This is a genomic window from Bacteroides zhangwenhongii (assembly GCF_009193325.2).
GTDB classification, from domain to species: domain Bacteria; phylum Bacteroidota; class Bacteroidia; order Bacteroidales; family Bacteroidaceae; genus Bacteroides; species Bacteroides zhangwenhongii.
The window spans coordinates 747,801-805,471 of record NZ_CP059856.1 but is presented as its reverse complement, the minus strand read 5'-3'; the positions used below and the strand labels follow the sequence as shown (position 1 = coordinate 805,471).

Sequence of the window (57,671 nt, the reverse complement as noted above, 5' to 3'; positions counted from 1 at the left end):
GGGGAGTTATCGCAATAGTACCACCTTCTGGTTCCAACACAAATGGCAACACTCCTTTATTATCAGGAGTTTCCATATATACTGCATTTGCAGAAGCTTCTCCTTCACCGTCAGCATAATCACAACTAGTCAACAACAAGCATGAAAGGCTTATCAAAGCAATCCAATATTTATTATATATATATTTCATCATCTTATTACACTTTTAATAGATTCATTATTCATTTACAGGTGGATTCATGACTGAAATAGCCGTGCGAATATTAATATAGGTATTATCTTCTTTTGCATCCTCATTTATATGATATACGCCAATACCGCCTAAATTTCCACCTTTAGAAACCACATATTCAGCATATGCTTTTGGAAATTCCTTTCTAGCACTGGCCCCTTTATTTTCAAAACTCTCGCAGAATACGATTTGATCCATTCTTATATCCAAACGATTCATAATCATATTAGTCCAACTATTAAATTCACTTGTATTCCCTGCATAAGACTGAACGACAAAACGGTCGAAATACTTTGCAGCACTCGGGTCCAGCCAATGAATAGAACCATTCAAATGGAATAACTTGTCGGGGCCTAACAATTCACGCATAGTTTTCATAAACAAGATTTCTTTTTCCTTATCGTAGTTTTGAGAACATGAAGTCAGATTTCCACAATGATTTCCCGGCTTGAAAGGAGAAGCGTACGATGGTTCATAATCATAATCGAATCCATCATAACCGTACTTAGTAATTGTGTCGACAATGGCTTGTGCATAGGCTACAATAGCTTCTTTATCATCTTTCGGCCAGTTTTCACGTCCCCATTTGATTTGGTCGCCAATATCCTCAATAATCCATCCTATTACAACTTTGGTACCTTTTGCCTGCACTTCACGAAGTTCTTTTATTTTATCTTCAGTCAGTGAATGCCAGTTTCCCCAAATAGAAACAACGTCCATACTATCAGGTATCAATGACAATTTCGGGTATTTACCATTTCCATCCGGTTGCCAGGCATTGAACCAACCAAACATAATCGGATGTTTGGAATTCTTATAGGCTCTCAGGTTCTCCAAATATTGCGCATATGCTTTCTCATTCTCTTCATGACGTTTGTCTTCTTCTGCCCATTTAGCAGAATCTCTCTTAGAATAAAGGTCTTTTACAGCCTCATCTTCCAAATTCAACGTTTCAGGCGTATTCCATTCATTGCAAGCGAAAACGCTCATTATCAAGATGGAACTGATACATATTAATAATAAATTTTTCATATGATTATTAGTTTATAGGTCCTCTTATTTATATTTCTTATCCCACCACACATTGGTAGCCGCATCATCCGTACCATTCAGATATTTACTTACCGCATCGCTCACGTTGGCTCCATTCTGGTCATATTCATTACGAGGATATGGCAGTCTGCGCACTCCGCCCCGATTAAATCCATTACCTGTACTAACATTAGCATTCGTTTTATTCTCTGCTACTACAATCTGACGAGGATAACCGGTACGTCTCCATTCCGTCCACGCTTCCTGTCCGTTAGGATAGATTGCCAGGTATTTTTGGGTTATAATTCGCTCTAGATTTTCCTCTATGGCATCTGTCGATTCGTTCCAGCGAATGGTTATTGCACTTGGAGCTTCTACACTCAAAGAAGAGTTCTGCGAATCTGTATAATTGACCGGTTTATAAGAGCTATTTGCCAAATATGTATCAGCATCACTTACCCCATTCTCCTGGAATGACATACGTACTCCGTCATTATAAAAATCTTTAGCTTTTCCTCCCATTTCAAACCCTGCCAAAGCACCTTCTGCCTTCAGAAACAAGACTTCGGATGCTTTCATCCAGTAGAGGGGATCATCTTCACTGGTCTTGGGAGTAGAGAAATCTCCATAAACATTGGTTTGAGGAATACCGGTACGCACAGCTTTAAAAGCACCACTTACTTTATTAAAATATACAGCACCACGAGGGTCGCTATATCCTTGCAAATAACAATAAATAGTAGCTCCCATACGCGTATCATTATATTCGTCTCTAATTGTCTTCAAAGGATTCTTCATCTGCAACCCGGCACCTTTTCCCATTTTCGGAGCATCTTCCGGCGTAGTAATCAGTCCTTTCGGATGGATTACTGCTTTTTCTGCATATTCTTTGGCCAATGCTTCATCTGCATAACGAACACGAATAGCCAACCGCAACATTAGTGAATTGGCAAAACGAATCCATTTATTCACATCGCCTTCATACACTGCATCAAAATCCGCAAGAACTTTATCACTTTTTTCCGAATATTTAGTTAACATATCTATTGCTTCTTCCAATTCTTTAAAGAATGAGCGATATACATCTTCCTGTGAATCATATGGAACTTTAAAGGAGCCACTTCCTACCTTGAAATAAGGTATCGGACCAAACATATCAGTAGTGCGATGCAATGCCGCAATCTTAATCACTTGCGCCAACGCATAAATTTCATCATTTTTGGCTCCTTCATCCTGTGAATTACGTTTGATCTGAATCCATGGGGTGAATACATCTGTCACCATAAAGCCAAATGTATAATTCACCCAATTCTCATACATAAAATAATTCGTAAAATTCAGAGCACCATTCCACTTATTTTCGCGTGCAGACATATATCCCGCCCATGCATCACCAGCCAAGTTGACGCTAATCTGATACCTATTTACCGGCTCTGTCTTATCAGCTGCTGTTCCGATGGGAATAACTGCCTTTTGGAAATTTGCTAAATATGCTCCGTAAAGTATCCCATCTTGCTTTTCCACTTCTTTATCAGGATAAAGAGGATTCTTATTGATCTCTGCAAAATCATCTATACAAGAAGTACCTAACAGCAGAAATAGAAAAGTAGCCAATAAGAAACTCCCGATTCTCTTTTCTATATTATTGTGTTTCATATCATTGTATCTTTAAAAGGTTAAAAATCTATTTTCACACTAAATCCCACATTTCGTAAACTGGGTGGCATAAAAAAGTCACCACGGTTATATGTACCTGTTGATGATACCATTTCCGGGTCAAATGGAGCTTTCCGGTAAATCATCAACAAATTACGCCCAATAGCAGCCACTGTCAACCGATTGATTACATTGCCAAACCACTTTTTAGGGAAAGTATAGCTCAAACTGGCTTCTTGCAAACGAACATTGGTTGCACTATATGCATAATATGCCATCAGGTTCTGTCCGCCAATCGTATTATAATATTTCTCTGCATCATATTGTACTCCATCAACCCATACGCCGCCGTTTTCTCTGGCTTTCAACGATTCTTTTGAGACTCCATAAGCATCCAGATAGGCTTGAGTCTGCGAAGTAACAATCCCCCCTACCCTTACATTAAATAAAAGTCCCAAATTTAAACCTTTCCAATTGAAATCATTTCTCCAGCCAATAGTATAATCGGGATTAGCCGAACCAATCTTGATGCGTTGTGAACGGTCTATCTGATAGCCACCTCCTTCTTCGACCAACATCTTATTTCTATCTCTTTGCAAGATTCCTTTCACATAAACATCCCCTATCGAACCACCTTCACGCAAATAAACTCCGCCGGCTTCAGTCAAAGTAAGTTCTGTTATATCAAAAGTTGATTTATCTATCGGATTCACATAACCGCGGGCCATCCGAAGAATCTTGTTCTCATTTGCTGTATAAGTCACATTGGTTGAATAACCGAATGAACCGAATTTATCTGTATACCCTATTGATAGCTCGATACCTCTGTTGCGAACATTCCCCGTCTGCACATAGAAACCGGAATAACCGGAAGTTGGCGGCAGAGAAGAAAGAAATAATTGTTTGTACGTATTGGATTGATATAAAGTAGCGTCAATATTAATACGATTATTCCATAAACGCAAATTTAGGCCCAGTTCATAAGACTTTGTTCGCTCCGGTTCAAAGTCAGGAAATGGATAGATCGAATTAGGATTGATAACTCCACCAATCATATCATCAGTTACCGTACCTGGGGTTAATCCTTGTTTGGATATGGGGGAGCCTACCTCCGTATAAGAAGCTCTTACTTTTAGGAATGAAACAAACTCTGGAAGCTTCATCATCTCCGAAATAACTCCCGAAAGGCCTATCGAAGGATAAAAGACAGAAGGATGATTGGTGTTTACTAACTGCGAAGCCCAGTCATTACGCCCTGTCAGCGTCAGATAAACCATGCTCCTATATCCTAACTCGGCACTGGCAAATACGCCGATTGTACGATTGCGACTATAAGATTCTGTTCCAGGCCCTGAACTTGGATCAAGATTGTAAGCCGAAAACAAATTAGGTACAGTAAATAGTTTTCCACCGATTCCCATTCCTGTTGTATAATGATCTTCGTAGCTGGCTCCTAAATTTGCTGTCAAGTTGAAATTACCAAACATCTTATTGATGTTTAACATAACATCACCATATGTTTGCTGATATTCTTCCAAACTCTTGGTATAATGTCCTTTATCTGACTGTGCGTGTAATTGTAATGTAGATGCATGTAATCTTCTTTCTGTTGTCGTATTGGTATTGTCGATACGAATACGCCCGGCAACATTCAACCAATCTAAAATATCATATCTCGCATTGGCATAGAACATATAGCGTTTCTTCTTAGAAGTAAACATCTCTCGATTTATTATCCAATAAGGATTTTCCAGACTCATCCCCTGATCTCCATAACTCCATTCCTGCACCGGGAGTTTACGGTTAGTGTCATAACGTTCATATATCTTCACTGCTTCAAAATCCTCTCCTCTGGGGAATAGATATAATGGCAGTAACGGATTGAAATAACGACCTTGCGACAACATATTCTGATTCCCCTGCAAGACATAGCTGGCACTTAAATCCAGATGCAGTTTATCATTCAGCAGGGTAGCTGTGTTACGTAAAGTAAAATTATAACGATAATATTCGTTATTGGGAATAATACCTTTCGAATTGGTAGTGGCGGCTGATAAAAAGGTCTGATTACTCTTTGTACCGGTAGAGAGATTGATAGAATTCATCACATTCAATCCTGTATTAAAAAAGTCTTTTGAATTGAAAGTAGATGGAGTATCCAGTTTATCTCCCCAACTCTTGTAAGCTCCGGGCCTGTTGCCATATTGATTCTGAAATTCGGGCATGATGTAAGCGGAAGAAAATTCGGTATTATTGGATACGCTAACTTTCAATTTACCTTCTTCTCCTTTTTTGGTGTTGATAAGAATCACGCCATTGGCAGCCGACGAGCCATACAAAGCTGCAGCCGAAGGACCTGTGAGCACAGAGATACTTTCAATATCATCAGGGTTGAAGTCAGAGATACCTTCACCACTACTTGGCGCCGAATATTCATCTTTTATTTCCCCTTTAGAAGGATTGCCAATGGGCATACCATCAATCACATACAATACATTATTATTACCTACGATTGACTTTGCGCCACGCATAATAACACGTGTAGCACCACCAGGGCCGGAAGCACTGCTGTTGATAGTCACACCGGCAACTTTACCATTCAGGCTGTTTACAAAGTTGGCGTCTTTTATTCCAGTTATATCTTCTGATTTCACTTTCTGTACATTATAGCTCAATGCTTTTTCTGCACGTTTGATGCCCAGTGCAGTCACAACAACTTCATCCAAAGCCTGGGAGTCTTCTTTCATCACTACATTTAATGCAGTAGCGTCCGATATCGTTTGAACACCGGGGGTGTAACCGATATAAGAGAATTCTACTATTTCTCCTTTGGCAGCTTCCAAAGAAAATTCACCATCAAGATTGGTTACTGTACCAGAGGAAGTTCCTTTTACTGAAACATTAACGCCAATAAGAGGTTCTCCGTTAGCATCACGCACTACACCTGTTATCCTTTTCTTCATCGGAACCGACTTAGAAACCGGGATAATCATAATATATTTATCCTTGATTTTGAAGGTTAGCCCCGTGCCTGATAAGATGATATCAAGAGCTTTTTCGAGAGGTTCGGCATTGATATTCAAATCAACCCGTTTGGTTTTCTCCAGTTTAGATTCATTGAAAGCAACTAAATAGGTAGATTGTTTTTCTACTTCTTGCAATGCTTCTTGTAAGGTCATATTTTTCTTTTTGATCGTAATTTTGATATTACTTTGAGCAAAAAGGACTGTTTGCAGTAAGAAACAGCTAAAAATTATAAAAAGAATAGCTTTAAATCGATAAAAATTCATAGATTTGAGCGTTTTTTAGTGTTAAATCATAATATTTATTTCTCAAGAGTAAGCTTATAGCTTTAATACTAAAAGTACGATTTCATATCCGGAATTGGGCGGCATCCTTCTTCCGGATACTTTTTTTCATGACAAAACGGTTATTTTAAGGTTATACAAACGGTATTTTTTGACTAATTTACTTCTTCCTAGTCGCTTTTATATAGCATACATCTTCTTCTATTTTATAATCAAATCCTCCTACAACTTCTTTCATCACATCCATAATTTCTTTTATATTCGAGTTCTCACGGAAACGGAAATTATATTTGTCCTCATTGAAAAGATTGGCATTATACTGGAAAGTCACTACATATCTGCGTTCCAATGTCGACAAGATTTCTTTCATTGTTGCTCCTCTGAACACGAACAGTCCTTTCTGCCAGGCAGTTACGTCGTCCAAATTGGCTTCGGCAAATCTACTTTTTGTAGTTGAACGTGCATAGCTTATCTGTTGGCCCGGATTCAAGATATAACTTTCTTTTCCATTATTGCAGTCTACTTTTATCTTACCATGAATCAACGTAGCTACAATTTCGTCATTTTCCGGATAAGCCATTACATTAAATTCAGTCCCTAAAGCCGTTACGGACATTGTGGTCGATTTTACGATAAAAGGTTTATCAGGATTCTTCTGCACTTTAAAATTGGCTTCACCTATTAAGTATACGGTTCTCGTATCTCCTTTGAATGTTTCCGGATAAAGTAAAAGAGTACCGGAATTAGTCTGCACTCTACTTCCATCAGGAAGTTCTATCATATCTGTATCACCCGCAGGGGTAAATTTCTCAACCATGGCAATTTCCGAATACATATCTTTGGTGAAGAAGAAAGTACCGGAGATAGCAACGGTCAACACCACTACCGCTACCGCAACATACTGCCATACTCTTATTCGGAATCTTGTTTTTGCATCCTTTGAACTTACTCCCAACTTATCATATACCTTAGCTAAAGAATTCCATGTACCTGCATCCACAGCTCCTGTTGTTTCTTCCCATAAAGTATTCAACGCAGCCTCCTTTTCATCGGCATGTTCCTCACCCACTAACCATTGATGTACTTCTTCGGTTACCTTCTCACTATGCTTGGAAGCAGTGAATACATTGATAATTTTTTGAATATAATTCTTCATTTTAGATTTGCCTTATATAATATAGACAATTACCTAAAACGGACTACTCAACTGAAATAGAAAAAAAATGCGATTAAAATGATTTTTTTTAGTTCTTGTAGTGCTAAATAGATGTGGCGTTCCACTGTACGAATAGAAAGTTGCAGATTATCAGCAATTTCTTTATTAGTCATTCCTTTCTGACGGCTCATCTGGAAAACTTTTCTTCTTTGTTCCGGCATGTTATCCAAAGTGAGCTTGATCAAGAGCTGAAGTTCTTTGGCATAGAGTTGGTCATATATGTCAAATTCATAAGAGGGGGAATCTTCTTCTATGACTTTCTCCCGATAGTTGGATTCAATGGATTTATGTTTCAGAAAATTATAAATCTGGTTACGAGACATTGTATAGATATAACTATCCCACGTTTCTTTATCTTCCCAGATTTCCGGATTATCCCATAATTTAACGAATATGTCTTGAGCAATATCTTCAGCATCTTCTTCCGATTGCAAAATCTTCCATGCAAAAGCTTTTACCTTCGGAAAAGTCAGAATAAAAAATTGTTCGAATTTTCTCTTTTTCAGTTGTTCATCATGATATGTCATCAGAGATTTTCAGGTTACATTGATTATATGTAAGCCAAAAGTAGGGTATTTTAATAGAATAAACAAATAAATGAGATAACAAAAAAACGAGATTGTCAAATGTATCAATCATATTCTCCCGATTTTTTATTAAAATGCATACAATATACCAGGCTACAAATCTTCTATTTCTTCTATAGAAAGCTCCGTATATTTAGCAATACTTTCAATAGATATTCCGTCACGCTTCATTTGAGAAGCAATAATACGCTGCCCTTCTTTTCGACCTTCCTTCAATCCTTTTTCTAAAGCAATCCGGCACCTTTCTTCAGCCGCCCGACGTTCGTCTTCTTCCACAATCTGACTCACACTATAGCGGTCTACCGCTTTATCATAAGCGATACGATTCTCCTCCGACAGATTTGCGACTGCCGCCAATTTTGCCAAATGTTCAAATACCTGGTCTTTCAATGCATCAGGCATTCTGCTCCAATTACTCATGTTCTTCAATACATAAATTAATTTATCATATAAGGTATTACAATCCGCCAATTCTTTTGTAAAATAGGGGAACTGCAAATAGATTTGGCGAAAATGGGGATTTACCACAGCTCCCGAATCCTTATCCGAGACAACCGTATCCGTACGGAACTTTTCCTCCAATCCCGCTTCCTTGAAATTCATTAAGAAAACACCATAAACAGTAAAAAGTTGATAATGTTTTCCATAAGGAACAAATTCTTCTTTCACCAACATTCCATTTTCATCCCGATTCTCGGGTATCGGAATATGTTTGGGAAGAGGATTCTCTATCTGACGGCTCACGGCACGGCAAACATAATAAAGTGTACGGTCCAGAAAATGGCTATGCCACCGATTCTGCATTTCCACAATTATAAATTCACCGCTATCTGTACGACAATATAGATCATAAATAATTCCCTTGTCATGAACATTATCCGCACGATCCTCCTTATCCCAAAAAACAAGGTCCTCAATATGGTGCTCTCCGGCGAGCAACTCATTCAGTAGAATTATAAGAAGCTCCTTACTGGCAGGCTGACCGAAAATTATCTTAAACCCTATATCTGTAAAAGGATTGACGTATCTAGACATATTACATAACTTTTGTATATGACAAAAATAGCACATATATTTGGATATCTGTGCATTGGGAGACTTTATTTTTCCGAAATACCTCCTGTTTGTATATAAACCTACATCGATTAAAATTAAAAAGAAGCCTAAAAGTCCCTTTATCTAACTTTTAGGCTTCACACTATTGTTTAAATATCTTCATTATAACTATTCAGCAGTATTATCAGGACAACGCACTCCTTCTACAAACCTAAGATTTCCCCAACCAGCAAAAGTAGCATTGTATCCATTACCGGTAAGATCGGTTACAACCTTAGCATTATCCTCAGCAGGTTCATTGAATCTCCAATAAGCAACCAACCCATCAGTTAAAGGATCCACCCAACATACGTTATTCTTCAGATCGGCAGCTGAACGGGCGACAGCCCATACACGTGCCTCGCTGACATACCCATTCATATAACGGTCATCAGCAGCTGATTGTCCAATATAGAATGCAGCATTTGCATCCTGCCCGTAAGCGTAGGTTAAATCAACAGTACCTCGTGTATCCGGAAGTTCTCCTTGTAATTCGCCATTAACATAAATAAACTTTTTACCTTGTGAACCATCATAAACACAGGCTAAGTGCACCCACTTATCATTAGGCAAAACATCTCTAGAATCAATAGCTGGACTTCCACCACTCAATTGCAGTTTCCAACCCTCTGTATTACTGCCTGCCGTACGCAAACAGAAGTTCTCTTCCAATCCCATAACAGAGAAGCACCATTTTCCACTTGTAGGTATCATCTTCTTAAAACGTACCCGAGCTTCAAACGTTACATTTGTCAATGCCGCGGTATTATATTTTGATTCTTTCCTAAAATCAACCTTAAAATATTCCCAACTGTTAGACAAATCAGCCGCTTGGGTTATGATAACTTGATTAATAACGATGTATATAGTACGCGAGCCTTCTATGACAGAAAGATTCTTATCAGACACTCCCGCAATACTTACCGGAAGCACATAAGTCGTACCCTCTTTCAATAGTTCGCGACTGATAATACTTAAACGTACACCTTCTGAAGAAATGCTTTTTCCATTTTCAATTATCAAGCTTGTATTTTCCAACTTATAAGATTTTTCAGGAAGTAATTCATAATTCTTCTTATACTCCTTATTAAACGCTTCTACCAATTCCGGAGTAGACTTCATCATTACTTCCACATTATTCTCTATTGTATTAGATGAAGCAACCTTAATACCAATCACTGCCGGTAAATCATCAATCGTCAAATTAGCAACCGGAGATAATTTATCTGCTCCTACAATATACACTCCTTCATAATATTCCTGACTTTTCTGACAAGACATCATTAAAAAGGAGAACAGAGTCAATAGTGCATATTTTATATTCTGTTTCATTTTTTCAAATATTAATGTTCATTCATTATTCTGATAGCCTCACGTGTCCATTTGTAATTAGGATTAGAGCGGTAGTCATTTTCCATATGATATGTACCACAACCTCCTTTACGAGTAGCCAGTTTACCTTCATACATAGGAAGAAAACGTGCCATACCTTCCAGTGACGGTACTGTACCTCCCTCTCTTAAAGTATGCGAAACCCCTCCATTCACATATTTTCCACCTTCAAATGTCTCTGCAAAGATATACTGTTCTGGTTTCCAACCATTCCGAGCAGCATTATCAAAGCGACTCTGTAAATCATAATACGATGGAGAATTATATGACTGCACAACACCATAATTAAAGTACTCAGCCAGTCCTTGTTTCAAATGATAAGGCACACCATCGATAATCAACAAGTTACGAGTTCCGGATTTTGGACCAATATACTTACCCAATGCTTTTACAAAAATTTCCATATTGTCCATATAGTCAGGCCACATATATGAAGGTCCAACCAAAGGGCCATTGAACGGAACTCCCGGGAATTCTTGATATCCAGGTTCATAATCAAGGTCAATACCTTGATAACCATACTTATACATTGTATCAACTAATGCCTTGGCATATTCTTCTATTCCCTCCGAAGTTGCAATTTCATGATTCTCTCCAGACATAAATTCATCAGGAATTTTGTGAGCGAAGATCGTATATGTCACCCGAGTTCCTTTCACATCCTGCACATAACGCAAATCTTCTATTTGAGCCGGACTTAAATTTTTATAATCACCCCATATAGAAATAATATCCACACTATCAGGTACACTGCTCAAGAAGTTTATCATATCAGCAGAGTTAGCTGTCCATCCGCCAAACCAGCCAAAAAAGACTTCATGATCATTCCTAGCTTTATATGCTCTCAAACTTTCCCAATATTCTTCAGACATATTATCAGGAACTACTATATCCAAAGCTTCTATATCCGTATTGCACGATATAATCCCCGTGCCAATCATCACAGAAACAATTATATACATTAATAATTTCTTCATATCGTTTATTATAAATAATACTTATTACTATTTGTCTGCTAAATCCCACCATAAACGAGTTGCTCCGGTATCCGGACCGTTCAATAGTTTTATAGCCTTTTCTACTTCATCCTTATTCCCCAGATATTCAGAATAAGGGAAAGGAACACGGCGGATCTGTATAGAAGTACTAATAACACCGCCACTTTCGTTATTGACAATCTCATATATTTTAGGATATCCTGTACGACGGAATTCGCTCCATGCTTCCTGTCCTAATGGATACATTGCAATCCATTTCTGGGTAATAATCTGTTCCAACTGTTTTTTTGTACTGTTCGTATTCCAAACAACCGTAATATCAGATGGCACAGGTGCGGAAGGGCTAGTCTTAAATCCAGGATATCTTGCCGGGACTTTAGTACTGACCAGATAATTTTCCACATTTTTGACTCCATGCTGTTCAAAAGAAGCACGTATTCCGGATTTATAAAGAGCCTCCGGAGTACCTTTCATATCCCATTGCTTTAAGGCTCCTTCCGCCCGTAAAAAGAAAACTTCAGCCGCAGTCATCCAGATGTAAGGTGTTCCTTGTTGTATATTAGGTTTAGACAACCCCTCGTCACCTTTAAAAACATCTCCATTCTTATGTCCATTACGCAACCCTCGATAATTGCCATTAGAAGACAACGCAAAAAACACAGCTCTACGAGGATCCTCAAAACCATTCAAATAAGCATCCATAGTGGCACCCATTACATCCTCTTCATAACCTTCGGCACTACTAATACTGTGAATAGGATTGTGATAGGTAAACGAAAGGTTAGAATTGGACTGCATTGTCGGATTGTTGTCATTACTTTCAATCACCCCATACGGATGAGCAACTGCTGCTTCAGCTATTTTCTGAGCATCCTCATAAACAGCACTTATACGCATCGCCAAACGTAATTTCAGAGAATTTGCAAAACGAATCCAATTCGAGATATTACTATTAAAAATCAGGTCAAATTTAACAAGGGCTTTAGAACTCGGATTAGCCTGATCAAATTTAACCAAGATGTCAATGGCATGATCAAGTTCCTTAAAGAATGATTCATAGATAGCCTGTTGTGAATCATAAGGGACAGGATTTGTCAATCCAAATTTCAAGTAGGGTAATGGACCATACATATCCGTAGCTTTATGCATAGCTTCCACCTTTACAATTTCACCAACAGCAAAAAGAACAGATGTAGAATCCACTTTCTGACGCAGAATATTCCAAGAAGACAAAAATTCCACAAACGCACTTTTAAAAGGAGCATCCTTCCATTCATCAGAAATAGCGTAAGTAGTACCATTTGCTCCCCCTCCCCAGTTCTGCGTTCCTGCAAAATATCCAGAATACATATTACCAAAAAGGTCCTCCGAGCGCTGAAACAAGTTAACATCTTCAGGAACTACCCTACGCTGCATCGTCGTGAGATAACTACCCCATAAATTGTCTTTGTCTAATTCTTCTTCCTGAATTTTATCAGGATCCAGATTAATCGTATCAGACATACAGCTTCCTAACAAAAAACAGGAAATAAGCATCAGGAAACAAATATGTGAGATGTTATAAATTTTGTTTTTCATTTTCTTCTTTTTAAAAAATTAAAATCAAAAGTTAACTTTTACACCAAAACCGAAACTACGCAAACTAGGAGGCATAAAATAATCGAAACCTTGATAATAAGTCCCTGTATTAGCCGTAAGTTCCGGATCGAATGGGGCTTTATTGTAGAACATCAACAGGTTATGTCCCGTCAAAGAAAGAGAAATATTTAACTTTTCTCCAAACCATTTTGATGGAAGCATATATGATAATGACATTTCACGTAAACGAACATTGGTTGCACTATATACATAATGTGCCAGCAAACCGGTCTTACCTGAAGCAACAGTTCCATAATACTGTTCTGCATCCAGTTTTCCTTTATTCACCACTACACCTTTATTATCACGTGCGTCTGCTGTTTGCTGAGACACTCCAAACTGATCCATCAGAGCCTGTGTAGCCGAGATAACTTCACCGCCAACACGTGCGTCAATCAAGAAATCAAGTTCCAGCCCCTTCCAAGAAAAGCTGTTTCTAAAACCTAAATTATATTTTGGAGCCGCAGAACCTACTTTGATGAAAGTATTTTCTTCTGCCGACACGCCCCCATTAGTAATAAGAATGTTTCCATGCAAGTCCTGTTTCAGTTTAGTCGCATAAATGTCAGACATACTACCACCTTCTTTCAAAATCATTCTATATGAATCAGCAGTGGCCACAGAAAACTCTGTCGGTGACTTTACGGTCATACCCGTAGTGCGGTCGGTTACATATTCAGGAAGTAATTCTTTAATCTCATTACGGTTCATTGAATAAATCAAGTTTGAATTCCACTGTACAGGTCCCAGATCTTGATTAAAACCAACACTCAATTCAATACCCCAGTTATTTACCTTACCGGCATTTTCATAAGCAAAAGCATACCCTGTACTAGGCGGTAGCTCATATTTAAACAATTGGTTATAAGTGTTTGAATTATAATATGTTGCTGCGATATTCAATTTATTTTGGAACAAGCGCAGGTCCATACCGAACTCGAATGCCTTGGTCATCTCCGGTTTTAAATGACTGGCAGGCGTAAAATTGGCACTTGTTGCATTACCATTCTCCAATGCTACCGTAGCATAAGGAAGGTATGCGCTTGGAGGATTACCAACTTGTGCATATGATCCACGAATCTTCCAGAAAGAAATGATCTTTTCCGGCAAAGGAAGTATTTCTGACAATATGACTGAAAGACCAGCTGAAGGATAACATACATATTCTTTAGATGTACCTACCAATGTAGAAAACCAGTCTATACGTCCTGTGACATCTGCATAAAGAAAGTTCCGATAACCGATTTCAGCTTTACCATAGATGGACTGTGTCTGGGTATGTAATTCTGATTTGTTATAATTACTTTCCGTAGAAGGTATATTACTCGGGTGAAAGAAATTAGGCACCCCTACTAAATTGCCTTCAAACGTATCCGATTTATATTTCTCATCATAAAAGCTCCCTCCTAAATTTACCAACAGATGATAATTTTCACCGAACTTCTTATCTACATTCACTAAGAAATCAAGATAAGTTGAAGTATTCTTATCTTCTTGATTCATATAATTTCCTTGAGATTTAGAGAATAACCCATCTGTAGATGCATACAGTTTACGTTCGAAATCAGTATAAGCATTATCAATGCGGGCACGTCCGATAATATTAAGCCAATTGGTTATATTCCATTTCATTGACAATGACATGATATAACGATCTCTGTCGGTATTGAACATATTACGGTTGATAATCCAATACGGATTTTGCATACCCAATCCCTGATTACCATAAGGCCAATATTGAGTCTTGAAATTTCTGTCGGTATCATATCTTTCATAAACAGCATATTTATTTATATCGTCACTTGGTGGAAACAAATAAATTGGTACCAAAGGATTATAATACATACCCTGGCCATTACTGTTCTGATTATTCTGTTTAATATAAAATAATCCCATATCCATACTCAAAACATTCTTCACAATATCCCAAGAATTACGGAATGTAAAGTTGTAACGGTTGTATTTATTATTGTCAATAATACCCTCTGAGTTTACAGCTCCAAAAGATATATGAGTCTGATTAGTTTCCGTTCCGGTCGATACGGCAATAGAATTCATCGTATTGAAACCTGTCTGGAAGAAGTCCAATGGGTTATATGTAGAAGGTTTCTCCAATTTATCTCCCCAACTCTTGAATTCACCTTCCTTACGTCCGTATGTATTCTGAAATTCCGGAGTAACGAAAGGTCTTGAGAAACTAGTGCTGTTAGAGTAACTTATTCTAGGCTTTCCAATTGCACCTTTTTTGGTTGTAATCAATATCACACCGTTAGCTCCTCTGTTACCATACAAAGCCGCTGCAGAAGCTCCAGTCAAAACTGACATACTTTCTATATCTTCCGGATTGATATTAGATATACCGTCACCATCAGCTACTTCAACAGACTCATAAAAATTATCGGATTGTTTGGTCCTTAACCCCTGCATTGGAATACCATCCAAAACATATAATGCATTATTTTCACCAAACAAAGATTTCGTTCCACGCATGACAACACGGGAAGATCCACCGGTTCCCGATGAACTCTGATTGATAGTCACACCTGCAATCTTACCGGAAAGACTATTTACAAAGTTAGCATCTTTCACTTTTGTAATACCGGCTGCTTTTATTTCCTGCACATTGTACGTCAAAGCCTTAGCTTCTCTCTTGATACCCAATGCGGTTACTACCACCTCGTCCAGAGCTTGCGCATCTTCACTCAACACAATATCCAACGGATTCGCATTTTTTACCGTTACCGACTGAGCTGCATAACCAACATACGAGAATTCAAGAATATCTCCAACGGAAACATTCAAAGAAAATCTCCCGTCCAAATCAGTCACCGTACCGTTAGAAGTACCTTTCACCAATACACTGACACCAATTAACGGCTCTCCCAAGGCATCTTTTACCGTACCTTTTATCTGAATAGCCTTAGCATTCTGATTAACTTTATTTGATTTAGACAAGATTATTTGTTTATCAATCACAGTATATGATATATCCGTTCCTTTGAATATATCATCCAGAATATCAGTAATTTTTCCGGATTTACTTCTTACAGACACAATACGACTCTTTTGAATCGTCTCATCATTATAGAGGAATACATAGTCAGAAGTCTCCTCGATTTTGTTCAGTACCTGTTCTACAGATACATTACTCATAGAAATGGCAATACGCATTCGTTGGGCGTAGCTATTTTCAGCAGAAAGCTGTAATACAACTAGGAAAAGTAGTGTAAGACTGATCCTCATAATTAAAGGAAATTTTAGATTTAAAGCATATTTAGAACATAATGCAATAAATGAATGATTTTTTTTCATACATTTGCGGCTAACTAAAGTTTATTACTAAATGAACTATGGTTTGATTCCGGTTAGTGTTTGCAAGACCCCATACCGTGAATCTGTTTTCTGAGGAAGACAGTTGTTGGTAGCAACTTTCTTCCTTTTTTCATCTTTAATGCGTGTATCTCATAGGCTATTCTATTTTTAAAGGTTACTACTAATACAAATCCACTATAATTTTTTTCTTTGTAAATGTATCATCAGCTTGTTGCTGAGATTCTTCAATTTTCCATTTCATTTTTGCAGATTTAGCCAAATAATCCAATATCTGCGACAAAGTCTCATCCCGGAAAGTAGCCCGATATCTATATTCTTTTTCACACCTATTATTATATTGAATATCCACATTGAAATGGCGTTCCAATCTCTTGAAGATTTCCTCTAACGGCGTATTTCTAAAAACTAACTTTCCATCTTTCCAAGCTATCTTTCCATAAACATCTACTTTATTCTTTACCGATTTCTGACTCTGTTTATCGTAAAGCAATTGTTCTCCGGGAGTCAAAACTATTGTTTCCCGATTGGGGGTTATTACATTTACTTTACCTTTCTCCAACACTGTTTCTATATAATCGTCATTTTCATAAGCGTTTACATTGAATTTTGTACCATAAACATAGACACTCAATCCATTCCGGGTATTTACATAAAAAGGACGTTCTTGATCTGCCTGTATCTCAAAATAGGCCTCCCCTTTCAGTTCTACACTCCGATTATCTTTTTTGAAGACCGTAGGATAACGTAAAGTCGTACCAGCATTCAGCCACACAACAGAACCATCCGGAAGTTCATAACGTATCACCGAACCGGTAGCAGCCGTAATTTCGGCATACTTTACTTCTTCTTCCGCTCCATCAAAATATAAATATCCCAGAACCAAAGATGTCATTAAAAGAGGAATAGCCAATAATGCCGCATATCGCATCAACTGACTATAAACAGTCTTTTTTCTTTCTACCTTATTTATATCAAGTTTCGCTTTATGATAGGCCGCCAATGTATCGATGGACTCCATTTCTCTAATATCATCTCCCAATGCCTGTGCTTTGCGAAACAATGATTCCGGATTCATATTTTCCATATTTTCTTTCAAAATCTTTATCTGTTAATTGCAATTACATTTATAATACAATCAAAGTTTCCCAAAAGGGACAGGAAAAACGGATTTTTTTTATTTTATTTCCAAATTTCTCATCAAAAGAATAAAAAAAGAAACAGAAAAATTAAGGTTTAGCGATTATCTTATTATATATTTGCAACGAAATGAAAAACAACAGAATCTCAAAATAATGAAAATATCTTTTCAAAAACAGCCTAAAGAACAGACCTTCAAGCAACTTTATGAAGAGTTTTATGCTCCATTCGTCCTATATGCAAAAAGATTTATTGATGATAAAGAGACACGGGAAGATATTGTTTCGGATGTATTTACTTCACTATGGGATAAAATAGATTCTTTTGATTTTCAATCGGACACAGCATTGGGATATATCAAAATGTGTGTAAAAAACAGCTGCCTGAATTATCTGAAACATCAAGAGTATGAATGGAACTATGCAGAAGTTATTCAAAAGAAAGCTCCCATTTACGAAGTGGAACCGGACAGCGTATATACCCTTGACGAATTATACAGAATGCTGTACGAAACACTGAATAAACTCCCGGAAAGTTATCGCACGGTATTTATAAAAAGTTTCTTTGAAGGAAAGACCCATGCGGAAATTGCGGAAGAAATGAATCTTAGCGTGAAGTCCATCAATCGGTACAAACAAAAAACAATGGAGCTTCTGCGAAATGAATTGAAAGATTATCTGCCCTTATTTCTGCTATTATTTGCAAAAATCTAAATCTTCATTGTTGTCCCCCCCTACAATTTACACACTTTTTCCTGTTTCAAATGCCCTTCACCTTTTCGCTGAAACGCTTTGTTTATCAATGTTTGCGGGTGAAGAGCAGCTCTTTCACCTTCTCCTCACCCATACAATCCGATAATATGCTAATTCTCTATGTTTCTATTGTAGTAGAACTTATTTTTCAATCCAACTAAACTTACTTTTGTTACAACCTAACTTGCTTTCTACTACAAACAATCTATAAACGAAGGTTCCGTTTTTATAAATGAAGGCTTCGTTTATATAAACCAAACCTTTGTTTTTACAAACGAAGCCTTTGTTTATAGAATACATCTAATGAAATGCAACTTTGTCTACACTAACAAGGAGTTTCTCTAATAAGGTACACGAAGTTATCCATTAGTCTCCCAGAAGTCTATTGCCAATACAATAGACTAAAGCGACCGTATATTTGATTCGGATTCAAGGAAGGTGAAACAGCAGGTGAAAAGATTGCCCTTCACCCGCTAATTCCGATAAACAGGTCGATACAGAGAAAAAGTGAAGGTCTTTTTTTATTTCATTTATCCTTGTGAGCATAACAATATCCACAGGAAAGTCTTTTCCCAAATACAAATTTCCGGCTTCATTTGTCTCATTTACACAAATAAAAACTATCTTTGCGTTTCAGAATCCCGAAAGACAAAAGAAATGGAGCAAATAGAAAACCTAAAAGAGCTTATCAATCAGGGGGATGTGGACACAGCGATTGAGCAATTGAACCAACTTCTCCTAGACACTTCTGTCGAAAACGAGAAAGATATTCTCTACTATTTACGGGGAAATGCCTACCGGAAAAAAGGAGACTGGAAGCAAGCGCTGGACAATTACCAGTACGCTATCGACCTTAATCCTGACAGCCCCGCCGTTCAGGCCCGGAAAATGGCGATAGATATTCTAAACTTCTATCACAAAGATATGTATAATCAATAATCGAACTCAAAGATAACGTAATAAAATAAAGATTATGGCAAAAATCAAAGGAGCAATCGTAGTCGACACGGAGCGTTGCAAAGGATGTAACCTATGCGTAGTGGCGTGTCCGCTCGATGTAATCGCCCTCAACAAAGAGGTAAACATGAAAGGCTATAACTATGCCTGGCAAGTGAAAGAAGATACCTGTAACGGATGCAGCTCGTGTGCAACAGTTTGTCCGGACGGATGTATCTCAGTGTATAAAGTAAAAGTAGAATAAAAGAAAAGAATATGGCAGAAGAAGTTGTATTAATGAAAGGAAACGAAGCCATCGCCCACGCAGCTATCCGTTGCGGTGCGGACGGATACTTCGGTTATCCTATTACTCCCCAATCGGAAGTGTTGGAAACACTTGCCGAACTGAAACCGTGGGAAACAACCGGCATGGTAGTACTCCAGGCAGAAAGTGAAGTGGCAGCTATCAATATGGTATATGGAGGCGCAGGCAGCGGAAAGATGGTAATGACATCGTCTTCAAGTCCCGGTGTCAGTCTGAAACAGGAAGGTATATCTTACATCGCAGGTGCCGAACTTCCTTGTCTGATTGTAAACGTGATGCGTGGCGGTCCCGGATTAGGAACCATCCAACCGAGTCAGGCCGACTATTTCCAGACTGTGAAAGGCGGTGGTCATGGCGACTACAAGCTAATCGCTCTTGCTCCGGCATCTGTACAGGAAATGGCAGATTTCGTGGCATTGGGATTCGAACTGGCTTTCAAATATCGTAATCCAGCCATTATTCTTGCTGACGGTGTGATCGGACAGATGATGGAAAAGGTAGTGCTTCCTGCACAAAAGCCACGCCGCACAGAAGCGGAAGTGATTGAGCAATGTCCGTGGGCTGCTACCGGAAAGGCTAAAGATCGCAAACCGAACATCATCACTTCTTTGGAACTGAAACCGGAAGCAATGGAAATCAACAACCTCCGCTTCCAGGCTAAGTATCGCCAAATCGAAGAAAACGAAGTACGTTTTGAAGAAATAAACTGTGAAGATGCAGAATATCTGATTATTGCTTTTGGCTCAATGGCACGTATCGGTCAGAAAGCCATGGAGCTGGCTCGTGAGAAAGGTATCAAGGTAGGTATCCTTCGTCCGATTACTTTGTGGCCGTTCCCTACAAAGGCTATTGCCGCTTATGCTGACAAAGTAAAAGGTATGCTTGTTACGGAGTTGAATGCCGGACAGATGATTGAAGATGTCCGCCTGGCTGTTAACGGTAAAATAAAGGTAGAGCATTTCGGACGTCTCGGTGGTATCGTCCCCGACCCGGATGAAATTGTAACTGCTTTGGAAGAAAAAATAATCAAATAACGAAACGATGAATCCCGATAAAATAAGAAACGTACTGAACATCCTTTTCATGATTCTGGCTGTTGCAGCCATTATCACCTATTTCGTTGTAGGAAAGGAAGATTTCAAAATGTTTATCTACGTATGCGGCGCGGCAATCTTTGTCAAGCTGATGGAGTTTTTTATACGGTTCACCAACAGATAAGGAGAAGAAGTTATGACTAAAGAAGAAATAATCAAACCCGAGAATCTGGTTTACAAAAAACCGACTCTGATGAACGACAACGCCATGCACTACTGTCCGGGCTGCAGTCACGGTGTGGTACACAAGCTCATTGCCGAAGTAATAGAGGAGATGGGTATGGAAGATAAAACGGTGGGAATCTCTCCGGTAGGATGTGCAGTTTTCGCCTATAACTATTTGGATATTGACTGGCAGGAAGCTGCACACGGACGTGCTCCTGCTGTGGCAACTGCTGTGAAGCGCCTGTGGCCGGATCGCCTCGTATTTACTTACCAGGGTGACGGCGACTTGGCTTGTATCGGTACAGCTGAAACTATACACGCTTTGAACCGTGGCGAAAACATCACGATTATCTTTATCAACAATGCCATTTACGGTATGACAGGCGGTCAGATGGCCCCGACTACACTGGTAGGTATGAAGAGTTCGACTTGTCCTTACGGACGTGACGTTGAACTTCACGGCTATCCATTGAAAATCACAGAAATCGCCGCCCAACTGGAAGGAACAGCTTACGTAAGCCGCCAGTCCGTACAATCGGTACCGGCCATCCGTAAAGCGAAGAAAGCTATTCGCAAGGCTTTCGAGAACTCGATGAACGGTAAAGGTTCCAATTTGGTAGAAATCGTTTCCACTTGTAGTTCCGGTTGGAAGATGACCCCGGAAAAAGCAAACAAATGGATGGAAGAACATATGTTCCCGTTCTATCCGCTGGGTGATTTAAAAGATAAAGAATAACGCTAAAAGTCAACAGAACAATGAAAGAAGAAATAATTATAGCAGGATTCGGTGGACAAGGCGTATTGTCTATGGGTAAGATTCTGGCTTATTCCGGTTTGATGGAAGGCAAGGAAGTGAGCTGGATGCCGGCATACGGTCCGGAACAACGGGGTGGTACTGCCAACGTTACAGTAATCGTCAGCGATGACAAGATATCTTCACCGATTCTTAGTAAATACGATGCCGCCATCATCTTGAACCAGCCTTCACTCGAAAAGTTTGAAAGTAAGGTGAAACCCGGTGGTGTCTTAATTTATGACGGTTACGGAATAATCAACCCTCCTACCCGCAAAGACATCAAAGTATACCGTATCGACGCAATGGATGCAGCCAATGAAATGAACAACGCTAAAGCGTTCAACATGATCGTATTAGGCGGTCTGCTGAAACTTCGTCCGATTGTTACTTTAGAAAATGTCATCAAAGGCTTGAAAAAGACTTTGCCGGAACGCCACCACCACTTGATTCCTATGAACGAGGAAGCTATCAAGAAAGGTATGGAGCTTATCCGCGAAGTTTAATTAATGGATAGTGAATAATGGATAATTGATAATTATTAGCTACGTGTTGTACGTATGCAACATAATTTTCAATTATCCATTATCATTAAATCAATTAAAGTAAGTATCTTTGCCTCCAATTATGAGACGAATCTTACTATTATATATATTACTTACCGTTATAGGTCTGACAACTGTTCATGCACAGTTTGATAATGGTCGCCAAAGAATCGACGAAAACGGATACGACCAATACGGTAATCAGGTAGACCCTGCCATGATTCCGGACAAACTGGACAGTGCAAATGTTGAAGTACAGGGGTTACCTCCCAAATTATATATGTGGCGTATCAAAAACCAGTTGGGTGACCGGACTATGATTCCGGCGGATACTGCATATCATCATTTCCAGAACACGAACCTGACTGACGGGCTGACCGGACATTACAATTATCTGGCCAATATGGGTTCTCCCCGTATGTCACGTATTTTCTTCGACCGTCGTGACCCTGAGCCAACTATTTTCATGGAGCCTTTCTCCAGTTTCTTTATCCGTCCTACGGAATTCAACTTTACGAACAGTAACGTACCTTATACCAACCTGACATATCACAAAGCCGGTAACAAGGTGAACGGGGAAGAACGTTTTAAATCATATTTCTCTGTCAATGTAAACAAACGGCTGGCTTTCGGCTTCAACATAGATTATCTGTACGGACGGGGATATTACAATAATCAAAGTACATCACATTTCAATGCAGCTTTTTTCGGTAGTTATATCGGCGACCGCTACCAAATGCAAGCCATATACAGCAATAACTATCTGAAAACAAACGAGAACGGAGGTATCGAAGATGACCGATATATCACTGCACCGGAGGAAATGGCACAGGGTCAAAGGGAGTATGAATCAACGAATATTCCTACCATACTAAGCGCTACGACCAACCGTAACCACGACTTTTACGTTTTTCTGACCCAACGCTATAACTTGGGATTCAAACGGGATATACCACAGGCTGAAAACGACACCATGCCCGCCAAACAAGAATTCGTTCCGGTCACCAGTTTTATACATACCGTTCAAGTGGAACGTGCACGGCATAGTTTCCATTCTGAAGATGACGTGAAAGATTACTATCAGAACACTTATTTAGAACCTGATAATCCATTAGTAAAAGACAGTACGACCTATATAGGAATCAAAAACACCGTAGGTATTGCCCTGTTGGAAGGGTTCAATAAATATGCCAAAGCCGGACTGACGGCATTTGCCTCCTATAAAATCAGCAAATATACGCTGATGAACCTGGAAGGCATAGGAAATGACAAATACAATGAGAATGAGATATTCGTAGGAGGAGAATTGTCCAAACGTGAAGGTAATGTACTCCATTATCATGCCATCGGTGAAGTGGGACTGGGAGGAAAAGCAATCGGACAGTTTAATGTAAAAGGCGATATAGACTTGAATTTTCCTCTGTGGAAAGATACGGTCAGCCTTATAGCCCGTGGAGAGGTCAGCAATAAACTGGCTCCGTTCTATATGCGCCACTATCACTCCAAGCATTTCTGGTGGGACAATGATATGGATAAGGAATTCCATACCCGCATTGAAGGAGAATTGAGCATTGCCCGCTGGAGGACTAAGTTGAAAGCAGGAGTAGAGAATATTAAGAACTATACTTATTTCAATCAACAAGCATTGCCCGAACAAAAAAGCGGAAGTCTGCAAGTGTTGTCAGCAAGTCTTAATCAGGACTTCAAATTGGGTATCTTCCATTTGGATAATGAGGTAACCTGGCAGAAGTCCAGCGACCAGACCGTGCTTCCCTTGCCGGACCTCTCGCTATATCATAACTTTTATATGCAGTTCAAACTGGCAAAAAAAGTACTCAGCGTACAATTGGGCGCTGATCTGAGATACTTTACCAAATACAATGCCCCTGCATATATGCCCGCCATTCAGAACTTCCATCTGCAACCGGTCGACGACCAGGTACAGATAGGCGGCTATCCTATTGTAAATGTTTACGCAAACTTACATTTAAAGCGTACACGTTTCTATGTAATGATGTATCACGTGAATCAAGGAATGAGCAGACCGAATTATTTCCTGTCTCCTCATTACCCTATCAACCCACGTGTGCTGAAATTCGGCCTTTCATGGAACTTCTATGATTGATAAAACTTCTACAGCTTATGGTGACACGCCCCAAAATAAGATTGCTTAGATATCTGATACCTGTAATTATCGTACTGGCATTGTTCTTCTGTTTCCGTCGATGCGACAATCAGCAAAAACAACCGCTTCCCCCACGCGACTATGCAGATATTATCAGAGAAGGTGTATTACGTGTAGCAACAGAGTACAATTCCATCAGTTTTTATGTAGACGGGGATACGGTTGCAGGGTTTAATTATGAACTGATACAGGCATTCGGCCGAGATAAAGGACTAAGAGTTGACATCAGCCCTTATATGAGTTTTGAAGATCGTCTGAGAGGATTGAGCGAGGACCGTTATGACGTAATAGCATACGGTATATTAGCAACCAGCAAATTGAAGGATTCTTTACTGCTCACCTCTCCCATCGTACTCAACAAACAAGTGTTAGTGCAACGGAAAGCAACCGGAGAAAACGATTCCCTCTACATACGCAGTCAGTTGGATTTAGCGCAAAGAACACTCCATGTCATAAAGGGTTCCCCGTCAATCTTGCGTATTCAGAACTTGGGAAATGAGATTGGAGATACCATTTATATAAAGGAAATAGAAAAATACGGCTCGGAACAATTGATTTCACTCGTGGCACATGGAGACATCGACTATGCCGTATGTGATGAAAGTATCGCACGGGCTGCTGCAGATTCTTTGCCACAAATAGATATCAATACGGCAATCAGTTTCACACAATTCTACTCATGGGCAGTCAGCAAACAATCACCTGTCTTACTCGACAGTTTGAATGCATGGCTGGATAGATTCCAGAAGGAAGAAGAATATCAAAAGATTTACAAGAAATACTATGATAAAAAATAACCTTATCAATCTATTTACTAAACGAAAACAATCCTATACTTTTTATCTATTTTTCTTCATCTCTCTATTGTCTTTCGGCAATACCCTTTCGTATGCGGAAGAAAACCGGGCATTCAACTTTTCAACAATCAATCTGAACAACGGCTTATCACAGTTATCCGTACTCGATATTTGTCAAGACGCCAAAGGATATATGTGGTTTGCCACCCGTAACGGACTGAATAAATATGATGGAGCCACTTTCACTATTTACAAACACAGCAATCAAAACACCAATTCCTTAACAGACAATCACATCACCAAACTACTGCCGGATAATATTCATGGAGGCCTTTGGATTGGAACGACCAACGGACTGAATTATCTCAATCAAAAGACCAATCTTATCACCAATTATCAGGTAGCAGATTATCCGTCACTTCCCAGTAACAGGATACTTTCGCTCTGTTTGAATAAGTCAGGAGAGCTATGGATAGGCACACGTTTGGGACTCTGCCGTTGGATGCCGGAAAAGAATACATTCCAGCCCATAACTTTTGACGGACTGTTGGAACGGGAATCGATCACCTCTCTATATATAGATAAGGAGGAAAAACTCTACATAGGCACTCATAACAAAGGTCTGCTGATATGCGATAAAAACCTGAATATCATAAAAAAGCTGAACAAAGAGAGCACTCCTTCCCTTTCCGATAATACCATCAGTTGCATTTTTGAAGACTCACAGCATCAGATATGGATAGGTACGGATATGAAAGGGCTGAATAAATGGAACCCGGACCAACAGACCATTGTCACTTTTTCAAAGCATAACAGTGGGCTGACGGATAATTACATTCGTTGTATTCAGGAACAAAACCAACGGCTGATAATCGGAACATTCGATGGTCTGAGCGTTCTCAATCTGACGAATGACGTCATCACCCAATACAATACATTCGAAGCAAATCGTAATAATCTAAGCCACTTTTCTGTACGCAGCTTATGTGTAGACCGTGCCGGAACATTATGGGTAGGAACTTATTCCGGTGGGGTTAATTATTATAATCCTCTTAATAACCGTTTTATATTCTACCACCCCTTAGAAAGCAGTGAGCAAAAGCTATATAACATTTTCGGTCCGATGGTATATAGTTCCAATTCCCTTTGGATAGCAACAGAAGGTGGCGGGCTATTGCAATTCAATCCGGTCACAAAAGAATACGCCAATTATCTATTAGAACATCCTGTAGGGATGCATAATAAGAATATCATCAAATCTCTGATGGTAGAAGGAGAAAATATCTGGTGTGGAACAAATAACGGCGGACTGTATTGCTTCCACATTCCGACAAAACGTTTTTCACTTATCCACCAGTTCAAAGAGAAAAATCTAGGTATTTATACTATTTATCGCGATGCAAAAGAAACTATCTGGCTAGGAACGACTTCCCGCCAGGGACTGGTCAGAATTACGAAAGATAAAAAGGTAACCCGTAAATTCCCTATCGGAGATACTGGAGAAACAATTGGTTTCTCCAGTATACGGGCATTTCTGCCGCTTCGTGAAAACGTATACCTGATCGGGACGCGTTCATTCGGACTTTACGAATATGATACGGAAAAAAGAACCTTGATACGATATTCAACAGAAGAAAAAGAACCGTCCCGTAAACTGGAGAACAATTATATCACCGGTATACTGAGAAAAAAGAACGGTGAGATATGGATAGGAACTTCCGGCGCAGGAATTTATCAGTATCAGGAAGGTAAAGGAATCATCCGCCATATCGGTGCAAAAGAAGGATTGGCGAATGAGGAAGTATATACCCTGGTGGAATATAATCAGAATATATGGGCAAGCATAGATAACGGCATTACCGAAATAAATACAAAAACAGGAAAAGTGCATACCTATGACTGTTTTGCCGGACTCGAAACATTGGAGTTTACCCCCCAAGGAGGTATCTGCTTGCCCAATGGAGAAGTCTATTTTAGTGGAAGCAACGGATTTCTCTCTTTCACTCCCCGTTCATTGATTAAGAATAATATGATGCCACCGGTAGTGCTTACCCGATTGACTGTTAACAATAAAGTTGTACAACCGGGTGATAAAAGCCAATTATTGGAGACCAACCCGGACGATGCTGAAACGGTTACCCTCGCCTACAACCAGAATAATTTCTCTATTGCATATTGCGCCCTGAACTATATCCTGCACGAACAGAATCAATATGCTTATAAATTAATAGGCCATGACCAAGACTGGAACCATGTAGGAACCCGTAAAGAAGCTTTCTATACCAATATTGCTCCCGGCAAATATACATTCCACGTCATTGCCTCCAACAATGACGGTGTATGGAACTCTCAAGGAAAGACTTTGGAAATAGTAATCCTTTCTCCTTGGTGGAAAACAACTTGGGCTTATATCATCTACGCGTTGTTGTTTATAGGAATCACCTACACCATCGGATATTATATGTACAGCAAGCACAAGCTGGAACTGAACCTGCGGATGCGACAAATGGAAAAGCAACGGATGGAGGAATTTCATCAAACCAAAATCCGGCTTTTCACCAACTTCTCACATGAATTGCGCACACCGCTAACTCTGATTATCAGCCCTATCGATGAGCTGGTACGTCAGGCAGAAGTTCCCCTCTTTATCAAAACCAAACTGGATTTGGTATTAAAGAATGCCCGCCGCCTGTTGTTGCTGGTCAATCAATTAATGGATTTGCAAAAAAATCAAAGCGGTAGCCTCACATTGAAACTTACCCACTCGGATCTGAATGCTTTCCTGCTTGAAATTTATTACACCTTCAAACAAATAGCGGAAAGCAAACAGATTACTTTCCAATATGAAGCTCCAGAAGGGGAAATCCCTGTGTATTTCGACCAAAGTCTGCTGGAAAAAGCTATATTCAACCTGCTTTCAAATGCTTTTAAATTCACTTCTTTAGGAGAAACAGTTTCTTTAAGACTAATAACGGCCCCCGACAATCGTGTCATCATCCAGGTAGCGGACACAGGGAAAGGAATTCCGGAAAATGCCCGTACCCATATTTTCGATCCGTTCTATCAAGTCAATACCCCACAGACTGTCAATGATAACGTAAACGGAACAGGTATCGGCCTAAGTCTGACACAATCCATCGTACATTTACATCACGGCACAATTAGTGTGGACTCTAATCAGCCGAAAGGAAGCATATTCACTATCATACTTCCGAATAATGAGCAGGTGCAACCAACAGAGGAAGACACGAAAAATACCCAACCCGAAGATGTACAGGAAGAGCAGGCAGTAGTCGGGCAAGCTCTTGACTCTGAAGAGGAACTTCCTTTTTTGAAAGGCAAGACAATCCTGCTAGTGGAAGACAATGAGGACATACGCAGCTATGTGAAAGAACATCTTGAACGCCATTACCGGATACTCGAAGCGGATAACGGCTCCGAAGCCTTCAATATCGTACTGAAAGAGTTTCCCGATTTAGTTGTGACAGACATCATGATGCCGGGAGTCGATGGACTGAAACTCTGTTCCATGATAAAGAATGATCTGCAGACGGGACACATTCCGGTAATTCTACTTACAGCCCGCACTATGGTAATGCACGTCAAAGAAGGTTTCCTTTCGGGGGCTGATGATTATATAGTAAAGCCGTTCAATATAGATGTGCTGCTAATACGAATTTACAACCTGCTGACGCAACGGGAAAAACTGAAATCAATGTATGGAAAAAACTTCTCTCTCCAGTCAATGGGTATCGAAGCCAGTTCCGCCGATGATAAATTCATGCAGAAATTATTCGAGATTATAGAAAGTCATCTTGCCAACCCGGACTTAAAAGTTGAGTTGATATGCGACGAGATGGGATTCAGCCGAAGTAACTTCTACCGCAAGCTCAAAGCAGTGACAGATTTATCTCTGAATGACCTGATTCGCCACAAGCGTCTTGAAGTAGCTGCGCAATTACTGAAAGAAACGGACATGAACATAACAGAAGTCTCAATAGCCACCGGATTCAGTACACTTGCCTATTTCACCAAATGTTTCAAAGCTACCTACGGAGTCTCGCCCACCGAATACATCAAAGGTTTGTAAAATCATTCCAAGTTATAAAAATCGTTCCAAGAACGTCACAGAAGCGATTGTCCTATACAAGAATGGGATGATTTTATAAACTTACGGTACTACCAGACAAACCAAATTCGCACTGTTTCCATACATTTGCAACATCCTACTTAGAAATAATAATATGGAAACAAATATGAAAATATGAAACATAATCTTTTAGCCCTTAGCATCGGAGTGGCCGCTTTAGTTGGTTGCCAATCTCCCAAAGAGTCAAATTTAGTTGCTTCTAATTTTACTTTTGCCGAACAACAATTCAAGTATGCTTTTTCTAAAATAGATGAAGCGCGTGCAAACGAATCCCAAGAAAGCAGAGACAAAAGAATCGCCAAACAATGGGGTGAGCTTACCAACCCACGTAACACTGAACCGGACGGTTCTTTACAGCTCGTACCTTCCAGAGACTGGACGAGCGGATTCTTTCCCGGAGAACTTTGGTATGTATATGAATATACGCACGATCCTTTTTGGAAGGAGAAAGCCGAAAAACATACTGAAATGCTGGAACGCGAAAAGAAAAACGGCACTACACACGATATGGGTTTCAAAATGTATTGCAGCTATGGCAACGGCTACCGTCTGACCGGTAACCCTACCTATAAAGATATACTTATCGAATCTGCCCGGACTCTGATTACCCGTTTCAAACCCAACATAGGCTGCATCCGTTCTTGGGATCATCACGCCGACCAATGGGAATGTCCCGTGATCATCGACAATATGCTGAATCTGGAGTTATTGTTTTGGGCTTCTCGCGAAACGAACGATTCCACCTTTTATAATATAGCAGTCAGTCATGCACGGACTACGATGAAAAATCATTTCCGCGATGACTTCAGTACATACCACGTGGTCAATTACGACACGATCACCGGTAGCCCGATTTGTAAAGTCACCCATCAAGGATATTCCGACGACTCGGCATGGGCACGCGGACAAGCATGGGCACTATATGGCTACACTCTATGTTATCGTGAAACCGGACTCCCCGAATTTCTGGAACAGGCAAAACAGGTAGAAAGATACATCTTCACCCATCCCAACCTACCCAAAGACCTGATTCCTTACTGGGATTTCAATGCTCCTGAAATACCGGACGAACCACGCGATGCATCTGCAGCAACCTGTATAGCCTCCGCACTCTATGAGCTGAGCACCTACGTACCGGAAAACAAGGATCTCTACAAACAGGAAGCCGATCGGATTTTAGAGAATCTCACTGCCAGCTACCGTGCACAACAGAATGGAGACAACGGATTCTTGCTACTCCACAGTACCGGTTCCAAACCTCACGACAGCGAAATTGATGTACCTATCGTATATGCCGATTATTATTTCCTCGAAGCCCTGCTTCGTAAAAACAAATTGGAAAAAGGAGAACAACTCTAATCATCATCACTTATACAGACCATGAAAAAAACAATTATCTACATATTGACAGCCCTTATAACATTCGCTCTACCGATAAGTGCCCGGATTCCTACCAACCAAAGAATCCGCCTGACCGACCAATGGGAATATCTCAAAGGTGATCTCGGAAGCATCTGGGAAGCTGTACGCATGGTAGCACCCGGTTCTTCGGAAGCTGTGCCCATCTGGCAACCGGTTACCCTTCCTCACTGCTTCAATGCGGAAGACGCTGTAGATCCGGATGTCAACTATTACCAGGGTCCCGGATGGTATCGTACTTTACTCGATATTCAGAATCCCTCAGTCAATGGCCGTACTATCCTCGAATTCGAAGGAGCCGGACAAAAAACAGAAGTATATATCTACACACAAAAAGTCGGTAGCCATGTAGGCGGTTACGATGAATGGAGCGTCGACATCACAGAGGCTATCCGGCAGGCATTGGCCAATCCCGACTGCCGGAAGCGTTTCAACGGAAAAATACCTTTATCTATCCGTTGCGATAATTCAAGAGATACGGAAATGATTCCTTCAGATTTATCGGACTTCAATGTGTACGGCGGACTTTAACGTTAATCTAGTTTATCAACCTACGCTTTCTTTCAGTAGTTTCAAACTGGAGACTCCGGTGCAAAAAGATTTAAAGAATGCAAACCTGAAAGTGCAAGCCAACTTCTATAATCCGGATGATACCCGCCAAGCCACGGTGCACCTCACACTGAAAGACCCGAACGGCAAGAAAGTAGCCGAACAGACTGTCACGGATGTTCTTCCCTTAGGAGAAGTGCGACTATTCGACATTGTTGTCAAAAGCCCGCTACTTTGGAGCCCGGAGCAGCCTCAGCTATACACCTGCGAGTTCACTCTCAAAACTACTGAAGGTGAACAAACCGTAACAGAACAAATTGGCTTTCGCCATTTCGAGTTTGTAGACTATGGGCCTTTCAAACTGAACGGCAAACGCCTGTTACTAAAAGGTACCCACCGCCACGAAGATCATGCCGGCGTAGGCGCTGCCATGACAGAAGAGCAAATGGTAACGGAAATAAAGATGATGAAAGAAATGGGCGTCAACTTCATCCGTTTGGGACATTACCAACAATCGAATATCATTCTCCGCCTGTGTGACGAGCTGGGCATTCTCGTTTGGGAAGAAATCCCTTGGTGCCGCGGTGGCTTGGGTGGAGAGAGCTACCAAGCACAAGCCCGACGAATGCTCACAAACATGATAAATCAGCACTACAACCATCCTTCTGTAATTCTTTGGGGACTGGGCAATGAGAATGACTGGCCGAATGATTTCCCGACTTTCGAGCAATCACAGATACGCGCCTTTATGAAAGAACTGAATGACCTGGCACACCGTCTGGATCCGTCACGTGTCACTTCTATCCGCCGGTGCGACTTCTGTAAAGATATTGTCGATGTATATTCCCCTTCCATCTGGGCAGGCTGGTATCGCGGGCAATTCACCGACTACAAGCCTACCTCCGAGAAAGAGATGAAACAGGTTAAACACTTCCTGCATGTGGAATGGGGCGGTGACTCTCATGCCCGAAGACATTCGGAGGACCCTTTCAAATCATTGGGCGGCATTCCTGTCGGAGCCGGAGCCGATGAACGCGCAGGAGACTTCTCCTTCGTTGGCGGTGACGCCCGCGCATCGAGAGACGGTGACTGGTCGGAATCCTATATTGTAAAACTAGTGGACTGGCACTTGAAAGAACAGGAAACCATGACTTGGCTGACAGGAACAGCCTATTGGCCTTTCAAAGATTTCTCCACTCCTCTACGACCGGAAAATCCGGTACCATACGTCAATCAAAAGGGAGTAATCGAACGGGACTTCACCAAGAAGGAAGTGTTTTATGTATTCCAGTCTTATTGGACGGAGAAGCCGATGATACACATCTACGGTCACACATGGCCGACACGCTGGGGGGCCGCAAACGAACCTAAAGAAATACTGGTATACTCCAACTGTCCGGCAGTAGAACTGTTTGTCAATGGAGTCAGCCAAGGCATAAAACAGCGGAACAGCCAGGACTTTCCGGCAGCCGGACTTCGCTGGAAAAGTATATTGCGTGAAGGAAATAATCATTTGAAAGCGGTAGCCGTAAAAAGTAAGGAAACCGTTTCCGATGAGATCACCGTTGCTTATCAAACCAGCGAATGGGGAGAACCGAAACAATTAAAGGTGACACATCATCCTGAAGGTAACAATATCGTTCGTGTTGAAGCACAGTTGACCGATGAAAAAGGAGTTCCCTGTCTGGACGCAGCTAACATCATCTCATTTGAAATTGCCGGAGACGGAAAACTACTTCAAAACTTGGGTACTTCGACCGGATCACGCAAAGTACAAGCCTATAATGGAAAAGCAATGATACGTGCCCAAGTAACCAACGCTTGTTACGTATCCGTTCAATCAGCCGGAATCAAAACCGTTTACACTCAATTGAATGCACAATGAACAGATTAAGAATTTCAATAGGATTATTAATGATACTCTTCGGCCTCACCACGGTGACGGCTAAAGAAGATGTGAAAGAACAAGTACGCCGACTCCTACAAGCAGAAACCCTGCAACGGGCAGACGCAGCATTAGAGTCCGTACCTGTGACCGTCACTGCTGCCCGCGCTCAAAGAAGCGCAGGAGGCATTCACGACTTCTATTCCGAAGGTGATTATTGGTGGGCAAACCCTCAAGACCCGGACGGTCCGTTCATCCGTCGTGATGGAGAAACGAATCCGGACAACTTCACCGCTCACCGTCATGCCATGATACGATTCAGCCAGTTGGTAGGCGACCTGACCTCTGCCTGGTTACTGACAGGTGACAAAAAATATACAGAAGCCGCCATGCGTCATATCCGTGCCTGGTTTGTCGATCAAGAGACAATGATGAACCCTAATCTCTTGTATGCACAAGCTATCAAAGGTATAGCTACCGGACGCGGAATCGGAATCATCGATACCATTCATCTGATTGAAGTCGTGCAGTCACTCCGGTTAATGGAAGCTCAGGGAATCATCGAAGAAAAGGAACTGAGAACGATCCGCCTGTGGTTTTCCGACTATCTGACCTGGATGTCTACCCACCGTTACGGAATCAATGAGATGGAAGCCAAAAATAATCACGGCACTTGTTGGACTATGCAAGCCGCTGCCTTCGCCTTATTCACGCAGAATGAAGAAATGATTCATTTCTGCCGCGAACGTTACCGGACAGTATTGCTCCCCAATCAGATGGCCGCTAACGGCAGTTTTCCCTTAGAACTGGAACGCACCAAACCTTACGGTTACTCTCTTTTTAATCTGGACGCAATGACTACTCTTTGTCATCTCTTGACAACTCCCGAAGAAAATCTATGGGACTACACCACAACAGACGGACGGAATATCGAAAAAGGAATTGCCTGGCTGTTTCCTTTTGTGAAAGACAAAAACTCGTGGAAACACCAACCGGACATCATGTTTTGGGAAGAATGGCCTGTTGCGCATCCGTTCTTGCTATTCGGCAGCATACATCACTACCGAAAAGACTACTTTCAGACATGGAAGAAGCTGGAACATTTCCCTACCAATGAGGAAGTGATACGCAACCTTCCTATCCGACACCCTTTATTATGGCTAAACTAATTCGCTTAAAATAAAATAATTATGAGAAACTTACTATTGAGTGCTTTTACACTGGTTTGTCTGCTTCCAATGAATGCACAGACCGTTAATACCCGTATCTATCCGGCAGAAAAGCTGGCTAAAGTGAAGGCTAAAGCCGATACCCCTGCATACGCTCCGGCTATTAAAACTTTAATGAGAGACGCTGACAAAGCGATGAAAATGACTCCTCCGTCTGTGATGGACAAAAGTATGACGGCCTCTAGCGGTGACAAGCATGACTATATGAGTATGGGCCCTTACTGGTGGCCTGATCCTTCCAAACCGGACGGGTTACCCTATATCCGTAAAGACGGACAACGTAATCCCGAACTGTCAAAATTAGACCGTAATCGATTGGGGGATATGGCGAAAGCCGTCACTACTTTGGGAATCGCCTACTATTTTTCAGGTAACGAACAATATGCAAAGAAAGCTACTGATTTCCTGAATGTCTGGTTCCTGGACGCTAAAACAAAAATGAATCCGAACTTAAACTACGGGCAGACTATCCCCGGCCACAGAAAAGGATTAGGACGTGGAACAGGCATGATCGATACGTATTGTTTTGTAGAAATGCTGGATGCACTCACCTTGCTGGATAGCTCAAAGGCGATGACACCTGCCATCAAGAAAGGTATGAAAGAGTGGTTTACACAGTTCGTTGAATGGATACAGACCAGTCCGGTTGCTGCCGAAGAAAATGCGGCGAAAAACAATCATGGTTTGGCATATGACGTACAGTTGACAGCGTACGCACTCTACATAGGTAATAAAGAACTGGCAACACAAATATTAAAAGCATTTCCTGAAAAGCGTTTGTTCCCTCAAATTGAACCGGACGGAAAACAACCGTTGGAACTGGAACGCACAACTGCATTCGGCTATACGCTCTTTAACCTGACTCATATGCTGGATATGTCTTTCATTGCTTCCACAGAAGGAATTGATATTTACAACGCTACCAGCAAAGACGGACGTTCCATTACTGCTGCCCTAAAGTTTGTAATTCCTTATATCGGCAAGCCCCAAAGCCAATGGCCTTACCAGCAAATCAAAGAATGGGAGAAGAAACAAGATGAATCTTGTTGGGTACTCCGCAAAGCCTCTTTCTTTGATCCGAAAGCCGGATACGAAACTATCGGCGCCAAATACCGTACGACTCCTGTTTCCAGCCGTATGCACTTATTATACAGTTTAGAATAAATCCTATTAAATCCCAATATTATGAGGAATAAATCGTTTCATTATCCTTTAATAATAGCTTTCTTGCTGTTATTATGCACCCCGTTCGTAGCGGTTGTCTATGCACAATCACTTACAGTTACCGGTACAGTCACCGATAGTCAAGGCGGTGTTCCCGGAGTAAATGTGAAGGTAAAAGGAAGTACCACCGGTACTATCACCGATATAGATGGTAAATTTACATTAAATGTCCCTTCCTCCAAATCTATACTTGTCATCTCTTATATCGGATACACCACACAAGAAGTACCTGTCAATAATCAGAAAACTCTGAACATCAAATTAAAGGAAGACACAAAAGTGTTGGACGAAGTAGTAGTGGTCGGTTACGGTGTACAGAAAAAATCTCACTTGACCGGTTCGGTATCCAAGATGGATGTCAACAGTCTCACAGATATTCCCGTGACGCAAGTAGACCAACTGCTGCAAGGAAAGATTGCCGGTGTGAATATCCAGAACTCCACTTCCGAGGCCGGAGCTGCCCCTCAAATCCGTGTTCGTGGTATGGGTTCCATCAGTGCCGACAGCTCTCCGTTGATTGTCATTGACGGTTATCCTGTTCCCGAAGGACTTTCTACGCTCGATATGGCGGATATCGCTTCCATCGAAGTATTAAAAGATGCCGCTTCCGCTGCCATCTACGGTTCACGTGCGGCTAACGGTGTTATCCTGGTGACCACAAAAGAAGGAAGTGCCAGTAAAGCCAAATATAGCGTAAAAGCCTCTACCGGATTAAAATGGGCCTACAAACTGCACCCCATCATGAGTTCTAAAGACTATTACAATATGATGGGCTACGAGGCCGCCCTGCAAAATAAATCCATAGCAGCCAATGACGAAGCCTTCGGGCTTATCGATAATTATACCGACTGGCAACGTGAAGGCCTGCAGGATACTCCACAAATCCATCAGGTACAACTCTCCGTATCGGGTGGAAAGAAAGGTCTTACTTACTATATCTCCGGCAACTACGCACAGGAAGACGGTATTATGATTAACAGTAACTACAAACGTCTGAATCTCCGATCACGCATCAATGCGAAGTTATCCAAGCGCGTAGATCTCAGCTTGAACATCGCTCCGTCTTACACCAAAACAGAGACTCCATCGACCAACTTTATCGACTTCTACCGTACTCCGTCTTTCATGCCGGTACGCCATACGGCAGAAACGGCAGCTCTCACCGGAAAAGCCATCGGCTCATGGGCACGCGGTAGCGACTTCAGCAATATCATATACACCCGTGAAGATGGCACGCAAGTGAAAGCAAGCCCTTTCAACACCAGCAACAATAATCCGAAATCATTGATGGATACCGAAGAACGCTTCAAAGAAGATTATAACCTGCAAGCCAATTCTTCTATCAATGTGCAGATAATGGAGGGACTTACCTTTACCACCTCCAACGGTTTCTACATCAAATACCGGCAAAATAACGAGTACCGCAACTACGAATCCCGCAAAGATGAGGAATCGGCGATGGGTACTTATAAAAACCGTCTCTATGTAGACTTATTGAGCGAAAACACACTGAACTATACCGGTAAGAAAGGTAAGCATGACTATGCAGCCTTATTGGGATATACAGCACAGACAACATCGGAAACCACAGCGAATATCGTAGGCTTGGGCTTCCCGACCGACTATGTCCATACACTCAATGCAGCTACCTCTTTTGATGTAAGCCAAACAAATACGGTTAAATTCCGTACTGCTATGATGTCTGCTCTGGCACGTATCAATTACAGCTATGCCGACAAATACCTGTTCTCCGCCAGTCTACGTACGGACGGTAGTTCCCTATTTGCCGACGGACACCAATGGGGCTGGTTCCCATCCGTATCTCTGGGATGGCGTGTTTCGGAAGAATCCTTCCTGAAAGGTATCAGTTGGTTGAATATGCTGAAACTCCGTGCCAGCTTCGGTGTAACGGGCAACAATAATATTCCTGCCAACTCTTACTACAATCTGCTTTATGCCAGCAACTACCCATTAGGCAGTGGAACAGGAGCACTCATTCCCGGACTCAACAAGGCTACCTCAACAAAAGGCAATTACAACATCACTTGGGAACAGACTTACGAATATAATGCCGGTATCGATTTCAGTGCCTTGAACAATCGCATAAACCTGACACTGGAGGGATACTATTCCATCACCAAGCAACTGCTGTTCAAGCAACCGGTCGTATCTTTCATGGGCTACAGTGACTATTGGAACAATATCGGGCGCATCCGTAACAGTGGTATCGAAATCGAATTGAATACACACAATATCCGTACTAAGGATTTTGAATGGACCACCTCGTTCAACATCTCATCCAACTTCAACAAGTTACTCGAACTTTCCGGTGAAGAAAGACTGATTTCTACCGGAGAACGTAACGAAACCTATCTGGCACAAGTCGGTCATCGTGCCATTTCTTTCTTCGGATACAAGACTGACGGGGTTTACCTCAATCAGGCCGACCTGGATTCTTCACCACACTTGGCAAGTGCCACTCCGGGCAGTCTCAAGATTGTAGACGTCAACGACGACGGTGTCATCAATGACAAAGACCGTACCGTCATTGGTAATCCCTTCCCGAAAGCGACGTGGGGTATTTCCAATACCTTCAGATGGAAAAGGTTCGATCTTTATTTCCTGATTCAAGGTGTAAGCGGACTGGATGTATTCAACGGTGACGGATACTATACCGAATCCAAGAAATTCAATCGCAATTATGCGAAAGACCGCTGGATCAGCGCCGAATATCCGGGCGACGGACGCACGCCGACAGTAGGTTCTGCCGGAATCTCATGGGAGTTCACCGACTACATGATTGAAAACGGATCATTCGTAGCATTGCGCGACGTAGTTTTAGGTTATACATTTGATAAGAAAAAACTGAAAAAGGCAGGACTCAACTCGCTTCGCCTTTATGCTTCCGGTCAGAACTTGCTTTACTTCTGGGGAAAGAGTTACCGGGGTATCAATCCGGAAGCCCGTGTGACAAGCGGATCGTACGCTTCGCCATTGGTGAACGGATACCAACGCGGAGGATTCCCGATACAGTCTACCGTCAATTTCGGATTCGAACTTAATTTCTAATCATCTTAAAACGTACAGAAATGAAACTAAAACATATATTTATCGTTAGTCTGTCTACTTGTCTGCCGGGGCTTTCTTCCTGTGACCTCAACATCACACCGGACTCCTATATCCCCGACAGTTCGTTCTATAAGAATGAAGCAGAAATGAATACTGCCGTTATTGGCTGTTACGGAGGTATGCAGGCTCCGTTAAACATTGAATGGACACTTACCGAACTGCGTGCGGACAATACCCGCATGAATAGCAACAGCTCCACCAATGACGCTTTCCTGCAACAACAGGCATTGGATCTTGGTACAATGGATGCCAGCAACGCGAACATACGTACTTATTGGGAAGCCACTTACAGTAATATCAACAGTTGCAATAACGTACTTGCTCCTGAGAATCTGGCGGTAGTAGCCAATGAGAAAAAACGGGCGCAATTTGAGGGAGAAGCATGTTTCATCCGTGCTTATCATTACTTCAACCTAGTACGTCTTTTCGGTCCGACTTTCATTATAACGGAAGAATTGAGTGTAGCAGATGCTATGAAAAAAGACCGTAGCAGTGTGGAGGCTACCTATCAGCAGATTATTGACGATTTGAAAACGTCCATTGATGACTTGGAAGGTGTGACATACGATGTAGCCGATTTAGGACGCGTCACCCAGCCGGCCGCTCAATCTTTGCTTGCCAAAGTTTATCTGACTATCGGGAAATATGAAGAAGCCAAGAGGCTGCTCAAATCGGTAGTGGATGTAAAAGGAGATCAGTTGACTGTCAGTTATTCTGATGTGTTTGATATTTCCAAAGAAATGAATGATGAAATAATCTTTGCTGTCCGTTACAAATCGGGAAGTCTGGGGATCGGCTCTCCTTTTGCCAACACATTTGCGCCTACCAAGAGTGGTGCCAATGTAGTGACGGGAGATGGAGACGGGCGCAACTACCCGACCACTGAAGTACTAGGTATTTATCCGGAAGGTGACTTGCGTAAAGAAGTTAGCGTAAGCGATCATTATATTGACCCGAGTAAGAAAGATCCGGTAGTCATTTCAAATCAATCGGCATATATCAAGAAATTTGTTTCGCCCGTCAGCGTACGTTATGACGCAGAAAACGACTGGCCTGTCATTCGTCATGCAGATGTGCTGTTGATGTACGCTGAAGTACTGAACAAGATAGACGGTCCCGCTGCCGGACTACCGTATCTCAACGAGGTACGCCGCCGTGCCGGATTGGGGGCTATCGACATTTCCGAAGTGCCTGTACGTTCCGCTTTCCGTGAAAAGCTGGAAAAAGAACGTCGTTTGGAACTGGCATTCGAAAACCAACGCTGGTTCGACCTCGTTCGTTGGGGCAAGGCTTTGGAAACTATCAATAAACAAATTACAGAAACCGAGAGCTTCTACGGAGAATATGCTTTCACCGTCAACCCAATGGCGGAATGGCAATTATTGCTTCCTATCCCTCAAAGTGTGATAGACAATAATCCAAGCGTAATCACCCAAAATCCACATTACTAATTCTCAAAACGAAAACAGTATGAAAAATAAACTATATAGCCTATTAGTCCTCTGTGTACTTGTCACATTGACAAGTTGCAACGAAAAGTTGAGCATTGAGACAGAGGTTCAAGGAGCGCCGGAAATCATTGAGTTTGCTCCTGTAAGCGGAAAAGCAGGAACACAGGTAACTGTCAAAGGTAATAATCTACGCGATATAGAAACTGCAACCATTGGTGGTGTGGAGGCACAGATACTTTATAAACTATCACAGCAGGAAATCGTAATCGTAGTTCCTCGTGAGGGTACAAAGAATGGCAAAATTGTACTTTCTACCTCACGCAAAAATGATGATAGCGAAAGTACCCGTGCGGAAAGTTCTCAATCATTTACAGTCACCTATCCTACTCCGGTTGTGACAGAATTTCCGAAAGGTGGAAGAGTCGGAAATAATGTAGAGATTTTGGGAACAGACCTTGATATTATCTCCAAAGTTTATATGGGAGACGAAGAAGGAGAAATTGTCTATCAGAGTGAAGAAGAAATTGCCGTCAAAGTACCTTTTATCATTGATGATAATACGACCGTTTCTTTAAAGTATACCAATCAAACAGGTGGTGAGTCTGAAATAAAGGGAGAATCCGATGATTTTCTCGTAGAAAAAGACCAACCGGAAATAGAGAAGATAGATCAGGAAAGCCTGATGGAAAGAAGCCTGCTTACCTTAAGCGGCACACATCTCAATCTGATTGAGTATATATATTTTGGAGAAGAGAAATGCACTCCAGTCAGTCAGGAAGAAAATATCATTGTATTTAGAGTACCGACTTTGGATGAAACAAGTACAGTGCAAATAAAAGTGACGTATTATAACGAGACGAAAGAGATCATTCTAGCCGACGCTTGTAAGGTGATTCGAATGAAGAACTTATTCGCTGCTAATCAAGCGATAGGGACACGTAACAGTAAATATGGTTATGGTAGTATGCTTAATGGTAATTCTGCTGACGGTAATCCTATCTGTACTCCTTGTGTTCTGAAAGATAAGGAGAATCATGATAAGATAGATTTCGGAGCATATGTAAACAAGACTTTGGATTTTCAGTTAAATTCACCGGATGCCATACTTAATTCAACCAAAAACAATCTAAAAAATTACTGGTGTGGAACATCTTCTCTGCCCAACACAGATCTGCCCACAGAATATACATCATTTACGGCAGTACAAACTAGATTCGTAGTATTGAATACAACTAAAAATGCGGCACTTATCGAACAGATAAGAACCAACAAAGATCAATTGGAAATTACTCCTACACTTTTTACTAGTCTGAACATTACTAAAAGCTCTGTCCGCACTCGTAAAGCAGAAGAAGCTGAAGGTACAGTAAGTGAGCAGATTTTTGAAAAAGGCAGTATTATCGTATTCCACAATAAATATAAAGACAAATACGGAATTCTTGATATTCTGGATGTGCACATCGATTACGATCAATCCAGCAATGTCAATAACGGTGATAAGAACAATCAAGGTATTGCCTACATTACATTCGACCTTTATTATCAACGCTAAAAAAGAAAGATCATGAAGAAAAGAAATTATATAGCAACTATCACATTGACGGTAACATTATGTCTGACATATCTATTAAGCGGATGTACCCGTGACAATGATATTGATATACCGCAGACTTCCGTCAATATGATGGAAGCAACAACCGTACAACCGGGAGAAGCAATTACTCTGACAGGCGAAAATATGCATCTTATCTCCAAAGTATATTTTGGCAACGATATCACGATTGATATTAAAACACCGCAAACGGATCGTGACCACCAATCACTCACTGTTTATGTGCCGACTGAAGTATTCGAAGAAACAAAAGTCGTTCCTCTAGCCGTATTGTATAATTCGGTACATCATCTCGTTGTATGTGAGGAGCTGACTGTTTATATTGCACCTGTTATTCCTACAACCTCTACTACCTTATCCGGTGAAGTAGAGCCAGGCGACATTATCACTATCACAGGAACTGATTTGAATATTGTCACAACACTGCAGGCTAATGAAGAATCAATAACGATGGAGAGTAAAAACGCAACAGAAATCACTTTCAAAGCTCCAGAAGTAAATATGGATACAGAATTCACCATCACTCTTATTTATGATAATTCATTGGGTAACGACCAGAAATTAGTTGTGCCGGGAAAGATAACGGTCAAAAAGGTTATTCCTCCTAGTGAGAATGCCTATTACCAAAAATAAACCATCAAAGACTTGACTTTCGCTTCCGAATGTCGTATCTTTACAGAGTTAATGATAAAGTAGTTTCAATTAAACTACACGCAAAGGCGGGAACTCCAATTCTCGCCTTTCTCTTTTTCAAAAAGGGATAATTCCTTCTCATCCCAGCTTTCCTTCTCATTTCTCCATTGGCATATTGTCCTTCACCCCCGGGCTTATCTCTACTCACCTGCCTTTATACTGCAAATAGGATGTGCTTTCACAAGAACAAAGGTCCTATCCACCCGAAACGGAAAATCTATTCCATACAAACAGCATCTCCATTTTAGCAAAATAGAGGCTTTATTTTCCAAATTCCTCCAGTAAGTTAATAATCAATAAAGTTGCTCTTGACAAAAAATTGCTTTATCTTTGGAGTTTATTAGAATAAGTAAATAGGTAATTGTATTATGAGTGAAAAGATAATCAAATGGGGATTCATCGGTTGCGGAGAAGTGACGAAAACTAAAAGCGGCCCTGCTTTCCAAAAAGTAGAACATTCGGAAGTAGTAGCCGTGATGAGCCGTGACGGTGCGAAAGCAAAAGCATACGCCAAAGAGAGAGGTATCAAGAGATGGTATGACGATGCACAAGAACTTATAGATGATCCGGAAGTGAATGCTATCTATATCGCTACTCCTCCCTCATCCCATGCTACATACGCCATCATGTCGATGAAAGCAGGCAAGCCTGCCTATATTGAGAAACCGATGGCCGTCACATACGAAGAATGTACCCGCATTAACCGCATATCCAAAGAAACGGGAGTTCCCTGTTTCGTTGCATACTACCGCCGTTATCTTCCCTACTTCCAGAAAGTAAAAGAATTGGTGGAAAACGGAACTATCGGTAATGTAATCAATGTACAGATCCGTTTTGCCCAACCGCCACGTGACTTGGATTATAACCGTGAAAATCTTCCCTGGCGTGTACAGGCTGACATTGCAGGCGGTGGTTATTTCTACGATCTTGCTCCACATCAGATTGATTTATTACAGGATATGTTCGGATGTATCCTCGAAGCAAACGGCTACAAGAGCAATCGTGGCGGACTTTATCCTGCCGAGGATACGTTGAGCGCTTGTTTCCAGTTCGATAACGGATTGGTAGGCAGTGGTTCCTGGTGCTTTGTTGCTCATGATTCAGCTCGCGAAGACCGTATAGAGATTATTGGGGACAAAGGAATGATTTGTTTTTCTGTCTTCACTTACGAACCTATCGGCCTGCACACAGAAAAAGGACGGGAAGAAATCTGTATCGGCAACCCGGAACATGTACAGCAACCTCTTATCCAAGCGGTAGTAGACCATTTATTGGGCAAATCTATCTGTTCCTGCGACGGTGAAAGTGCAACACTGACCAACTGGGTAATGGATAAGATTCTTGGAAAGATATAATCCTCATATTAAACTAACAATCTATTTTATACCATGACTAAAGAAGAATTGATGCGGAAAGCCATCGAGCTTTCAAAGGAGAATATCGAGAACGGTGGAGGTCCTTTCGGTGCTGTGATTGCCACTAAAGAGGGAGAGATAGTTGCCACCGGAGTAAATCGTGTCACCGCTTCCTGCGATCCTACCGCTCATGCCGAAGTAAGCGCCATACGCGCTGCCGCTGCAAAACTTGGTACATTCAATCTTAGCGGATATGAGATATATACTTCTTGCGAACCTTGCCCCATGTGTTTAGGTGCTATTTACTGGGCACGGTTGGACAAAATGTACTATGGCAACAATAAAACCGACGCAAAAAATATTGGCTTCGATGATTCCTTCATCTATGATGAACTGGAACTGAAACCGGAAGAGAGAAAACTTCCTTCTGAGATTTTATTGCACGAGGAAGCTATTTCCGCTTTCAAAGCATGGATGAACAAGGAGGATAAAATAGAGTATTAGACGGACAACCGTTCATACCGGACGACTAATAGAAATCCCCGGAAGTGCTGTAGACACTCAGCATTCCAGGGATTCTTTACACACAAAAGTTATTATTGAAATTGAAAACTGTCTGGTTTAGAAACGCATACCGACTGTAAAAAGGACTTGGCTACGGGTGTTGGTTACTTTCGTAGCGTCCGGTGAAGCTATTGAAACACCTCCATCATCCACAGTTCCATTAATGAATGGATAAAAATCTTCCTTATAAGTAGAGAATTTATATGCCAGGTCAGCATAAAATGTAGAACCCCGATACCCAATACCTAACGTATAGTTACTCAGTGATTTACTATTAGCGAAATCCGTATCCGTTTGAATAGAATTTATTGCCAAGTCCTTATAAGCGTCTTTCTTAAATGCAGCCGAACTGTAGTTATAACCTGCACGAAAAGCAAACTGAGGTACCACTTTATATTCCAAACCTAGTCGAGCTGTATGCACGCCTTTCAACATAGGTGTCGTACTATTCTCCCATTCGAAAGCGGAAGCATATCCATCAGGATCTCTAAACTTTATTGAAGAGTAGTCTTGATACTCATATTCCGCTCCTAAAGCTAAACTATTACCTACCGTATATCCCAAACTTACATTATAAGTCCACGGAGTCTGAAAACGGAAACGCTGAACCATATCGTCTTTACCAGGCAAATAATCACGAGAATCTATATCACGATAGGTGATTTCATTGGCTGCCGGATCCCAAATATCTGATTGCATAAAAACACTTGTCTTATAATCCAGACTATAAAAAATAGGTGTATGAATAGCCAAACCTATACGGAAAGGTGAATACTCGAAGGGACGAAGAATCGCTCCGAATTTAAAATCAAAGCCTGATCCGGTAATTTTATTCCAACCTTGCAGTTTATATCCTGTTTCATTACCATAATCTTCATCATACGAAGTGTACTTATTATAATCAACGGAATAAGCCCCAATCGTTAGCCCCAGATAAAAACGGTCACTGAAATTAAAAGCGATATTAAAATCATATTGATCTATACCACCACGTTCTTCTGAATGAAAGCGTGCGTATGGACTTACTCCATCCGGAACGATTGTATTATAATAATCATAATCATAAAACAGAGGCTTTCCCTCATTATTTACTACCTGATTACCTTCCTTATCTTTATACGGAAATTCATTCTGCGTAGTTGTAAGGCTCGGACTGATTACATATCCCTCATATCCTACAGCAGAAAGCCAACCTATATCATTAGTATCAAACGGATTTCCCCAATTTGAAATTCCGTCAGCCTGAGAAGCCATCAAGAATGTCTGTGAATAATTACCAAGATCACCGTTCATTTCCATATTCTTATAGAAAGACTTTGCTTTATGATAGTTAAATCCAAAATTCACATAGCGTAAGGGAGTAGTGTTTCCGATCTTTGATGAAAATACAAATCCGATATTATCAAATGAAGCCCTGTTTTTATCCGAATTCCACTTACTGCCTAAATACTTGCTTTCACTTCCATAAGATGAGAAACCAAAAGAAGTCATTATATCACTACTACGATAAAGCCCAATACCGGCCGGATTGGTCCCTATGGTAGAAATATCTCCACCAAGTGCCCCCATAGCACCTCCCATTCCGACAAACCGGGCAGTTCCATTTAAATCTTTTCCCGTCAGTTTAGCACCATCATAAACAGTCTGTGCTAATCCCGAAGCTGCAGAAACAAATAGTCCCAATACAGCTAACATAAGTATCTTTTTCATACCTTTCATTCCATTTAATTAATACCCTTCGTTTTATCTTCTACCACCGCTACGAGAAGAACCTCCTCCGCCAGAAGATCTGCCGGCTCCCCCACCGGAAGAATAGCTGCCACGCGAACTACCACCTGAAGAGGCAGGTGAATAATTGCGGGAAGATGATGAACGAGAAGTTCCATAAGATGATGAACGACGGCTACTATTACCGTTAGAATAGTTGCTGCGTGGAGTGGAAGAACTACCGCGATTGTAAGTAGATGTTCTCGTTCCACTACTGCCACTTCTCACTCCAGAAGAACGGGAATAAGAAGAACCGGTTCCTGTTCCACTAGTCCGAGTACTACTTGGCCGAGAATAAGTACTGCCACGACGTGATGAATTTCCCGTACGAGTACTTGAGCCATAACGCTCATCCGAAGAACGCGTACCTACCACACGTCTTGTTGTGCTTGTTCCCCTGCCATAAGCTGATCCGGAGGTACGAGACGAACTCCCAGTTGACCGAACAGCAGAACCACCAGAACGAGTGGCGCTTGAACCATATCGACGTACAGTAGAAGAATTTCTGTAACTGCTTTGTCCATACGAACGACGGTTTGTATAAGTCGGACCAGTCCAACGGCCTCCACCGCCCCAGCCCCAGCTAGGACCACCGTGCCAATGATGATGATGTCCCCAATATCCACCGCCATACCAGCCACCCCAGTAGCCGCCATGCCAGCCGCCCCAATAGCCCGGATAATATCCCCAAGCATAATAAGGACGATTCCAGCCCCAACCATAGTTCCAGCCCCAGCCGTATGAACCATAACGCCAATCCCACCAAAGTGGATTACTGAATGTCGGGAATGCGTAAGCATACATACCATCGGTATATATATTCCAGTCCCAAGAATTCGGTCCGTAGACTACATCCCAATATAACGGACTGCTGATACTGATAGCGAAACGCGGATTACGGAAACGGATGATGCGTTCGGCATATTCATAGTCGTCCTGCGTACCATTGAATTCGCCGGTCACCCATTCCCCGTCCAAGTCCGGAGTAGATTTTTCCTTTATATATAAGGTATCATTATCCATTACGAATTCATTATCACGTGCATCGTAACGGCGGTTATATTCATCCACATCCCGTGTTCTCCCCCTACGGTCCTGAACCACAACTGTAGTTCCCGGTGAAGTATAGATGTTTGTCACCTGTTTCTTCGGTTCCTTCCTCACCGGAGTTTCTTTTTTCTCCTTTTTGTCTTTGGAAGGTACGAAGTAAAGGTCGTCATCAACGCTTTGTGCCATCAAGCCTATCGGGAGACACAAGGCAACTAGCAAGAAGTAAACAATCTTTTTCATATCATCTGGGTTTATGTAATTACTTAAACTTATTCACGTTACAAAGATAAGGAAGAGATTTATCGCCTTGGGGAGATTTTCCCCAAAGGATAGTAGGGATTTCCCTAAAATTGTGATTATCTTTGCACATTATTCACCAGCATTAGAAACAACTATGAAGTATTTTGAGTTCACTTTTCATACGAATCCGTCCACAGAGATTGTAAATGATGTATTAGCTGCTGTATTAGGCGAAACCGGCTTCGAGAGTTTTGTTGAAAACGAGAACGGATTAACCGCATATATCCAACAAACTTTATGTGACGAAACCTCCATAAAGAATGCAATCGCCGAATTTCCCCTACCCGATACGGAAATCACCTATACATATGCAGAAGCAGAAGACAAGGACTGGAACGAGGAATGGGAAAAGAATTTCTTTCAACCGATTATCATCGGTGACCGCTGTGTAATCCACAGCACATTTCATCAGGATGTTCCTAAAGCAGAATACGATATCGTAATCAATCCGCAAATGGCTTTCGGTACAGGACATCACGAGACTACCAGCCTTATTATCGAAGAACTGTTGGATAGCGAGCTGAAAGATAAATCATTGCTGGATATGGGTTGTGGAACTTCTATTCTCGCCATCCTTGCACGAATGAAAGGCGCACATCCATGTACCGCTATCGACATCGACGAATGGTGTGTACGAAACTCTATCGAAAACATCGAATTGAACCACGTAGATAATATTGCCGTTTCTCAAGGAGATGCCTCTTCACTTTCCGGAAAAGGGCCGTTTGATGTGGTTATAGCTAATATTAACCGCAATATCCTACTGAATGATATGAAACAATATGTCACTTGTATGCATCCCGGAACGGAACTATACATGAGCGGATTTTATGTGGATGACATCCCTGCTATCCGCGAAGAAGCGGAAAAGAACGGACTGACTTATATCCATCACAAAGAAAAGAATCGCTGGGCGGCAGTGAAATTCATTTATAAAGTTTAATACTATTACTCTGCCAACAGAAACAAGGAATACAGGGATAAAAATAGAGAGTGTCAAAACGCAGATTATTCATTATGACACCCTCATAATATATAATAGCTTATAAAAGGAGTTACGCAAACTCCTTTTTTACCTGTTCACACCAATCCTTGATTTTCTTTTTTGCCTGGTCCGACTGATTATCCAAGTCGATAACCAACCCACACCACTGATTGCCACGCAATGCTCTGGAACGCTCAAAAGTATATCCTTCCGAAGAAGTAAAGCCCACCAATGCCGCCCCGTCTTCTTCGAATACTTCTGCCAATAGCCCGATACCATCGGCAAAGTTTTCCGGATAGCGTACCTGATCTCCCAATCCAAAGATAGCTACCTTCTTTCCTTTCAAATCCATCGTTCTAAGCTCCGGCAACAGCTCGTCCCAATAAGTAGGCAACTCTCCGTCAAACCAAGTGGAGGCTCCGACAATAAAACAATCATAAGCGGCAAAATCGTTCTGCCAAGCCTGTTCTATCGGTACCGCTTCTATATGACTTTCACCGAATTCTTTCTGTATTCTTTCCGCCACCCAACTCGTTTTCTCAGCTTTGGCAGCATAAAACAAACCTATCTTCTTCATAATCCATACTGTTTAATATTCTAATAACTTCCTGGCTGCTTCATAGATCTTAGCTTCATCCGGCAAAATCTCCTTTTCCAAAATAGGATTGAAACCGACGGGTGTAAAGGTAGAGCCGACACGTTGCACAGGTCCGTCCAAATAGCGAAACATCTCTCCACCTATCATTGCGGCAAGCTCCGCTCCAAAGCCGGAGAAAACTTTATCTTCATGTACAACCAATGCCTTACTCGTCTTTTTCACTGATTCGAATATCGTTTCCTTGTCCAAAGGAATCAAAGAACGGATATCTATAACCTCTACTTTCCACCCCTTTTCTTTCTCCAACCGTTCCGCAGCATTCAGACAGAAATGCGTTGTATTTCCATACGTAATGATACTTAGATCTGCCCCTTCACGACGAATACGTGCCTTTCCGAAAGGAACTTCAAAATCTTCCGGTACGACTGCAGCAGCCTCAACGGAATTATACAATGCTTTCGGCTCAAGGAATAAAGTAAAACCTTTGGAACGCATACTGGTACGGAGTAGCCCGGCTGCATCATCCGCAAAAGACGGACAGACAATACGTGCTCCGGGCAAAGTGGTCAAAGCACCTTCTATGTTTTGAGAATGATAAAGTCCTCCGCCAATATAACCACCGGAAGCCAAACGCAGGGTGATGTTAGGAGCAAACTTTCCATTGCTACGCCAATATTCATGCGTACATTCCACATATTGTTCGACAGCAGGCCAAAAATAATCGGCAAACTCCGCTCCTTCTATCACAACATGAATCTTTGGATCAAAGCGGCTCATTCCATTAGCTGTACCTACAATATAATCTTCAGCTATCGGGGCACTGAACACACGTGCTTCCCCAAATTCTTGCTGCATACCTTTCGTTACATTAAACACACCGCCTTTTTCCTTATTGGCAACGTCCTGCCCCCAGATAAACGTATCGGGATTATGACGAAACTCAGCTTTCAATGTTTCGTTAATCGCATTGACCAAGAAAGTCTTTTCCCCTTCCGCATCATGAGTTCCATCCTTATATTTCTGCGGTTGGTAGGGTTCCGGCATTACAAAATCATAAATACTCTTAGGATCAGGATCGGGAGCAGCCAAAGCTTTCCGGTTGGCAGCAGACAACTCTTTTTTAGCATTAGCTTCTATTTGTTGCAGTTCTTCTTCAGTCAAACGCTTGTAGCGCAACAACATTCGTCGAAATTTCATCAACGGGTCGGCATCCTTCACATATTCCAGTTCGTTCTCATCCCGGTATAAGGTATGCTTATCCGAATTGGAATGGGAACCGATACGAACACAGTTAGCTTGTACAATCACCGGATTACGCGTGCTGATAGCATATTCACGAGCCTCAGTCATGGCATTCATCGAATCGAATACATCTTTTCCGTTGCAATAGATAATCTTCAGATTCTTGAAACCGGAAAAATTCTCCGCCACTTTCCGGTTAGCAGTCTGTTCCGATTTAGGAACGGAAATTCCATAGCCGTTATCTTGTATTACAAAAATGACAGGAAGCCGTTCGAGGCTGGCACCATTGATGGCCTCATAGACAAATCCTTCGGAAGTCGCCGATTCTCCATGCGAGGTGATAGCCACTCCTTTATGCCCATAATATACCATTGCCCTTGCCACACCCACCGCATGAAGGTCATGTGTTCCTGTTGCGGAAGAGATGTTCTCGATATGCCATTCAGGTTTGGCAAAATGGTTCGACATATGACGTCCTCCGCTTCCGGGATCTGTTGCCTTTGAGATACCGTTCAGGATAATTTCCTCTGCAGTCATTCCGGCAGATAGTACGGTCAGCATATCCCGGTAATAGGGAAACAGGAAATCTTCGCCAAGAGTAAAGACTTGCCCGATGGCCAGTTGGATTCCATCATGCCCCGCATAGGGAGCATGGTAAGACCAACCTAGAGATTGCAATAAGTAAGACGGAGCCTTCTCATCCAGCGCACGCCCTAATGTCATCAGATGATACCACTTCTTCAAAGTTTCGACATCTGTATTTTTTATATCATACTTTCTCATAGTTAATGAAGTTCTTAATGAATAAAATAATCGGTTATCAACCTTTCCAGTTTTCCAGGTAATCAGCTATAAAATGGAGGAAATTCCCTCCCAGCATTCCATCCACTACACGATGGTCATAAGACAAAGAAAGGTACATTTTATGACGGATAGCAATCGTATCCCCCTCCGGAGTCTCTACAACAGCAGGTTTCTTTTCAATATAACCTACACCCAGAATGGCAACCTGAGGCTGGTTAATGATAGGGGTTCCAAACAAACTCTTGAATGTACCGAAGTTAGTAATAGTAAACGTACCACCGTCAATATCATCGGGCAGCAATTTATTGTCTCTCGCCTTCAGAGCCAAAGAATCAATGGCAACAGCCAGTCCGTTCAAACTCAGACGGTCGGCATCATGTACTACAGGCACAATCAGATTTCCATCGTTCAAAGAAACGGCAATACCCACATTGATATGTTTCTTGAAGAGAATATTGTATCCATCCACCGATACATTCACCTGCGGATAGGTTGCCAATGCTTTCGCTACGGCTTCCGCAATCATAGGCATATAGGTCAACTTCACACCTTCACGACGGAAGAAAGCATCTTTGTTCTTCTCACGCCAAATTACTAACCGGGTGACATCCACTTCGACCACATTGGTGACATGCGGAGATACTTTCTTGGACATGACCATGTGGTCGGCAATAATCCGGCGGACACGATCCATCTCCTTCACTTCTACTCCCGACATTGCGACAGGAGCAGCAGATTTAGGTTCAACCGGAGAAGATTGAGGACTTACAGATTCAGAAGGAACGGTAGCAGACGTTTTATTACTTCCTCTTTTCTTTTTATCAATATAATCTTTAATATCTTTCTTACTCAGCCGTCCTTCATAACCGGTTCCCTGAATAGAGTCCAGTTCTTCCTTAGAAATCTTCGCTTCTCTTGCCAACTGAATGACAATGGGAGAATACCAACGTTCTTCCTCCTCTTTTACGCTTTCTTCATGGATACTCTCTTCGTCAGATGTAGCTTCACCATCCAAATTAATAATAGCGACCACCGTACCCACCGCTACGGTATCTCCCTCTTTATATAAAATATCAACAACCTTTCCCGCTACCGGAGAAGGTATCTCAGCACTTACTTTAGCTGTATTCACTTCAAAAAGAACATCATCTTCCTGAATCATATCACCCACTTTTACAGACCAGGAAACGATCGTCCCTTCTGTTATACTCTCGCCCAACTTAGGCATTTTTATTTCGAATCTTGACATAGACAGTAATTTTATTTATTCAACCTTGATATAGTAGAACAATAGGTTGAAATAGAAAGTTTTATGTTAAGGTATTTTTAATATCCATTCATCCCGCATATACTTCTCTTTCCGAAGCCGGTTGATAATCCTCCTCTCCTCCTCACTGAAGGAACTGACCACCTGTGACCGGCTGAAATAGCGAAAAGCCTCTTCCTTGAAATCGTCCACGCTCCCCCTCGATAAGTGTCTACGGATATTTGTCACTTCACTCCGAACCGAAGGAACAGCGTATGTGGAAGATATTCTCTCTTTATTTCTCTCTTCATTAAACAATGATTTAGGATTTAATGCCTTATTTAATGCGGTGAGGTCTGTATCATAAAGCAAAGTACAATGATATAAAACCCGGTTTTTATGTACACACTGCGCACTTCCCGATATTTTTAATCCATTCAGATAGATTCCCAACCGATCGTCCCCCTTTGCCATTATCCCCATAGCAACCAGAAAATCCAGTGTCCGCTGAAGATAAACGGTAAAATCGGGAAAACGCGAAGCTTTTTCAATAAACGTCAGATTGACATTACCCAAATCATGATACACTGCTCCTCCACCCGAAAATCGACGGGCTATATGTATCCGTTTCCGCTCTACCCATTCCCGATCCACCTCTGCCTGCAGGCGTTGATGTTTTCCTATCACAACAGAAGGAGTATCCTGCCAAAGCATAAAAACATCTTCGTTTCCCTGTTTCAGCAAGTATTCTTCCGCCGCTAAATGGAAGTAAATATCAGTAGACGGACTATATATACATCGAATCATAGATCGCAGAAATCAAAACATAATCTCATGATAAATCTCTCCGACCGTAGGATGTGGAAATACTGTCTTCTGAAATTCTTCTACGGTATAACCTTTTTGAATAGCAATTCCTGCTATCACAATCAATTCCGATACCGGATTCCCTAGCATATGACAACCTATGATTTTTCCTTTTTCGTCCTGAATCAATTTACAAAGTCCGTTGCCTTGCTCATTCTCCGCCACAAATCGTCCGGAATAAGCCATCGGTAACTTCGAAACACGATAAGGAATCCCCTGTTTGATCAGTTCTTCTTCTGTCTTTCCTACTCCTGCAACTTCCGGATTAGTATAGACGACACCCGGAACACACTCATAATTCATTCGGTCTTCTACTCCCAAAATATGATTGATAGCAACTTCCGCTTCCCGAATGGCAGTATGTGCCAACAGGGAATAACCTGTTATATCTCCGCAAGCATACACCCTAGGGTGAGATGTCAGCAAATGTTCATCCACTTTCACTCCGTTACGCAGAAGTTCGATATTCAGCTTATCCAATCCTACACCGGAGAGATTCGCTTTACGCCCCACGCTAAGCAATAGCTGTTCGGCTTCAATAGTCGAAGTTTTTCCATCTTTCTCTATCACCACTCCATGAGGATTCACCTCCACCACCTTCGTATTCAAATAAAAAGTAACTCCTCTTTTGGTATATTCGGAACGAAGCATACCACTTGTCTCCTTATCCATCACCCCTAGAATTTCAGCCATCATTTCCACTACATGAACTTTCACGCCCATGCTATTAAAGAAAGAAGCAAATTCCATCCCTATTACACCGCCACCTATAATAACCAAAGTCTTAGGTAGCTGCTTTACTTCCAAAGCCTCTTTGGAAGTCCAATAAGCGGTTTCCGATAATCCCGGTATCGGAGGTATTACCGTATCAGAACCGGTACACACCAACAGATATTTTACAAAGTAGGTCTCACCACCGCAAGAGATGTGAATCTGCCCGTCCTTCTCCCCTTCTATGAAAGCCTCTTTCTCTACAATCGTCACACCATAAGAGATTACAGTCATCTTCACACCACCTGTCAACATCTTCACCGTCTTATCTTTACGGCTCATTATTTTAGACAAATCAAAGGAAGGAGATTCAGCAGAAACTCCATATTTGGAAGCAGCCTTAACACTATCCAGTATTTTAGCAGAATACAATAAAGTCTTAGTAGGAATACATCCTTCATTCAGACATACTCCCCCTATTGCCTTTTTCTCGAAAAGAACAGTTTTCAATCCGTTTGCACCTGCCCGTTCGGCAGCCGTATAACCGGCCGGGCCACCACCAATAATAGCTATATCAAAGTTCATAATCGTATATTTTTAATAATAATACGATTATAACAAATAAGAGAAGAGATAAGTTGTTTGAAAAAGAAACAGCTGCTATTTTATTGTCAGCTTCTTGAGATCTTCCAATGTACCGTTGAAGACATTCAGATCCACCTCTTCTTCAATGCCGGGTACATTTCCCACATCCGTATGTTGCCAGAAATCCCATTTACCTTGATATTTCACAGAGTCCACATAATAGTGGGCAATCCAATAAGGATATGCGTTAAAGATAGAATCGTCCAGATAACGGGTTTTAAATTTATAAGAAGTATAAAGAATAGGTTTTACCCCATAATAAGCCTCCACACGGTCGAGCCAGCGCTTGATACCTTGCTGCAATTCTGTCTTATTCTTTCTTCCGGTCACTTCTACATCAAGCACAGGGGGCAAATCTCCGGTATCCAGTTTTACCGTACGAATAAAAAAGTCGGCTTGCTTCAAAGCATCTGTACTCGGAATATAAAAATGATAAGCTCCACGTATAAATCCATGATTACGCGCATTGGCAAAGTTTGCCGAGAAAGTAGTGTCACCATGATCGCCTCCTTCTGTCGCCTTCATAAAAACAAAATGCAAAGGAGTCACCGTCTCCTTGTTTTGCCGAAGTTTCTGCCAGTCTATTTTTCCCTGATAATGGGAAACATCAATTCCATGAACATCGTAGCCGTCAGGAATACAAACTCCATATTCTTTTAATCCGTGGCAAGGCTTCCAACGATAAGCATAAGGGCGAATAAAGAAATAATAGAAAGCAACAGAGAAACAACCCACAATCAGTACTGCCAGAATATTACGCAACCAGACAGGCATAACATGGTTCGTCTTCATCTGCACCCTTTTGGGGGCACGGGAAGATTTAGAAGAAGCTGTTCCCTTTTTTCGAGTGGCGGAAACCGTCTTTTTCTTCTGAACTGCAGCTATCGGATTATTACGTGACGACAAATGACTGAATGATTAAGGGTTAGTGAAAAACGATGAACGATAATCTGTCATACGACACCTACCGTCCATCGTTAATTTATTATTTACCGTTAACCGCTAACAGTTAAGATTATTTCTGTTGTTCCAACTGCAAAGTCTTTGTTGCCTGGTCGCAAACTTCCGTAGGACCAAAGTACTGAATCGGACCCGGATATACATAATCCGTTTCAATAGCCCAACGGTCACGTTGTGCGGCAAATGCTTTGAAAGGAGCACCATCCAGTTTTACCAATGCTTTCTGGATAACCGGTTTCATTTCACCGTGACGGCGTTCCATATTCATCATCATTGTGATAGGCACACCACCTGCAATCCATTCGGCAGCAGGAGCAGTGGTATTGCGTACAGAAGACATATAACCTGTCTTACCGTTAGCAATCAGCATAGAAGCTGTGTAACCCAAAGAATAGCAGTAATCTGCATCGAAGTTTGACGGAGCAGCGCAACGTCCTTCGTAACCGAAGAAGTGGTGCTGAGCAGCAAACTTACCTACATACTTACCTTCTTCTTTCCAAGCCGCCAACTTCGTAGCTACCATTTCAGACAACAGTTTTTCTGTTTCGATCAATGATACCTGAACGTTTCCGTGAGGGTCACGGTCCAAAGTCAACTGACGGGCAACACCTTCCGGCAGACTTGCATAGATAGCAGAGTTCTCCGGAGAAAGTTTGCGGATGATATAATCACGCTGGTGAGATTTTTTAATCTGAGCGAATTCTTCTGCATTAGCAGCCAGGAAGTCATTCAGCTCAGCAATCAGACGTTTCATAGCCGGAATGAACTCAACCAAACCTTCAGGAATCAATACTGTACCGAAGTTATGTCCCTGTGCGGCACGTTCTGCCACTACTTTAGCGATGTATGTTACCACGTCATCCAAAGACATATCCTTAGCTTCAACTTCTTCTGAAATGATACATACGTTCGGTTGTACCTGCAAAGCGCATTCCAATGCAATGTGAGAGGCCGAACGACCCATCAATTTGATGAAGTGCCAATATTTACGTGCAGAGTTACAGTCACGTTGGATGTTACCGATTACTTCAGCATAAGTCTTACAAGCTGTATCGAAACCAAAAGAAGTTTCAATCATATCGTTCTTCAAGTCACCGTCGATTGTTTTCGGGCAACCGATTACCTGTACACCATACTTCTTGGCGGCATAGTATTCAGCCAAAACACAAGCGTTTGTGTTAGAGTCGTCACCACCAATGATAACCAATGCTTTGATACCGAGTTTCTTGATAATCTCAAGTCCTTTTTCAAACTGATCTTCCTTCTCCAATTTCGTACGACCGGAACCGATAATATCGAAACCACCAGTATTACGATATTCGTCGATGATGTCAGCAGTCAGCTCCATATAGTTATGGTCTACCAAGCCACCGGGGCCTAAGATGAAACCATACAATTTGTTTTCCGGATTCAGTTTCTTGATACCGTCAAACAAACCGGAAATCACATTGTGTCCACCGGGAGCTTGACCACCCGAAAGAATCACACCTACATTCATAGCAGGAAGAGCTACCGCTTCACCGGCTTCAAATGTAATCAACGGCATTCCGTACGTGTTGGGGAACAAAGCTTTGATAGCTTCCTGATCGGCTACAGATTCAGTAGCAGTACCTGCCACTGCTTTAACAGCTCCTGATGCCAATGCTTTTGGAAGTTTGGGCTGATAAGCAGCCCTTGCGATTTGCAATGCACTTTTAGTCATTTTCTTTATTTTTATTTAAAGGTGTTAGTAAGTTTCTTATCAAACTTGAAAAGCGTTGCAAATTTCGCACTTTTTTCCGAATTATGAAAATTCTTCTTTCTTTTGTTTAGGGATTTTGTTTCCAACCTCCACCTAAAGCCTTATAAAGTTGTACTACAGTTATCAATTCGTCGCGAATCGCATTACTCAAGCCGATCTGCGCATCGAAGTATCCACGTTGCGCATCCAACACGTCCAGATAATTAATGACACCGTTAATGTATTGAAGCTGTGCAAGATCCATATAGCTCTTCGCTGAACGTTCCAGATTCGCACGAA

General features: G+C 41.5%; 42 protein-coding genes and 1 pseudogene (2 of these 43 cut by a window edge). 21 read left to right on the top strand and 22 right to left on the bottom strand.

The window, feature by feature from the left end; translation table 11 throughout:
- The 12 genes from GD630_RS03200 to GD630_RS03145 form a co-directional block, all read right to left on the bottom strand.
- Nucleotides 1-193, bottom strand: the 5' portion of a protein-coding gene (locus tag GD630_RS03200; RefSeq protein WP_143867928.1) for a BT_3987 domain-containing protein. Its footprint begins 980 nt before the window's first position; the window shows 193 of its 1,173 coding nt (coding positions 1-193); the start codon lies at nucleotides 191-193; its stop codon lies beyond the left edge, outside the window.
- A 24-nt stretch (nucleotides 194-217) separates the two neighbouring features.
- Complete coding sequence (locus GD630_RS03195) at nucleotides 218-1,264, bottom strand: endo-beta-N-acetylglucosaminidase family protein (RefSeq protein ID WP_143867926.1); 1,047 nt, start codon at nucleotides 1,262-1,264, stop codon at nucleotides 218-220.
- A gap of 24 nt (nucleotides 1,265-1,288) precedes the next feature.
- Nucleotides 1,289-2,920, bottom strand: coding sequence for a RagB/SusD family nutrient uptake outer membrane protein (locus tag GD630_RS03190; protein ID WP_143867924.1), 1,632 nt, complete (start codon nucleotides 2,918-2,920; stop codon nucleotides 1,289-1,291).
- 20 nt (nucleotides 2,921-2,940) lie between these two features.
- Nucleotides 2,941-6,210 (bottom strand): TonB-dependent receptor, encoded by a 3,270-nt coding sequence (locus GD630_RS03185; RefSeq protein WP_143867922.1) that lies wholly within the window; start codon nucleotides 6,208-6,210, stop codon nucleotides 2,941-2,943.
- A 178-nt stretch (nucleotides 6,211-6,388) separates the two neighbouring features.
- Nucleotides 6,389-7,384, bottom strand: coding sequence for a FecR family protein (locus GD630_RS03180; RefSeq protein WP_143867920.1), 996 nt, complete (start codon nucleotides 7,382-7,384; stop codon nucleotides 6,389-6,391).
- A 47-nt stretch (nucleotides 7,385-7,431) separates the two neighbouring features.
- On the bottom strand, nucleotides 7,432-7,971 hold the full coding sequence (locus GD630_RS03175; RefSeq protein ID WP_143867918.1) for an RNA polymerase sigma-70 factor: 540 nt from the start codon (nucleotides 7,969-7,971) through the stop codon (nucleotides 7,432-7,434).
- 153 nt (nucleotides 7,972-8,124) lie between these two features.
- Nucleotides 8,125-9,066 carry a PD-(D/E)XK nuclease family transposase gene (locus GD630_RS03170; RefSeq protein ID WP_143867916.1) on the bottom strand — a complete coding sequence of 314 codons (942 nt, stop codon included), beginning with the start codon at nucleotides 9,064-9,066 and terminating at the stop codon, nucleotides 8,125-8,127.
- A 189-nt stretch (nucleotides 9,067-9,255) separates the two neighbouring features.
- Nucleotides 9,256-10,458 (bottom strand): DUF1735 and LamG domain-containing protein, encoded by a 1,203-nt coding sequence (locus GD630_RS03165; protein WP_143867915.1) that lies wholly within the window; start codon nucleotides 10,456-10,458, stop codon nucleotides 9,256-9,258.
- Nucleotides 10,459-10,469: 11 nt separating this feature from the next.
- Nucleotides 10,470-11,495, bottom strand: a complete 1,026-nt coding sequence (locus tag GD630_RS03160; protein WP_143867913.1) for a glycoside hydrolase family 18 — start codon at nucleotides 11,493-11,495, stop codon at nucleotides 10,470-10,472.
- Nucleotides 11,496-11,522: 27 nt separating this feature from the next.
- Nucleotides 11,523-13,094 carry a RagB/SusD family nutrient uptake outer membrane protein gene (locus GD630_RS03155; protein WP_143867911.1) on the bottom strand — a complete coding sequence of 524 codons (1,572 nt, stop codon included), beginning with the start codon at nucleotides 13,092-13,094 and terminating at the stop codon, nucleotides 11,523-11,525.
- Between the two features lie 24 nt (nucleotides 13,095-13,118).
- Nucleotides 13,119-16,397, bottom strand: coding sequence for a TonB-dependent receptor (locus GD630_RS03150; RefSeq protein ID WP_143867909.1), 3,279 nt, complete (start codon nucleotides 16,395-16,397; stop codon nucleotides 13,119-13,121).
- Between the two features lie 250 nt (nucleotides 16,398-16,647).
- Nucleotides 16,648-17,571 (bottom strand): FecR family protein, encoded by a 924-nt coding sequence (locus tag GD630_RS03145; RefSeq protein ID WP_143867907.1) that lies wholly within the window; start codon nucleotides 17,569-17,571, stop codon nucleotides 16,648-16,650.
- Nucleotides 17,572-17,779: 208 nt separating this feature from the next.
- Here GD630_RS03145 and GD630_RS03140 point away from each other — a divergent pair, with 208 nt between their 5' ends.
- From GD630_RS03140 to GD630_RS03045, 20 genes and pseudogenes are all read left to right on the top strand, one after another.
- A complete protein-coding gene (locus GD630_RS03140) occupies nucleotides 17,780-18,337 on the top strand; it encodes an RNA polymerase sigma-70 factor (protein ID WP_143867905.1) in 558 nt (185 codons plus the stop codon).
- 696 nt (nucleotides 18,338-19,033) lie between these two features.
- Nucleotides 19,034-19,315, top strand: coding sequence for a tetratricopeptide repeat protein (locus GD630_RS03135; RefSeq protein ID WP_007757398.1), 282 nt, complete (start codon nucleotides 19,034-19,036; stop codon nucleotides 19,313-19,315).
- Nucleotides 19,316-19,349: 34 nt separating this feature from the next.
- Nucleotides 19,350-19,577, top strand: coding sequence for a 4Fe-4S dicluster domain-containing protein (locus GD630_RS03130; RefSeq protein WP_004297419.1), 228 nt, complete (start codon nucleotides 19,350-19,352; stop codon nucleotides 19,575-19,577).
- Between the two features lie 11 nt (nucleotides 19,578-19,588).
- A complete protein-coding gene (locus tag GD630_RS03125) occupies nucleotides 19,589-20,671 on the top strand; it encodes a 3-methyl-2-oxobutanoate dehydrogenase subunit VorB (RefSeq protein WP_007757399.1) in 1,083 nt (360 codons plus the stop codon).
- A 7-nt stretch (nucleotides 20,672-20,678) separates the two neighbouring features.
- The gene (locus tag GD630_RS03120) at nucleotides 20,679-20,855 is read left to right on the top strand and encodes a hypothetical protein (protein WP_007757400.1); all 177 of its coding nucleotides are present in this window, start codon (nucleotides 20,679-20,681) and stop codon (nucleotides 20,853-20,855) included.
- A gap of 12 nt (nucleotides 20,856-20,867) precedes the next feature.
- On the top strand, nucleotides 20,868-21,632 hold the full coding sequence (locus GD630_RS03115) for a thiamine pyrophosphate-dependent enzyme (RefSeq protein ID WP_007757401.1): 765 nt from the start codon (nucleotides 20,868-20,870) through the stop codon (nucleotides 21,630-21,632).
- A 20-nt stretch (nucleotides 21,633-21,652) separates the two neighbouring features.
- Complete coding sequence (locus tag GD630_RS03110) at nucleotides 21,653-22,195, top strand: 2-oxoacid:acceptor oxidoreductase family protein (RefSeq protein WP_007758949.1); 543 nt, start codon at nucleotides 21,653-21,655, stop codon at nucleotides 22,193-22,195.
- A gap of 121 nt (nucleotides 22,196-22,316) precedes the next feature.
- Nucleotides 22,317-24,359, top strand: coding sequence for a putative porin (locus GD630_RS03105; protein WP_143867903.1), 2,043 nt, complete (start codon nucleotides 22,317-22,319; stop codon nucleotides 24,357-24,359).
- A 17-nt stretch (nucleotides 24,360-24,376) separates the two neighbouring features.
- Nucleotides 24,377-25,216 (top strand): transporter substrate-binding domain-containing protein, encoded by an 840-nt coding sequence (locus GD630_RS03100; RefSeq protein WP_143867902.1) that lies wholly within the window; start codon nucleotides 24,377-24,379, stop codon nucleotides 25,214-25,216.
- A complete protein-coding gene (locus GD630_RS03095; protein WP_143867900.1) occupies nucleotides 25,203-29,306 on the top strand; it encodes a hybrid sensor histidine kinase/response regulator transcription factor in 4,104 nt (1,367 codons plus the stop codon). The genes GD630_RS03100 and GD630_RS03095 overlap by 14 nt, the downstream gene beginning before the upstream one ends.
- Nucleotides 29,307-29,480: 174 nt before the next feature.
- Entirely contained in the window at nucleotides 29,481-30,725 is a 1,245-nt protein-coding gene (locus GD630_RS03090) for a glycoside hydrolase family 88 protein (protein ID WP_143867898.1), read from the top strand.
- 21 nt (nucleotides 30,726-30,746) lie between these two features.
- Nucleotides 30,747-33,219, top strand: a pseudogene (locus GD630_RS03085) (glycoside hydrolase family 2 TIM barrel-domain containing protein).
- A complete protein-coding gene (locus tag GD630_RS03080) occupies nucleotides 33,216-34,388 on the top strand; it encodes an alginate lyase family protein (protein WP_143867896.1) in 1,173 nt (390 codons plus the stop codon). The pseudogene GD630_RS03085 and the gene GD630_RS03080 overlap by 4 nt, the downstream one beginning before the upstream one ends.
- Nucleotides 34,389-34,409: 21 nt before the next feature.
- Nucleotides 34,410-35,612 carry an alginate lyase family protein gene (locus GD630_RS03075; RefSeq protein ID WP_143867895.1) on the top strand — a complete coding sequence of 401 codons (1,203 nt, stop codon included), beginning with the start codon at nucleotides 34,410-34,412 and terminating at the stop codon, nucleotides 35,610-35,612.
- 21 nt (nucleotides 35,613-35,633) lie between these two features.
- Complete coding sequence (locus tag GD630_RS03070; RefSeq protein ID WP_143867894.1) at nucleotides 35,634-38,741, top strand: SusC/RagA family TonB-linked outer membrane protein; 3,108 nt, start codon at nucleotides 35,634-35,636, stop codon at nucleotides 38,739-38,741.
- A gap of 20 nt (nucleotides 38,742-38,761) precedes the next feature.
- Nucleotides 38,762-40,252, top strand: a complete 1,491-nt coding sequence (locus GD630_RS03065; protein WP_143867893.1) for a RagB/SusD family nutrient uptake outer membrane protein — start codon at nucleotides 38,762-38,764, stop codon at nucleotides 40,250-40,252.
- A gap of 19 nt (nucleotides 40,253-40,271) precedes the next feature.
- Nucleotides 40,272-41,804: an IPT/TIG domain-containing protein gene (locus tag GD630_RS03060; protein WP_143867892.1), complete on the top strand. Its 1,533-nt coding sequence runs from the start codon at nucleotides 40,272-40,274 to the stop codon at nucleotides 41,802-41,804.
- Nucleotides 41,805-41,816: 12 nt separating this feature from the next.
- Nucleotides 41,817-42,497: an IPT/TIG domain-containing protein gene (locus tag GD630_RS03055; RefSeq protein WP_143867891.1), complete on the top strand. Its 681-nt coding sequence runs from the start codon at nucleotides 41,817-41,819 to the stop codon at nucleotides 42,495-42,497.
- 428 nt (nucleotides 42,498-42,925) lie between these two features.
- Entirely contained in the window at nucleotides 42,926-43,912 is a 987-nt protein-coding gene (locus GD630_RS03050; protein WP_007757406.1) for a Gfo/Idh/MocA family protein, read from the top strand.
- A gap of 33 nt (nucleotides 43,913-43,945) precedes the next feature.
- Entirely contained in the window at nucleotides 43,946-44,416 is a 471-nt protein-coding gene (locus tag GD630_RS03045; RefSeq protein ID WP_007757408.1) for a nucleoside deaminase, read from the top strand.
- 117 nt (nucleotides 44,417-44,533) lie between these two features.
- Here the strand turns inward: GD630_RS03045 and GD630_RS03040 are convergent, their stop codons facing one another.
- Complete coding sequence (locus GD630_RS03040; protein ID WP_143867890.1) at nucleotides 44,534-46,186, bottom strand: OmpP1/FadL family transporter; 1,653 nt, start codon at nucleotides 46,184-46,186, stop codon at nucleotides 44,534-44,536.
- Nucleotides 46,187-46,219: 33 nt separating this feature from the next.
- Nucleotides 46,220-47,533: a hypothetical protein gene (locus tag GD630_RS03035; RefSeq protein WP_143867889.1), complete on the bottom strand. Its 1,314-nt coding sequence runs from the start codon at nucleotides 47,531-47,533 to the stop codon at nucleotides 46,220-46,222.
- A 154-nt stretch (nucleotides 47,534-47,687) separates the two neighbouring features.
- On the opposite strand from GD630_RS03035, the gene prmA reads away from it, so the two are divergent.
- Nucleotides 47,688-48,536, top strand: coding sequence for a 50S ribosomal protein L11 methyltransferase (gene prmA / locus GD630_RS03030; protein ID WP_143867888.1), 849 nt, complete (start codon nucleotides 47,688-47,690; stop codon nucleotides 48,534-48,536).
- Nucleotides 48,537-48,648: 112 nt separating this feature from the next.
- Here the strand turns inward: prmA and GD630_RS03025 are convergent, their stop codons facing one another.
- The 8 genes from GD630_RS03025 to GD630_RS02990 all read right to left on the bottom strand — a co-directional run.
- The gene (locus GD630_RS03025; RefSeq protein ID WP_143867887.1) at nucleotides 48,649-49,155 is read right to left on the bottom strand and encodes a flavodoxin; all 507 of its coding nucleotides are present in this window, start codon (nucleotides 49,153-49,155) and stop codon (nucleotides 48,649-48,651) included.
- Between the two features lie 12 nt (nucleotides 49,156-49,167).
- On the bottom strand, nucleotides 49,168-51,201 hold the full coding sequence (locus GD630_RS03020; RefSeq protein WP_143867886.1) for an alpha-ketoacid dehydrogenase subunit alpha/beta: 2,034 nt from the start codon (nucleotides 51,199-51,201) through the stop codon (nucleotides 49,168-49,170).
- A gap of 37 nt (nucleotides 51,202-51,238) precedes the next feature.
- The gene (locus GD630_RS03015) at nucleotides 51,239-52,471 is read right to left on the bottom strand and encodes a dihydrolipoamide acetyltransferase family protein (protein ID WP_143867885.1); all 1,233 of its coding nucleotides are present in this window, start codon (nucleotides 52,469-52,471) and stop codon (nucleotides 51,239-51,241) included.
- 66 nt (nucleotides 52,472-52,537) lie between these two features.
- Nucleotides 52,538-53,275 carry a lipoate--protein ligase family protein gene (locus GD630_RS03010; protein WP_143867884.1) on the bottom strand — a complete coding sequence of 246 codons (738 nt, stop codon included), beginning with the start codon at nucleotides 53,273-53,275 and terminating at the stop codon, nucleotides 52,538-52,540.
- Between the two features lie 12 nt (nucleotides 53,276-53,287).
- On the bottom strand, nucleotides 53,288-54,631 hold the full coding sequence (gene lpdA, locus GD630_RS03005) for a dihydrolipoyl dehydrogenase (protein ID WP_143867883.1): 1,344 nt from the start codon (nucleotides 54,629-54,631) through the stop codon (nucleotides 53,288-53,290).
- A gap of 75 nt (nucleotides 54,632-54,706) precedes the next feature.
- Nucleotides 54,707-55,597, bottom strand: a complete 891-nt coding sequence (locus GD630_RS03000) for a glycoside hydrolase family 25 protein (protein ID WP_143867882.1) — start codon at nucleotides 55,595-55,597, stop codon at nucleotides 54,707-54,709.
- A gap of 109 nt (nucleotides 55,598-55,706) precedes the next feature.
- Nucleotides 55,707-57,353, bottom strand: coding sequence for a diphosphate--fructose-6-phosphate 1-phosphotransferase (locus GD630_RS02995; protein ID WP_143867880.1), 1,647 nt, complete (start codon nucleotides 57,351-57,353; stop codon nucleotides 55,707-55,709).
- A gap of 106 nt (nucleotides 57,354-57,459) precedes the next feature.
- Nucleotides 57,460-57,671 carry the end of an efflux transporter outer membrane subunit gene (locus tag GD630_RS02990; RefSeq protein WP_143867944.1) on the bottom strand. The gene runs 1,168 nt beyond the window's last position, so only the last 212 of its 1,380 coding nucleotides appear in the window; its start codon lies off the right edge, out of view; its stop codon occupies nucleotides 57,460-57,462.

What these genes read in the sequence shown, in the direction of transcription:
- GD630_RS03195 (WP_143867926.1), bottom strand. Translation starts at nt 1,264, where the DNA reads ATGAAAAATTTATTATTAATATGTATCAGTTCCATCTTGATAATGAGC.
- GD630_RS03190 (WP_143867924.1), bottom strand. Translation starts at nt 2,920, where the DNA reads ATGAAACACAATAATATAGAAAAGAGAATCGGGAGTTTCTTATTGGCT.
- GD630_RS03185 (WP_143867922.1), bottom strand. Translation starts at nt 6,210, where the DNA reads ATGAATTTTTATCGATTTAAAGCTATTCTTTTTATAATTTTTAGCTGT.
- GD630_RS03180 (WP_143867920.1), bottom strand. Translation starts at nt 7,384, where the DNA reads ATGAAGAATTATATTCAAAAAATTATCAATGTATTCACTGCTTCCAAG.
- GD630_RS03175 (WP_143867918.1), bottom strand. Translation starts at nt 7,971, where the DNA reads ATGACATATCATGATGAACAACTGAAAAAGAGAAAATTCGAACAATTT.
- GD630_RS03170 (WP_143867916.1), bottom strand. Translation starts at nt 9,066, where the DNA reads ATGTCTAGATACGTCAATCCTTTTACAGATATAGGGTTTAAGATAATT.
- GD630_RS03165 (WP_143867915.1), bottom strand. Translation starts at nt 10,458, where the DNA reads ATGAAACAGAATATAAAATATGCACTATTGACTCTGTTCTCCTTTTTA.
- GD630_RS03160 (WP_143867913.1), bottom strand. Translation starts at nt 11,495, where the DNA reads ATGAAGAAATTATTAATGTATATAATTGTTTCTGTGATGATTGGCACG.
- GD630_RS03155 (WP_143867911.1), bottom strand. Translation starts at nt 13,094, where the DNA reads ATGAAAAACAAAATTTATAACATCTCACATATTTGTTTCCTGATGCTT.
- GD630_RS03150 (WP_143867909.1), bottom strand. Translation starts at nt 16,397, where the DNA reads ATGAGGATCAGTCTTACACTACTTTTCCTAGTTGTATTACAGCTTTCT.
- GD630_RS03145 (WP_143867907.1), bottom strand. Translation starts at nt 17,571, where the DNA reads ATGGAAAATATGAATCCGGAATCATTGTTTCGCAAAGCACAGGCATTG.
- GD630_RS03140 (WP_143867905.1), top strand. Translation starts at nt 17,780, where the DNA reads ATGAAAATATCTTTTCAAAAACAGCCTAAAGAACAGACCTTCAAGCAA.
- GD630_RS03135 (WP_007757398.1), top strand. Translation starts at nt 19,034, where the DNA reads ATGGAGCAAATAGAAAACCTAAAAGAGCTTATCAATCAGGGGGATGTG.
- GD630_RS03130 (WP_004297419.1), top strand. Translation starts at nt 19,350, where the DNA reads ATGGCAAAAATCAAAGGAGCAATCGTAGTCGACACGGAGCGTTGCAAA.
- GD630_RS03125 (WP_007757399.1), top strand. Translation starts at nt 19,589, where the DNA reads ATGGCAGAAGAAGTTGTATTAATGAAAGGAAACGAAGCCATCGCCCAC.
- GD630_RS03120 (WP_007757400.1), top strand. Translation starts at nt 20,679, where the DNA reads ATGAATCCCGATAAAATAAGAAACGTACTGAACATCCTTTTCATGATT.
- GD630_RS03115 (WP_007757401.1), top strand. Translation starts at nt 20,868, where the DNA reads ATGACTAAAGAAGAAATAATCAAACCCGAGAATCTGGTTTACAAAAAA.
- GD630_RS03110 (WP_007758949.1), top strand. Translation starts at nt 21,653, where the DNA reads ATGAAAGAAGAAATAATTATAGCAGGATTCGGTGGACAAGGCGTATTG.
- GD630_RS03105 (WP_143867903.1), top strand. Translation starts at nt 22,317, where the DNA reads ATGAGACGAATCTTACTATTATATATATTACTTACCGTTATAGGTCTG.
- GD630_RS03100 (WP_143867902.1), top strand. Translation starts at nt 24,377, where the DNA reads ATGGTGACACGCCCCAAAATAAGATTGCTTAGATATCTGATACCTGTA.
- GD630_RS03095 (WP_143867900.1), top strand. Translation starts at nt 25,203, where the DNA reads ATGATAAAAAATAACCTTATCAATCTATTTACTAAACGAAAACAATCC.
- GD630_RS03090 (WP_143867898.1), top strand. Translation starts at nt 29,481, where the DNA reads ATGAAACATAATCTTTTAGCCCTTAGCATCGGAGTGGCCGCTTTAGTT.
- GD630_RS03080 (WP_143867896.1), top strand. Translation starts at nt 33,216, where the DNA reads ATGAACAGATTAAGAATTTCAATAGGATTATTAATGATACTCTTCGGC.
- GD630_RS03075 (WP_143867895.1), top strand. Translation starts at nt 34,410, where the DNA reads ATGAGAAACTTACTATTGAGTGCTTTTACACTGGTTTGTCTGCTTCCA.
- GD630_RS03070 (WP_143867894.1), top strand. Translation starts at nt 35,634, where the DNA reads ATGAGGAATAAATCGTTTCATTATCCTTTAATAATAGCTTTCTTGCTG.
- GD630_RS03065 (WP_143867893.1), top strand. Translation starts at nt 38,762, where the DNA reads ATGAAACTAAAACATATATTTATCGTTAGTCTGTCTACTTGTCTGCCG.
- GD630_RS03060 (WP_143867892.1), top strand. Translation starts at nt 40,272, where the DNA reads ATGAAAAATAAACTATATAGCCTATTAGTCCTCTGTGTACTTGTCACA.
- GD630_RS03055 (WP_143867891.1), top strand. Translation starts at nt 41,817, where the DNA reads ATGAAGAAAAGAAATTATATAGCAACTATCACATTGACGGTAACATTA.
- GD630_RS03050 (WP_007757406.1), top strand. Translation starts at nt 42,926, where the DNA reads ATGAGTGAAAAGATAATCAAATGGGGATTCATCGGTTGCGGAGAAGTG.
- GD630_RS03045 (WP_007757408.1), top strand. Translation starts at nt 43,946, where the DNA reads ATGACTAAAGAAGAATTGATGCGGAAAGCCATCGAGCTTTCAAAGGAG.
- GD630_RS03040 (WP_143867890.1), bottom strand. Translation starts at nt 46,186, where the DNA reads ATGAAAAAGATACTTATGTTAGCTGTATTGGGACTATTTGTTTCTGCA.
- GD630_RS03035 (WP_143867889.1), bottom strand. Translation starts at nt 47,533, where the DNA reads ATGAAAAAGATTGTTTACTTCTTGCTAGTTGCCTTGTGTCTCCCGATA.
- prmA (WP_143867888.1), top strand. Translation starts at nt 47,688, where the DNA reads ATGAAGTATTTTGAGTTCACTTTTCATACGAATCCGTCCACAGAGATT.
- GD630_RS03025 (WP_143867887.1), bottom strand. Translation starts at nt 49,155, where the DNA reads ATGAAGAAGATAGGTTTGTTTTATGCTGCCAAAGCTGAGAAAACGAGT.
- GD630_RS03020 (WP_143867886.1), bottom strand. Translation starts at nt 51,201, where the DNA reads ATGAGAAAGTATGATATAAAAAATACAGATGTCGAAACTTTGAAGAAG.
- GD630_RS03015 (WP_143867885.1), bottom strand. Translation starts at nt 52,471, where the DNA reads ATGTCAAGATTCGAAATAAAAATGCCTAAGTTGGGCGAGAGTATAACA.
- GD630_RS03010 (WP_143867884.1), bottom strand. Translation starts at nt 53,275, where the DNA reads ATGATTCGATGTATATATAGTCCGTCTACTGATATTTACTTCCATTTA.
- lpdA (WP_143867883.1), bottom strand. Translation starts at nt 54,631, where the DNA reads ATGAACTTTGATATAGCTATTATTGGTGGTGGCCCGGCCGGTTATACG.
- GD630_RS02995 (WP_143867880.1), bottom strand. Translation starts at nt 57,353, where the DNA reads ATGACTAAAAGTGCATTGCAAATCGCAAGGGCTGCTTATCAGCCCAAA.